Genomic DNA, 55,258 nt, shown 5'->3' with positions numbered 1-55,258 from the left:
TTTTCAGCACATGAAAAATATTAGACATTAAAAGAGTTTATAAACTTACCTAAATTTTACCCGGCTGGGCGGTTAGATACCGATAGTTGAGGAGCATTAGAGAAAATAGCATCTATTATTTTTTATTTAACTTATTTTAATTGACAAGATCCTTATCTTGCATCATTTCATACATAGTTATATGATGGCTATAATGCAATATTATTTAAGGAATAAGTTATGTTAAAGTCAGTTGATCCAACAACCACTCAGTCTTGGAAATCCCTTCAAGCTAGCTACCAAAAACATCAAAATAAAACAATTGCACAGATCTTAAAAGAAGAATCGCAACGAGTTGAGAAACTTAGTATTTCTTTTGAAGATCAGTTTTTAGTTGATTTATCGAAAAATAGAGTAACACAAGAAACGCTAGAATTACTGTATAAACTTGCTGATGAATGTGATTTAACTAGTGCGATTAATGCCATGTATAGTGGTGAAAAAATTAATCGTACAGAAAATCGGGCAGTATTACATGTTGCATTGCGTAATGTATCAAATACCCCAATTTATGTTGATGGTAAGAATGTGATGGATGATGTTAATGCTGTCTTAGCTAAGATGGATTCATTCAGTAACAAAATCATTAGTGGCGAATGGAAAGGTTACACAGGTAAAGCAATTACTGATGTTGTTAATATTGGCATTGGCGGTTCAGATCTGGGGCCTCATATGATCACCGAAGCGCTACGTCCTTATAAAAACCATTTAAATATGCATTTTGTTTCTAATGTTGATGGTACACACATTGTTGAAGCACTTAAAGGTTTAAATCCTGAAACCACTTTGTTTTTAGTGGCGTCTAAAACCTTTACTACACAAGAAACCATGACTAATGCACAAACAGCACGAACATGGTTACTTGATGCAGCAAAAGACGATAAAGCGGTTGCATTGCACTTTGTTGCTCTATCAACTAATGCAAAGGAAGTTGAAAAGTTTGGTATTGATACAGCCAATATGTTTGAATTCTGGGATTGGGTTGGAGGACGTTATTCATCTTGGTCGGCAATTGGTTTATCAATTGTGTTATCAATCGGTTTTGATAACTTCAAACAATTTTTAGAAGGTGGTCATGCGATGGATAAACACTTCCAAAGTTCACCTATTGATAAAAATATACCAACGTTACTTGCGTTAATTGGTATTTGGTACAATAATTTTTGTGGTGCTGAAACCGAGGCGATTTTACCTTATGACCAGTATATGCACCGTTTTGCGGCTTATTTTCAACAAGGCAATATGGAGTCAAATGGTAAAAGTGTAGATCGCAATGGTCATAAAACACCTTATACCACCGGTCCAATTATTTGGGGTGAACCTGGAACCAATGGTCAGCATGCGTTTTATCAATTAATTCACCAAGGTACTAAACTTATCCCTTGTGATTTTATTGCGCCAGCAATTAGCCATAATCCTGTTGGCGATCATCACCCTAAACTGTTATCTAACTTTTTTGCACAAACCGAAGCTTTAGCTTTTGGTAAAACAAAGGAGCAAGTTGAACAAGAGTTTATTGCTGCTGGTAAAAAACTTGATGAAATAAAGTCTGTTGTACCATTTAAAGTATTTGAAGGTAATAAGCCAACTAACTCAATCTTAGTGAAAAAAATCACACCTTATACTCTTGGTGCATTAGTTGCAATGTATGAACATAAAATCTTTACTCAAGGGATTATTTTAAATATCTTTAGTTTTGATCAATGGGGTGTGGAGCTTGGCAAGCAATTAGCTGGACGTATTTTACCTGAATTAGCAGATGATCAACCAGTGAGTTCTCATGATGAATCTACAAACAACTTAATTAACCAATACAAAAAATGGCGTTAAGATGTTTTAGAAAATACCTGTAGGTGAGTATAAAACAAAAACCTTCAGCTTAAGCTGAAGGTTTTTTTATAAGCAATATTTATTACTTTTTAATTCGCATTATTGGCGTTTTACCTGCTTCTACCGAACCCGATAGTTTGGTAAGATCCACAACTGTTTCCATATTAGAAATAACCACAGGTGTTAATACGGATTTAGCTTTACTTTCAAGTAGCGGCAGATCGATTTCAATAATGGTATCGCCTACTTTTACTTGTTGCCCTTCTTCTGCAATTCGAGTAAAACCTTCACCTTTTAGTTCCACAGTATCAATACCAAAATGAACAAAAAGTTCAATGCCTTCGTCTGATTCTAAAGCAAAAGCATGATTGGTTTCGAAGATTTTGCCAATTTTACCACTTAATGGTGCAACAATTTTATTGCCAGAAGGTTTAATTGCTACTCCATCACCAACGATTTTTTCAGCAAAAACCACATCTGGTACATCTTCGATTTTGACAATTTCGCCACTTAAAGGGGCAATAATCTCGATGCTGTTTTTATTATCATCGGATACAAATTGCTTAATTTTATCGAATAGACCCATCATTGTCTCCTAACAAATTTGCTTTTCAGCATTATAATTTTCAATTAAATCAATAATTTCTTGTGAGGTTGCTTTCTCTAGCGCAGCATCAGAAAATTTTTTCGCCTCTTCATAATTCGTGTTACGAATTAATTTCTTAATTTTAGGAATGGATACGGCACTCATACTAAATTCATCCAGTCCCATACCAAGTAATAAGATTGTGGCTCTTTCATCACCAGCAAGCTCACCACACATCCCTGTCCATTTACCTTCTTTATGAGAGGCATCGATCACTTTTTTAATCAATGTTAATACTGAAGGTGAAAGAGGGTTATAAAGGTGAGAGATCAGCTCGTTACCACGATCAACAGCAAGCGTATATTGTGTTAAGTCATTGGTTCCGATACTAAAGAAATCCACTTCTTTGGCTAAGTGATGTGCAATCACAGCCGCTGCTGGCGTTTCAATCATTACACCAATTTCAATATTTTTATCAAACGCTTTGCCTTCGGCATTTAATTGTTCTTTAAGAATATTGATTTCAGATTTTAATATACGGATTTCTTCCACAGAAATAATCATTGGGAACATAATACGCAATTTACCAAATGCTGAAGCGCGTAAAATTGCGCGTAATTGTGCATGAAGAACTTCTTTACGATCTAAACTGATACGAATTGCACGCCAGCCTAGGAATGGATTTTCTTCTTTTGGTAAGTGCATATATGGCACATCTTTATCGCCACCGATATCCATAGTACGGACAATTACCGATAAACCATTGGTTGATTCGGCTACTTCTTTATAGGCTTTAAATTGCTCTTCTTCATCAGGATAAGCTTCGCGATCCATAAATAAGAACTCAGTGCGGTATAGACCAACACCTTCGTAACCATTACGTTCAGCACCCGCAATATCACGCACTGTACCAATATTGCCACAAATTTCTACTTGGTGACCATCAAGGGTTACAGCTGGTAGATCTTTTAATTTAGCCAATTCTTCTTTATCACTAATATATTTAGTTTGTACTTGCTTTAACTTTTCTTGAGTGGTGTGATCTGGATTGATATAAATAGCATTATTGATAGCATCTAAAATAACGAAATCCCCTTGTTTGATTGCTTGAGTAGCATTCGATGTTCCAACAATAGCAGGAATTTCTAAAGAACGAGCCATGATGGAGGTATGTGAAGTACGACCCCCTGCATCAGTAATAAAACCTAATACCATATCTAAGTTTAGCTGAGCTGTTTCAGACGGCGTTAAGTCGGTTGCAACTAAAATACACGGTTGATTAATAGCACTCAAATCAACGATTTCAATACCTAAAATATTTTTAAGTAATCGTTTACCAATATCACGGATATCGGCTGCACGCTCTTTTAGATATTCATCATCTAAATTTTCTAATTCTTTGGCCTGAGTTTCAAAAACAGATTGAACAGCGGCATCAGCGGTTGAATGTTTACTTTGAATACGAGAAATGACTTCTTGTTCAAGATCTTCATCTTCAAGAAGCATAATATGCCCCTCAAAAATGGCTGCTTTATCTTCGCCTAATGTGGATTTTGCTCGCTCCATAATCGTATGAAGTTGTTTGCTTGATTTTTCTCGAGCTTCCTTAAAGCGCTCTATTTCAGCGTCAATCTTGTTATCAAGAATCTGCCTATTACTAATAACAATAGGTTCTTCTTTTAATAATAGCGCTTTAGCAAAAGCGATACCGGGGGAAACAAGTGTACCTGATACCATAACATTTAATCCTTATTCAATTTTAAAACCATTCATAGCAAATTGGGAGTTATTATTCCAACTCTGGAATTAATTTTACTAAATGATCAACAGCTTCTCTTTCGTCTTCGCCTTCAGCTGAAATGGTAATAGCAGTGCCTTGTGATAAACCTAATGTTTGTAATTTAAATAAACTTTTAGCACTCGCACTTTTGCCATTAGATGTGACAATAATTTCTGCATTGAAGTTTTTGGCTTCTTTCACAAATTGCGCCGCAGGGCGGGTATGAAGACCATTAGATGCAGTAATAGTTACATCTTGTTTGTACATATTATTTTTACTCCCAAAAATATTTTTATTTCAGTGACCAATATAAATAAAAACCGCCTGAAAGGCTAGTAAGATTTCATAGATCTTTTATATTAAGTCAATTGTATTAGCTATAATTTATAAAGATAGCCGTATTTTATCAGTATCGATAGATACGAGTCACTTTATCGCTACATTTTTTAAATTTTACCTGCCCATGGATTCCATGTTTCATATTTTCAAAAACAATTTCTTCACTACCATCAAGCTGTGATGCGCGGATTTCTTCTCTACAGAAAGTTTCAAATCGCTGTAATTCTTGTTCACTATTACCTAATTTATAAGCTTTAGGTAAATCTTGGCTGCTTACATAGGTGTGTATTTTATCTTGCACATCAAGGACAATTACGCCTTTATTCGATAAAAATGAGCTACAGGAGGTTAATGTTAATCCAGCAAGAAATAATAGTTGTAGAGACAATTTCATATTAAATCCTACAATGTTCAAAATAATTCCTTTATAAAGCACAGTAACCTGTTTATTATTTATAATTAGGTATAAATTATATATTAATAATCGAATAAAGTGCAGCATGCATTTTTTCTTAATGTGACAAGGTTAGGGAAAGTTTATGTCAGATACTATCAATTACGACGAATTTAATCGTCAACTAATCCAAAATAAAATAGGTATTACCGCAGCTGAGTTGCATGGTTTTCTTTCAGGTATATTAGCGGGTGGTAATTATGATGAGAGCTGGCATCCATTGGTTGAAGATATGCTAAATAATGGACAAAAAATGCCAGCATCATTAGATGAGCAAATTAATCAACTTTATACGCATACTAAACAACAATTCTTTGATAAAGATTTTGGTTTTCAATTATTACTTAGTGACAAAGATTTATATACACAACTTGATGATTTAGTAGGCTGGGTCAATCATTTTTTACTTGGTATTGGGCTTGTGCAACCTAAAATTAATCGTATCAAAGGCGATGTTGGCGAAGCAATTTATGACCTACGGCAAATTGTTAAACTGGGCTATGATGAAAATGAAGATCAACAAGAGCTTGGTTTTGCTTTTGAAGAGATAAAAGAGTATGTTCGTATCACATCTATGCTATGTTTTGATGAGTTTAATGAGCCGGATATTACTCCTACAATCCATTAATAACTATACATTTTCAAGGTCATTATAATGATAAACAACGATATCAAAACCGAACTTTTTGCTCGTCGAGAAAAATTATTCGCTCAAATGATACCAAATAGTGTTGCTCTTTTTTTCGCATCTCCAGAAATGACGCGTAGTAATGATACCCATTATCCATATCGACAAAATAGTGATTTTTGGTATTTTACGCATTTTTCTGAACCAGAATCGCTATTTGCTGTTGTTAAACAAAATGATAATACACCTAGATATGTATTATTTAATCGTAAAAAAGATACGCTTGCAGAGACATGGACAGGTTACCGTTTAGGTCAACAGGCTGCATTAGGGGCAATTTGGGTTGATAAGGCATATCTCTTTGATGAGATCGATACAATATTACCGGATTTATTAAACGGCAAAACGGCGATTTATCATGCCTCTCAACAGTATGCCTATGCCGATAAAATTGTTGATCGTGCCATGCGTATTTTACGACAAGGTAGTCGAATTAATCTTTCTGCCCCCAACAGCATGATTGATTGGCGACCAATAGTCCATGAAATGCGTATGTTTAAATCAGATTTTGAGATCAAAATTTTACGCCAAGCTTGTGAAATTAGTGCACAAGCCCATATCAGAGCAATGCAAAAGTGCAAACCATTGATGTTTGAATACCAACTAGAGGCTGAAATCTTACACGAATTTGCTTGGCATGGTGCACGCTTTCCATCTTATAACACTATTGTTGGCGGTGGTAATAATGGTTGTATTTTACATTATGAAAATAATAGTGAGCTGCTAAAGGATGGAGATTTAGTTTTAATTGATGCTGGGTGTGAATACCAATACTATGCAGGTGATATTACTCGTACTTTTCCTGTTAATGGTCAATTTAGCCAAGCTCAACGTGAGATTTATGACATAGTGTTAGCAGCGCAATATCAAGCGATTGAACTATTTAAGCCCGGTACATCAATCATGGAAGTGAATAATCATGTAGTTAGAACGATGGTAGCAGGTTTAGTTAAATTAGGGATTATGCATGGTGATGTTGAAACGTTAATTGCTAATAAGGCTTATACCGCATTTTATATGCATGGATTAGGGCACTGGTTAGGCATAGATGTGCATGATGTGGGTAGTGGTCGCGATCGCATTTTAGCGCCAGGTATGGTATTAACAGTTGAGCCAGGACTCTATATTAATCAAGACGCAGATGTGCCAGCACAATATAAAGGTATTGGTATTCGGATTGAAGATAATATATTAATTACCGAATTTGGTAATGAAGTTTTGACAGGTGATGTGCCTAAAGATCCACATGAAATTGAAAAATTGATGCAAAATAAACTCACACATTAGCCTTGTTGTTGCCGTAATTTTTTTATAGAGGTTACGGCTTTTTATTTCAGCCTAGCTAATTGATCATTAGTCCAAACTAATTGATTTATCACGGTTAAAAATAATTTTTATTTTCAGGTCTTTGGCTGCAATTGGTTTATACTTCCATGTTTTCATGGCATTAATTACAGAACGATTAAAAATATTATTAGGATTTGCTTCTATAATTCGAATATTTTCAACTCGCCCATCACTGTTTACATCAAAAAGTGCGACCACATAACCCTCTAAACGCATATCTAGTGCTCGGCGTGGATATTCAGGTTGGTTGCGCCGAATTGGCGAAGGATTACCAGAATATTGACGACTATCTGAAATCTGCGGTGCTACAGCAGTGTTAGCAACGTTTTGGCTAACCACTTCTTGCCTAACTTGTTGACGCGAAGCTTTTTGGACAGGAGGGCGCTTTTTCTTTTGTTTTGGCGTTTTTTTGACTATGACTTCCTTTTTGGGGTCAACAGTAGGCTTATCGGGCATTTTTTCGCGAATAGAGTCAGGCTGTTCTTCTTTCACGACTTCAGATTCAATAACCGGTTCAATGGGTGTTTCTTTGATTTGTTTGTTATCAATCAGTTCGTTATTTTCCACACCTTGAATATCGGGGGTATTTTCTACTAATGATTGTTCGGGGGCAGCCAACTGCGATAGGTCGATCATCATGGCTTTAATAGAATTATCACCTTCATCGACAACAATATTTTTAGCAAACAATGCGGAACTAAAGAGCAGTGCAAATAAGAAAATATGCGACAATACAGAAACCGATGTACATGCATAGGTGTTTATAGGCTTTTTTTTAGTTAGGCACAAAGGGGTCTTGGTATTATCAATGTCTATATCAAAGTTAATCTTCATAATAATAATCATTTTTAACTTAAGGCTAGTATTCTAAATGAAAATGCTTATCATTTGTAGTGTTTTTTGAAATATGATAGATGACACCTTGTTGCATCATGATATTTATCAGATAATAGAAAGTAAATATCTGTTATTTATAATGGTTAAGCTGATGAATACTGCGTCAATGAATCAAATACTCGATCTTGTTAAAGAAGATTTAATCAAAGTGAATCAAGCAATACAAGCAGAACTGAGTTCTGATGTGGCTTTGATCAATCAGTTAGGCAATTACATCATTAGTAGTGGTGGAAAGCGAATACGTCCAGTCATTGCGTTGTTAATTGCCAAAGCACTCAACTATCAAGGCGATAAACATATTATTACTGCGGCTTTTATTGAATTTATTCATACAGCGACCTTATTGCATGATGATGTTGTTGATGAATCAGATTTACGCCGAGGCAAATCAACTGCTAATGCACTTTTTGGTAATGCTGCCAGTGTACTGGTTGGTGATTATATTTATACGCGTTCTTTTCAAATGATGGTACGTACCGAATCTTTTAAAGTATTGACGATCATGTCGGCGGCAACCAATGTAATTGCTGAAGGCGAAGTACAACAGTTAATAAATTGTAATGATCCCGATATAACCAAAGAACAATATTTAGAAGTAATTTATCGCAAAACGGCACGTTTATTTGAAGCAACCTCGCATTCTGCCGCAGTTCTAGCTGGAGCTAATGAGCAGCAAGAGCTCGCTTTACAGGAATATGGCAAATTTTTAGGGACCGCCTTTCAAATCATTGACGATTTGCTCGATTATAGTGCTGATAGTAATCAAAAATTAGGTAAAAATTTAGGGGACGATCTTAATGAGGGCAAACCGACTTTACCACTTTTACATGCCATGCACCACACTAACAATGCCCAAGATGCGGCATTAATTCGACAAGCCATAGAGCAAGGTAATGGTCGACAATTGTTAGGTCGCATTTTACAAATTATGGATGAATGTGGTTCGCTTGATTTTACGTTACAAACCGCTCAAAAAGAAGCGCAAAAAGCGTTTGACGCTATCGCAATTTTACCTGATTCGCCTTATAAACAAGCGTTGCAAGATCTTGCCTTATTATCAGTAAAAAGAGAAAACTAATTCATCAATGAGCCAATAAATCAATAAAACCATGTGTTTTTTATACTCAAACACATGGTTTCCTGAAACTTCTTGTCATGAGTTTTATATACAACAACATTAAACTTAAATTAAGGTAATTATTTATGCTAAAAAGGTCTTGGTCTGTTTTGTTAATTTTTATTTCGATGATTTCGGTTCAAGGCAGTGCATCTATAGCCAAATATCTATTTCCTGTGTTAGGGCCAGAGGGGATGACAGCGTGGCGATTATTTTTTTCGGCAATTATGTTAGTGTTAATCTTCAAACCATGGCGTAAAGCAATGACAAAACAAGCCCTGAAATACATATTTTTATACGGTATCTCAATGGGGTGTATGAATTTAGCATTTTATAACGCAATCTCTAGAATTCCGCTTGGTATTGCAGTTGCCATTGAATTGACCGGTCCCATTATGGTGGCCTTGTGCTCTTCCCGGAAGGTGCTTGATTTTATTTGGTTAGGTGTTGCAATTATAGGTCTGGCTATGCTTTTACCACTAGCTCAAGCATCAAGCAATTTGGATCCAATAGGTATTTTATTTGCATTCTTAGCTGGAAGTGGCTGGGCATGTTACATTTTATTTGGACGCAAAGCGAGTGCTATTTATGGTTCAGCAAGTGTAGCGATTGGATCGGTTATTGCTTCGTGTTTTTTATTTCCTATTGGTATCTGGCAAACAGGCAGTACCCTGTTTTCGTTGGAATTACTGCCTCTAATTTTTGTCGTTTCGTTATTAGCGTCGGCTATTCCTTATGGCTTAGATATGATTGCACTACCCAAATTACCGGCGCAGACATTTAGTACATTAATGAGTCTGTCACCTGTTTTTGCCGCACTTTCTGGATTCATTGTTTTGCATGAACAATTAACCCACTATCAGTGGCTAGCCATTGTTTTTATTATTACATCATCGATAGGTACTATATTTACAATGAACAGACCAATAAAGATTAAATCGATTAAACTAAACAATTAAATTAGCCAATCAGAAGCATTATCGCGCTGTTTATAAGCGCGATATGTTTACGGAAAAGCAATAGTGATAGATTGCTATAACTTATTTTAGTTGCAACAGGCGTTTGTGATGATTTAACGTGGAGGGAATCCCATACCTCCGCCCATTAATCCTTTCATTTGGCGCATCATCTTCATCATGCCACCGCCTTTCATTTTCTTCATCATCTTTTGCATATCTTCAAACTGTTTTAATAGTTTGTTGACATCTTGTACTTTTGTTCCAGAACCATTTGCAATACGGCGTTTGCGTGAGCCTTTAATGATTTCAGGATTAGCGCGTTCTTTTAATGTCATCGAACCAATAATGGCCTCCATTTTGATAGTGATTTTATCATCCATCTGCGCTTTGATATGATCAGGAAGTTGACCAACACCCGGTAATTTAGCCAACAGAGTACCCATTCCACCCATATTACGCATCTGTTTGAGTTGGTCTTGAAAGTCATTAAAATCGAACTTATCGCCTTTTTTCAGTTTTTTAGCAATTTTCTCTGCTTTTTCGCGATCGACATTATGCTGCAACTCTTCAATCAAAGAGAGTACATCACCCATACCTAAGATGCGCGAAGCAATACGATCGGGATAAAATGGCTCTAAAGCGTCAGTTTTTTCCCCCATCCCTAAGAATTTAATCGGCTTACCGGTAATATTCCGAATGGATAGTGCTGCACCACCACGCGCATCGCCATCAACTTTGGTTAAAATTACACCGGTAAGCGGCAAAGCATCATTGAAAGCTTTAGCTGTATTGGCAGCATCTTGCCCAGTCATGGCATCAACTACAAATAATGTCTCAATTGGATTAATGGCTTGATGAAGCGCTTTGATTTCATCCATCATGTCGTTATCAACATGCAAACGACCTGCAGTATCGACAATAAGTACATCAAAGAATTGCAATTTTGCATGAGAAATGGCTTTATTGACGATATTGACCGGTTTTTCAGTAATATCAGATGGAAAGAACTCAACATCAATCGCTTTAGCCAGTGTTTCTAACTGTTTAATTGCCGCAGGTCGATAAACATCGGCAGACACCACAAGTACTTTCTTTTTCTGTTTTTCTTTTAGAAATTTAGCCAGTTTAGCAACGCTAGTTGTTTTACCGGCACCTTGTAATCCTGCCATTAACATAACCGCAGGTGGTTGGGTTGCCAAATTGAGTGAACTATTGACTTCCCCCATTGCACGGGTAAGTTCATCTTGAACTATTTTGATAAATTCTTGACCTGGTGTTAGACTCTTGCTGACATCTAATCCAACAGCTTTTTCTTTAACTTGATTAATAAATTCACGAACCACAGGCAGGGCAACATCTGCTTCGAGTAATGCCATACGCACATCGCGCAACGCATCTTTAATATTGTCTTCAGATAGTCGTCCACGACCACTGATATTGCGGAATGTCTGTGATAAACGGTCGGTTAAATTCTCGAACATATTAACTCTCGTAATAAATAAAAAAATTGTGATTATCATATCAGAAAATTTTAATAAGTCCCACGATCATAATTTTGCGCTGACTTGACACTAATTAATGTTCCTGTTGAAATGAGAAAAGATAGACAGTGCACACATTGACCATTTTGGTAATTAAAACAGCATAGATTAAAAAGGAGAACATCGAATATGGCAAAAATAATTAGTACTGATAAAGCGCCAGCCGCTATTGGGCCTTATGTTCAGGCGTTAGATTTAGGTAAAATGTTATTTGCCTCAGGACAAATCCCACTCGATCCTGCCACAGGTGATATGCCAAGTTGTGTGAAAGAACAAACCAAACAAAGTTTAGCCAATGTTAAAGCGATTGTCACTGCGGCAGGTTATCAAGTCAGTAATATCGTAAAAACAACTATTTTTTTAGCTGATATGAATGATTTTGCTGAGGTAAATGCGGTATACGAAGCATTTTTTACTGAAAATAATGCGTCTTTCCCAGCTCGCTCTTGCGTGCAAGTTGCTCGAATTCCTAAAGATGCTAAAGTCGAAATTGAAGTCATTGCTGCTAAATAAATTTGCTTACCTGATTAGCACCAAAAGGTGCTAATTTTTGTCAAAAAGTTTCAGGAAACCCTACGTTTTAGTATAAAAAAGTGGGTTAAAACACATTATACTTTTAGTTATCTCATCTATTACTTTTTACTATCAAAAATACAGCCATTTTTTAACCAAAAATTAAATTAATTATTTATTGTTAAACTGTTATTTAATGATTGATTGCCAATAAAGTTGGTGTAATAATCTACAAATATTTATTGTTGTTTTTTGTGCCAAATGGATTGTGAACATGTTTGAAAAAGTAGAATCGTATGCAGGGGATCCCATTTTATCGTTAGTCGCTGAGTTTATGAATGATAGCCGAGATAATAAAACGAATTTAAGTATTGGTTATTATTATGATGACAACAGCGTGGTTCCCCAATTGCAGTGTATAAAAACTGCTCGTGATGATATTTATCATCTCAACCAAGGTGCACAACTGTATTTGCCAATGAGTGGCTTGCCAACGTATTGTCAATCAATTCAGTCTCTATTATTTGGTGAAGATCATTCCGCTTATAAAGATAAACGTATCGCAACGATACAAACGTTAGGTGGTTCAGGTGCTCTTAAAATAGGGGCTGATTTTTTATTTCGTTATTTTCCAAAATCCGAAGTATGGGTCAGCGATCCAACATGGGAAAATCATATCGCTATTTTTAGCGGTGCCGGGCTTAAGGTAAACAAATATCCCTATTTTGATGAGCAAACTTGTGGCGTAAAATTTGAAGCAATGCTTGAAACATTAAATCAACTACCTGCTAAAAGCATTGTATTACTTCATCCTTGCTGCCATAACCCAACTGGAGCTGATTTAACACATACGCAGTGGGATAAAGTGATCGAGGTGTTAAAGGCCCGTGATCTTATTCCATTTATGGATATTGCTTATCAAGGTTTTGGCGAAAGTATTGACGATGATGCCTATGCGATTCGCAAAATGGCAGATACAGGATTGTGTGGATTTGTCAGTAACTCATTTTCGAAAACATTTTCACTCTATGGTGAACGTGTTGGGGGATTATCCGTTTTATGCGATAACAGTGACGTCGCTGCCTGCGTATTAGGGCAGTTACAAGCCACCGTTCGCCAGAATTATTCAAGCCCAGCAGCTTATGGTGCGCAATTGGTGAGTTATGTATTAAATCATCCAGAGCTTAAAGCGCAATGGTTTAAAGAAGTCGAATCAATGAGAAATCGCATTGTAACTATGCGTACAATGTTGGTTGAATTATTAAAAACTGCTGCACCTAACTGTAATTTTGATTATTTGGTTAAACAGCGAGGCATGTTCAGTTATACCGGTTTTAGTAAAGAGCAAGTTACACAATTGAAAGATAATTTTGCTGTTTATTTGGTGGGCAGTGGAAGGATGTGTGTAGCGGGTTTAAATCACCATAATATCTACCGTGTGGCAGAAGCATTTGCTGCATTAAAATAATCATATTACTAAAAGGAGTATATTGTATGTTCCATAAAATGTTAATGTTGATATTTGGTATTGCGATGACAACACTTGTTGTTGGATGTAACACTGTTAAAGGTGTTGGTCAAGATGTTGAATCTGGTGGAAAGGTCATTTCACATACAGCTGAAAAAGTCAGTGATAAAATGTAACTAAAGTTATAGTTTGTCTACTAATATTTTTTTAGCGTTTTAACTATTTTAGATTAAAAATATTAGGTGTTTTGTCTTTTGTTACGCTATTTTACTTGTTGGGTGCGGTTCATTAAAGTTTTGAACTGCACCTTTAACGATGGAGATTTAGTAGTATCCAAACTTAACCGGTGTTGAATTTTTATTGCATACACTTCCATCAAATATACAAAGTTATCAGCGTGTTTATATTATCCAAAGCTGAGAAGGATAATATTTGCACAATTCATTGTGCCAAAATAAAAAATAAATTAATTGATTAAATTTTGGTGCCAGATTATCCCAAATAAACATTTTTGTGAACCCAAATTAGTGGTACCTCAAGCCGTGTTACAGAATTGCCAAATCGTTTATATCGCTATTGATTCTTTTGCCAAAGATAGGGATAATTCTTTACTAATCGAATCTAATGATTTATCGATTATTAAATAGTCATAAAAAATGACTGAATCATTTATATAGCAAAGTCAGTGTGAGTCAAAAATATATTCGTTAATGGGCGCGATAGTGAAATGATTACAAGCGCCATTATTAGTTAATTTATTTTAAGGAAAGAAGATGACATCAAATTTAGAAAGTTCAGCGAGTAGAAAAATAAAAAAAGCGGTTATCCCCGTTGCTGGTTTGGGTACACGCATGTTACCCGCCACTAAAGCTATTCCAAAGGAGATGCTACCGGTTGTTGACAAGCCACTTATCCAATATGTAGTTAAAGAGTGTATAGCAGCAGGCATCACTGAAATTATTTTTGTGACTCATTCATCGAAAAATTCAATTGAAAACCATTTCGATACTAGTTTTGAATTGGAAGCTATGTTAGAAGCACGTGTTAAACGTCAGTTATTACAAGAAGTACAATGTATTTTACCTAAACATGTCACAATAACCAGCGTTCGCCAAGGTTTGGCTAAAGGACTAGGTCATGCGGTATTATGTGCTTATCCTTTAGTGGGTGATGAGCCCTTTGCTGTCGTTTTACCCGATGTGATTATTGATGAGTACGAAAGCGATCTGACCTGCGATAATTTAGCTGCAATGATCAACAATTATAATGAAACCAAACATAGCCAAATTATGGTTGAGCCAGTGCAGAAAGAATTGGTTTCTTCTTATGGTATTGTCGATTGTCGTGGGGAAACGTTATCCGCTGGTAATGTTGCACAAATGTATAGTATTGTTGAAAAGCCATCAGTTGAAGAAGCGCCATCAAATCAATCTGTGGTTGGGCGTTATGTTCTATCTGAAAAAATTTGGCCTCTACTTGCCAAAACCCCATTAGGTACAGGGGGGGAAATTCAATTAACTGATGCAATTGCCATGTTGCTTGAAGAAGATTGTGTTGATGCTTATTGCATAAAAGGCTGTAGCCATGACTGTGGTAATAAACTCGGTTATATACAAACCTTTGTACAATACGCAATGCGCCACAAAATCTTAGGTAACGATGTTAAAGCCTGGTTAAAGACGCTTTAGTTTTAACAAATTAAACAATAATAAAAAAGACGCAAACTGCGTCCTTTTTTATTCGTATAATTTTTATTCTATTTGTTGGTCATATACCTACCCATCTCTAGTACAAATCTCAAGCAGAAAACTAGGCTAATTTTTTTGTTTTATATTCAATTGACGTAAGGTTATTTGATGCTTGATAAGGTATCTTGGTAGTATAAATAGTTAACTATTCTTATTTTATTGGTTGTGCTTGTTTTCGATTATTAAAAAATTTGAATCAAATTGACATAGAATGTTAACAAGTTTTTGCCATTTAATTGCAAATTTTTATACATAATTTTTAATTTTTATACATGATTTTAAGTTTTTTTACAAAAATTTTAGACAAAAGGGTAGCTAATTTTTTTTTAAACGCTATACTGCCAAGCACACAAATAATTCAGCTCATTTTTTGGGTTAAAAACTATAAAAAAAAGATTTATCAAGAAAAAAAACTTGATATATAGGATGTTATGCAGTACAACTTTAGCTATCAAATGTGGCAATATTTTGCTTCAAATATGTCTAAGTACCTATTAGGTATTATTTTTATCCTCAACTTATTGAATAGATACGCACAATATTGTCGTAAATTCTGGTTAATAAGTGTCAACAAGTGGCTATGCTGTGGTTTAATTCAGCGATTACAATTAACTAAACGTTCACAACCTTGCTTATCCACCTTAACTTCATTATCGCTATCGGCAGCCTTTTTTATTTTAGTGCCATTGGTACTATTGTCGTATCCATTAAATACACAGGCGTTATCTGCCTTTACGGCAAATACAATTCAGGGTTCGGCGCCGTATTTAACGTTTGATGGTGGTAAAACTAAAGCCACCACTACCGAAGAGCTGTTAGGTATCACGTTATCCGATGGCACAACTATTACACCGGCAACCAATACTTCAACTGCGAAAAACCCGATAGTCTTACCCAATGCAGAAGAAACTTTAGCTAATGTTGGCATGTTTGTGCCAGCATCAAAAGACTCAATAGAATTAAAAGAACTAATTAATTCCTCCTATAACTTCTGGGGTGATGATGATGGTGATGGACTGGGAGAAAATGGTGTAACTGCAACTGGTAGCTTAAGTATTAGCTTCACAGATAGATATAACCAAAAAGTTAGTCGCAGCCATGTCTTAGATATTTGTGGAGCACCTTATAAAGTGGTATTAAGTAGTACTGGTGGCATGTTAAAAACACAATATGGCGTGCCTAATAGCAGCACTTTCGGCGAAAGTACAGTAAGTTACTTTATCACTCCAGTCTTAACTCCTAAAGTCTGCTACATTAAGGCGGGCGATCTAAGGTTAGACGTAAATCAGTTCGCAGGTCCAGAAGGTATGTGGAATCCAGACAAAGGCTTTATCGCATCTAGTAACTTCCCGAACACTGGCATTAATGGTATATTCTTTGATTTATACATAGAAGGTAGTGATCGACTCACTTGGCCTGCTATCACTAATGCAGGTATAACCGCCAAAATGAAGCCCAATGCGGCAGGTAGCAGTGTGCGAATCACACTAACCGGTCCAAAGGCGAATGGAAATCGAAACGGAATTAGCAAACCAGACTTACCTCAGAAATTTGAATTAGTCGGTTACGATAGCAGTGGCAAATCAGTGATTAAATATGGATTTGAATTGCAAAAGTGGTTTGTCAATCGCGGAAGCCGATTTAGTTTATTCTCTTCACATGAAAACTGGTGTAACACATTAGGTTATAGGGTTATGCAGGTGAAAGATGTCACCAACGCAAACTGTTCTAGTCTGCACAGCAGTTGCCAAAGCGCTAAACCATCATCGGCTGGAAACCATTACCATCGACGAATTGGTGGCGGCTTGCTTAGCGAGTGGGGTTACATGACAGAATACATGGATTTAGTAGGTTTACCTTCTGATAATGCATATTGGACAAGCGATGTAGTAGATGGTAAAAAGCTCGTTGTTACCGCGGTTGGAGGTCAGGTAAAAACTAGAAATTCTAATGAAACCGCATACGGAATGTGTGTCTACCCTTAAATTTTTAGCGTTTAATTCTTGAACCTCAGACAAGATCATGTACCTTTAAATTAAGTAGTCAAAGACAGGTTGCCCAGTTTGATGGGGCAACCTGTCTGGCGACATTGGCAGGGAATGTGCTTTTGTAGCTGAACATCAACAAGGTCTTTCTCATTCAATATAAAAATCTAAAACAAAAATTACTATAAAATTAAATAAAATCAATTCATTGTCTGATAAATTTTCATCGGAAAAAGACACTAATCTTTTACAATACCCAAAGGATAAAACGTCCAAAACCTAACTGAACCAAAACTAATTTTTATCCTAAATTTTTTGACTATTTTTAATGGTTACAGCTACTAGTATCAAACTTCTGACTGATCATTTTCCAGAGTGATATTAGGATCGTTATACACAGCCATATCCATAAGGCCAATTTCACGATCAGTTGCCACAGCCGCTGTCATAGCGCCAGATACATTGGCTAAAGTTCTTGCCATATCAATAATTGGATCAACAGCTAAAACCATCCCAATTAATGGGAAGTATTCGGCCATCCCCATACCAGATAAAACAACGGTTGCAGCAACGGTTGCTGTGCCGGGAATGCCAGCGATGCCGATTGAACCAATAACCACTACAATGATTAGCATAATATAAAACTGGATATTAGTCTCAATACCAACCATATGCGCTACCATCACTGCAAGTAAAGCAGGGAAAAAACCAGCACATCCATTCATTCCCATAGTGCTGCCAAGTGAGCCGACTAAATTTGCTGTGCCGGTATTTACCCCCATTCGAACGGTTAACGTTGAGATAGTCATTGGTAGTGAGCCAACTGATGAGCGACTAGTAAAGGCTAATAACCATGTTCCTAGTGCTTTTTTGATAAACATGGTTGGTGAAATACCATGAATTGAAACAATGGCAATATGCACAATTAGCATAATCAATGTGGCAATATAGATGGCGGCAACAAAGCTAGAAACCTGAATAATGGCCGGTATTCCATTAGAAATAATGGTGCGAGCCAGTAACGCAATGACTGCGTAAGGCATATATTTAATAACTGTCATCGCAATGGACATCACGATTTTGTAAAGTGCTTCGATAAATGTTTTAAAGAGCTCAATAGGCTGTGGATTCTTCTTTTCCATTCTATTAGCAGCAAGCCCCATTAAGGCTGAGAAGATGACTAATCCAACAATGTTTTCATTTACCATTGATGCAATAATATTACTTGGGATTAGATTTATAAAGGTATCAATAATATTGGTGTATTGTTTTGCTTGGACTTGATGTACAGGGCTTGAGCTTATTTCACCTAAAGCAAATAGATTTGCTAGCAAAATACCAACGACACAGGCAATAGCTGTTGTAAACAGTAACCAAAAAATCCCTCTAAATGCAATTTGAGGTAGATTTTTTTTGCCCGAAAAGTCGATAATCACTTTAACAATCGATACAAAAATAAGTGGTATCACTAACATTCGGATAAAAGCGATAAATGCTCGACCAAATAGCCCATACCATGTTGCGGTTTCTTGCATCCAGAGGGTCGCTGCATCAGGAAATCCAGCCACAGCTTGAATGCCTAGACCAAGCGCAGCACCAAGGATTAAGCCAACTAACATACGAACTGAAAAATTGACTTTTTTATCTTGTAACGGTTTCATCACCGCAAAAAAACAGATGAGTAGTAGCCCAATACCAATGAGTGTTTGATAATGAGTAATTGCTAGGAACTTTTCAAAAAAAGTCCCCTGAAAAATGGCATCTGACATAATTAGCCTCTCTTTTGATAATTCAATTATCTGGTTAACAATCTATATTTAATCACATGATTTGATGTTTAACTATAAATACATTAATGTTGTTTATTTTGCGATTGAGCCGGCAATATTTAAAATATCCCAAGGTCTGGAAAAAGGTGGCGCATACAGAAAATCCATCATGGCTAATTCATCAATTTTCACATTCGCCCATATAGCGGTTGCTAACGTGTTCACTCTTAATACCGCTCCCTGTCCACCGGCTATTTGTCCACCTAAAATCACGCGCGTATCGGCATGATAAATAAGTTTTGCTGTTACACTTGTTTGCCCAGCAACATAATTACTGTGATTTTTATCTTTAACCATGACAGTTTTATAGGGGATTGCGGCTTTTTTGGCTTCGTTTTCGGTTAAACCAGTGCGCCCTGCTTCGATATCAAAAACTTTTAAAGCTGAAGTGCCAATCGTGCCGGGATATTCGCAATGTCCACCACCTAAATTTTCGCCTACAATTTTACCAAGCTTGTTTGCTCCTGTGGCGAGCGGGATATATACCATTGAATGGCTCACTTTATGGTAAAGCGCGGTGCAATCGCCAGCGGCATAAATATCGGTAATATTGGTTTGCCCTAAGCTGTTAGTGATTATGGCGCCATTTTTAAGTGTGTTGATGCCAAGATCTTTATAGATATCACTATTTGGTTTTACTCCCGTTGCAATAATAACCATATCAGCGAGATATCGTCCTTTATCGGTAATTACATGCGTGACATTGTATGAGCCTTCAAAGCCAAGTACTCGTTCTTGCAAGTGTAGGCCGCAATGTTGTTTAATATTTTCTTCAATTAGGTCGGTAATTTGTTCATCAAACGCATCGACAAGGATTCTGTCATCCAATTGAATCAATTTAACCTTTTTTTGTAAGGCGACCAGTGATTCAGCGATTTCAAGCCCAATATAGCCAGCACCGACAACAATAACATTTTGGGTATTTGGGTCTGATAATACGTGTTTAATTGCTAATCCATCGTGCAGATCACGTAATGTAAAAATGTTTTTTAGCTGACCATTTTTAAAAGCCGGCATGACAGGACTTGCGCCAACCGCTAGTAATAACTTATCGTAGTTGTCATCAAAGCAATCACCAGTATTGTGATCTTTAATGGTTAATTTTTTTTGATTAACATCAATCGCCATGACTTCATGTAACGTTTTAATTTCAATACCATCTTTTTGAAATTGTTCTGGTGTTCGAGATATCATTTCATTGGCATCAGTAAAGTGGTTACCAATGAAATAGGGTAAACCACAAGCGCCAAACGAGACAATATTCGATTTTTCATAAATACGGATGGTTGCCTCTGGGTTCATTCTTTTGGCTTTTGCCGCAGCACTTGCGCCTGCGGCTTGAGCGCCAATGATGATGATTTTCACTTAATTTTCTCCTCAGTGCTCAGATACTCAATTATTAATAATATCCTATCATACGCCATAAATTATAGGGGAGATAGATAGCTATTTAGCATTAATATTTGTTAATTTAAAATTTGAATCATTTGAACGTTAACAATTATCAACTTTGTATAATCTTTTTAAGTCAAATGGCTTTTGTCAAAAAGTTTCAGGAAACTATGTGTTTGAGTATAAATTTTTAAATGTAAGCGGTTGAGTATGATTGATTAACGCTATGATTAAACTAATCTGTAAGTCGCTCTCATTTAATGCGGGAATATAATAAAACGTTTTTCCGCCTGCATTAAAAAACAGTTCTCGATTTTCTTCGTCAATTTCATAAAGGGTTTCAATACAATCTACCGAGAAACCCGGGCAGATAACGTGCACGTTTTTAACGCCACTTTGCGCTAGTGTTTGTAGTGTGTCACTGGTACTTGGTGTAACCCATTTACCTTTACCAAATTTGGATTGGTACGCCATTTGGATTGGTCGATTTATACCATTTGCTCGACATTTTTCGATTAATAACTGCGTGGTCATTTCACAACGTTTAATATAATCCTCTTTTCGTTTGTGAATATAACTCTCTGGGATACCATGATAAGAAAGCACGAGCACTTCAGGCTCTCCTTGATCTTCAAAAGCCTGCTTAATTTGTAGATAAAGTGCATTGATATAGCTTGGATGATCAGCATAATCACGAATATAGCAGATGTTATCGATGATTTGATCAGAGGCGATAATTTGTTTAAGTTTGTCAAGTACTGCCAGAGTTGTGGTTGTGGAATACTGTGGAAAGAGTGGCAATACGGTAATTTTTGAGCATGATTGAAGCTTGTTCAACGCAGATTGCATATCCGGTTTGCCATAGGTCATGGCTAATTCACATTGGATATTAGGTAAATGGCGTTGTAACTTATCACATAATAATTGGCTATAATGTAATAAAGGTGATGCGCCATTTATCCAAATTTTTTGGTAATGGTGAATAATATAAGGCACTCGTTTAGGTATCACAAGATACTTTAAAATGGGAGACCAAAACAGCTTAGGTAAATCAACTACATGCCGATCGAGCAAAAACTCGGTTAAATACTGCTTTATTGCATCTGGTGTTGCCGCACTTGGCGTGCCTAAATTAACCAATAATAGACCTTGTTTTTTTTCCACAAGCAATCCTTATTTTGCGCAAAGATAATGATTGATAATGTTAAGCAGCCGATTTAGTGCCCCTTGATTTTGTTTTAATACTTGATATGCCTGTTCGCCAATTTGCTGACTATTACTTTTATTTGCCAAAAGCGCATTAACCGCGGAATAAAGAGCGTCTTCTGAGCTAGCACAAGTGATCATCCCGTTAGCTGAAATGAGCTGTTCACAAATAACTTTAAAATTGAAAAAGTGTTCGCCACTAATGATTGGGATGTGGTGGAGTGCTGGCTCTAATGGGTTATGCCCACCATGCTTCACTAAACTACCACCAACAAAGGCAATATCGGCCATGCCATAAAGTTCTATTAACTCTCCCATTGTATCGCCCAAAATGACTTGCGTCTGTTGAGTCGGAACTTGGTTGCTACTGCGGTTGATATAATTTAACCCACGGTCATTAATTAATTTTTCGACGGTTTTAAAGCGTTCAGGGTGACGGGGGACAAGAATCAATAACAAATTAGGATATGTTTGTAATAATCGTTCAAAGGCAGACAAGATGATTTCATCTTCGCCACTATGTGTACTTGCAGCAATAAAAACAGGGTGGTTTAATTGCCACTGTTGTTTTAGTGTTGTGATTTTTTGCTGCTGTTGAGTAGTTAAATCAATATCAAATTTAATACTGCCAGTTATTGCTAGATGATCACTTGGCAAACCCAGTGATATAAAACGCTCTCCATCTTGCTTATTTTGTGCGGCAACGGTGCTAATTTTTGATAGTAAATGGCTAATCGCGCGTCCTAGTTTGCGATATCGGTTAGCTGATCGTTCTGATAATCTGGCGTTGGCAAGAATCAGCGGAATATTTCGTTTGTAACACTGCCCAATAAAATTAGGCCAAAGCTCAGTTTCCATAATAATCACTAATTTGGGCTGAGTTGTTTTTAAAAAACGATTTATTGCGCAAGGCAAATCATAAGGTAAATAGACATGATGCACGCTATCACCGAATGACGATTGCACTCGCTCCGAGCCTGTTGGCGTCATAGTGGTCACAGTGATAGGTAAATTAGGATATTGTTGTTGCAATGCTTTGATGAGTGGGATAGCGGCAATCGTTTCTCCCACTGATACGGCATGTAGTAAAATACCGTTAGGTTCAACTTTATTTTGGCAAAAACCATAGCGTTCAAGCCAACGCTTACGATAAGCAGGCGCTTTACAGCTACGCCAAAGTAGCCTTAGCCAAACGAAGGGTTGAATCAAATATAATAAAACAGTATATAAAATTTGCATGCTAATTATTCGGTTAGATTAAAAAAGTGCTCGCGGTAATAAACCAGTTCGGCAATCGAATCACGAATATCATCAAGCGCTTGGTGCGAACTCTGTTTACTAATTCCTTTTAGTATTTCCGGTTTCCAACGTTTAGCTAATTCTTTAATTGTGCTGACATCTAAATAACGATAATGGAAATAACGTTCTAAATTAGGCATATAGTTAAATAAAAAACGACGATCTTGCCCAATAGTATTACCACAAATCGGTGAGCAGTTTTCAGGTACCCATTGTTTTAAAAATTCGATGGTCTGTTGTTCGGCTTGTTGTTCGCTAATGGTACTTGTACGAACACGCTCAATGAGTCCTGATTTGCCATGAGTATTTTGATTCCACTCATCCATTAAAGCTAATTGCTCATCAGATTGATGAACGGCAATGACCGGTCCTTCAGCAAGGATATTTAAATTAGAATCGGTAACAATGGTTGCAATTTCAATAATGCGATCAGTGGTTGGATTAAGTCCTGTCATTTCAAGATCGATCCAAATAAGATTACTATTGTTAATTTGTGGTTGTTTGCTCATAATTTGCGATAGAAATTTTCTTTTTGATACTCAGTAGTGTAGCATAACTGACAATCTGTTTTAGTAAAAAATGAGTGCTATGGCAAAAAATCAACTCTCCCAAAATCAAAAAAGGCGCGTAGCGGCAAAACACCAGCAACGATTAGCTATAAAACAAGATGACAGTCTATCAAATTTTTCATCCCCTCGTGATGGTGTGGTGATAAGTCGTTTTGGTAAATCGGCTGATGTCGAAGATAGTGCTGGTCTTATTTATCGTTGTAGTATTCGGCGCACATTACCGTCGTTAGTCACTGGCGATAAAGTTTTATGGCGCGAAAGTTTAGAGCCGAATACCAATGGCATCATTGAAGCGGTTCATCCTCGGCACTCTGAGCTTGTTCGGCCTGATTTTTATGATGGTGTTAAACCTGTTGCCGCAAATGTTGATCAAATCGTGATTATTTCGGCTGTTTTGCCAGAACTATCACTAAATATTATCGATCGCTATTTAGTAGCTTGTGAAAGTACTGATATACAACCCATTATTGTTTTAAACAAGATTGATTTACTCAATGATCAGCAACGCGCTGATGTTGAAAAACAATTGGCGATTTATACCAAAATTGGTTATCAAGTGTTGTATGTTTCATGCCAGCATCAACAAGGTATTGCGGTATTACAAGATATCTTGCAAGGTAAGATTTCTATTTTAGTTGGGCAGTCAGGCGTGGGTAAATCAAGTATTATTAATTTACTGTTACCTCATCAATCACAATCAGCAATGATTGGGGATATTTCGGGAATATCAGGACTTGGTCAACACACCACAACCTCATCAAAGCTTTACCATTTACCAAATGGTGGCGATATTATTGATTCACCAGGTATCCGTGAATTTGGTTTATGGCACTTAGAGCCGGAGCAAGTGATTAGTGGTTTTAAAGAATTTAATAATTATTTAGGTGGTTGCCACTTTCGTGATTGTAATCATCTTGACACACCAGGATGTTTATTACAAAAAGCCGTGCAAGAGGGTGAAATTGCTCAATCAAGGTTAGATAACTATCATCGAATTTTGCAGTCAATGCAAGAAGTTAAAGCAAAAACCAATAAAAGCTATAAATAGGCAGCTGTATTATTTGGAGATAACAGTTGCAACAAGGTTTAGATTATGTAATTTTCTATTTTCGTAGTGATAAACATATCTATATTTTTATACTCTGGCGATATTTCTGTCGAAATATGCCTTTCAATCCTGTCATCATGGTAAATATAATTGATTGCAATATTGGTATAGATATTGAAAATAGTTTATCGATCGCTATCGAGTGAATAAACCATGCCTTACTATCTGCATTAAGGATGGTATGGTATTGGGTTTTTCGTCCTGCCTTAATTTTTCAAATTTTTCCAATAAGTATTCGCATGTTGATTTTATGTAGCTTTATGATGTTTTGTTGCTTTTTTAGTTAAGCAAAAAATAAAAAAACCATCACCTGATTAATTGTATTTAATATAGCCACATCGTACGCTTTCTTTTATAATATTGTTCTATTTCCCCCCTATTTTTGGCTTAAAAAGAGTAATTTTCATGAAAATTTTAGCTGGCTGTTCTGCTTTATCTGCATTTCGTATTAGTAAAATCTTATCTACTTGTTGTGAAAAATCCATCCCTGTTATTGGTATTGAAGCCCAATATCTCCATTTTGTTGATTTGGCTGATAAATTGACGGACAAACAACAATTAACGCTAGATAGATTATTGCAATATGGTCCTAAAACTGCACAAATAAATATCAAAGATAAATCCATTAAACAACTCTTTTTAGTCACGCCTAGAGCTGGAACCATTTCGCCTTGGTCGTCAAAAGCGACGGACATTGCGCATAATTGCGGCTTGTCGCAGATTCGCCGTATTGAACGAGGAATCGCTTATTATGTGCAAGTGAGTTCGCCATTAACCGATTCACAAAAAAATGATTTTTTATCATTGATTCACGATCGCATGATGGAAGCTGTTTTTAGTCGTGTTGAGCAAGCCGAGCAGCTATTCCACGTTGAGTCTCCAACGCCTGTGACAACCGTTGATTTATTAGCCCAAGGGCGCAAAGCGTTAGAAGATGCTAACCTTAAATTAGGTTTAGCGTTAGCATCTGATGAGATTGATTATTTAGTTGAAAATTTTAAAAAATTAAAACGTAATCCGACTGATATTGAACTTTATATGTTTGCGCAAGCCAACTCTGAGCATTGTCGCCATAAGATTTTTAATGCTGATTGGATTATTGATGGGGTAAAGCAGCCTAAATCACTGTTTAAGATGATCAAAAATACTTTTGAGCACACTCCTGATTATGTTTCGTCTGCTTATAAGGATAATGCCGCTGTGATGGATGGCTCGAAAGTTGGGCGCTTTTTTGCAGATAATGAGAATAAAACCTACGGTTATCATCAAGAATATGCAGATATTTTAATGAAAGTGGAAACGCATAATCATCCAACCGCCATATCGCCTTGGCCGGGAGCGGCAACGGGGAGTGGTGGTGAGATTCGTGACGAGGGTGCAACTGGGCGCGGGGCTAAACCGAAAGCCGGTTTAGTGGGTTTTTCGGTTTCTAACTTGCGGATCCCTAATTTTGAACAACCTTGGGAGCAAGATTTTGGTAAGCCTGATCGTATTGTCAGTGCGTTTGATATTATGATGGAGGGTCCTTTAGGGGGAGCAGCGTTTAATAATGAATTTGGTCGTCCGGCTTTATTAGGTTATTTTCGCACTTATGAAGAGCGAGTAAATAGCCATAATGGCGAAGAAGTGAGAGGTTATCATAAACCGATTATGTTAGCGGGTGGTATGGGTAATATTCGCCGTGAACATATTCAAAAAGGTGAGTTTCCGGCTGGCGCTAAGCTGATTGTGTTAGGTGGTCCTGCGATGAATATTGGCTTAGGTGGTGGGGCGGCGTCGTCTATGACATCAGGTCAATCCGATGCAGATCTGGATTTTGCTTCTGTTCAGCGCGATAACCCTGAAATGGAGCGCCGTTGTCAAGAAGTTATCGATCGCTGCTGGCAACTAGGTGAAGATAACCCTATCTTATTTATTCATGATGTGGGTGCTGGCGGTTTGTCTAATGCGATGCCTGAGCTGGTTAGTGACGGGGGCTGTGGTGGTAAATTTGAACTACGTAAAATACTCAGTGATGAGCCGGGAATGTCACCGCTAGAAATCTGGTGTAATGAATCGCAAGAACGTTATGTGCTTGCTATCCATCCGGATAAATTGGCTCTGTTTGATGAGCTTTGCCAACGCGAACGGGCGCCTTATGCTGTGATTGGTCAAGCAACTGCCAATAAAGCTGTTACTTTGCATGATGATCATTTTAATAATAATCCAATTGATCTACCATTGGATGTACTTCTTGGTAAAACGCCTAAAATGCAACGCGATGTAAAAACACATCAGGCGCATGGTGATAATTTTTCAACTGCTGACATTAATTTATATGATGCAGTCAAACGGGTTTTACATTTGCCAACGGTTGCCGAAAAGACCTTTTTAATTACCATTGGCGATCGCTCTGTGACGGGGATGGTATCGCGCGATCAAATGGTCGGTCCTTGGCAAGTACCTGTTGCCGATTGTGCTGTTACCACCGCAAGTTTTGATAGTTATTATGGCGAAGCTATGTCCATTGGGGAGCGCGCGCCAGTTGCACTAATTAACTTTGCTGCCTCGGCAAGGCTTGCTGTTGGTGAGGCGATTACCAATATTGCCGCAACGAATATTGGCGATATCAAACGCATTAAGCTTTCAGCTAACTGGATGGCTGCCGCTGGCCATCCGGGTGAAGATGCTGGGCTTTATCAGGCCGTTAAAGCAATAGGTGAAGATCTATGCCCAGCATTGGGACTTGCAATTCCAGTTGGTAAAGATTCGATGTCGATGAAAACCACATGGCAACAAGATGGCGAACAAAAAACAGTGACGTCGCCGTTATCGTTGGTTATTTCGGCATTTGCACGCGTTGAAGATGTGCGTAAAACCGTGACACCACAATTGCGTGCCGATCAAGATAATACGTTATTGTTGGTTGATTTATCAAACGGTCATCAAGCGTTAGGTGCAACTGCGCTGGCGCAAGTGTATCGTCATTTAGGTCAACAAACAGCGGATGTGCATAACCCTAAAGAGCTGCTTAATTTTTATCAAGCAATTCAAGCCTTAGTCAGTCAAAATGCTCTGCTTGCTTATCATGATCGTTCCGATGGAGGGCTGTTTGTGACATTGGCTGAGATGGCTTTTGCAGGGCATTGTGGTGTTGATGTTGATATTTCTCAATTAGGTCATGATGTGATTGCTTCGCTATTTAATGAGGAGCTTGGTGCTGTTATTCAGGTGGCTAATAGTTGTTTAGACGATGTAATGGCTTGCTTTAAGCAGTTTGGCTTATCTCATACGGTTCATGCTTTGGGTAGTGCTAAAGCAGGACAACAATTTATTGTGCGCAACAAATCTGCTGTGGTTTATAGTGAGTCGCGCTCAATGTTAAGAACATGGTGGGCCGAAACAACTTGGCAGATGCAGCGGTTACGTGACAATCCTGAGTGTGCAGATCAAGAACATCAAGCGAAACAAAATGAAGATGATCCAGGACTAAGTGTGCACTTAACTTTCGACCCACAAAAGGATATTACTGTGCCTTATATTGCTAAAGGTGCAAAACCTAAAGTTGCCATTTTACGTGAACAAGGGGTTAATTCGCATGTCGAAATGGCCGCCGCATTCGATCGAGCTGGTTTTGAAGCCATTGATGTACATATGACGGATTTACTTTCAGGTCGTATTACGCTTGAGCCATTTAGTACACTGGTTGCTTGTGGTGGCTTTTCTTATGGTGATGTGTTGGGTGCTGGCGAAGGTTGGGCTAAATCAGTGCTGTTTAATGAGCGAGTTCGATATGAGTTTGAGCAGTTTTTCCATCGCGGCGATACGTTATCGTTAGGGGTTTGTAATGGTTGCCAAATGATGTCAAACCTTAATGATCTGATTCCAGGGGCTGATTTGTGGCCTCGTTTTGTGCGTAATTTGTCAGAACGTTTTGAAGCGCGCTTTAGCTTAGTGCAAATTCAATCAAGCCCATCTTTGCTTTTTACTGATATGGCGGGCTGTTATATGCCAATTGCGGTTTCGCATGGGGAAGGACGGGTTGAGGTTAGTGATGATACGCATCTAACCAATTTAGAAGCATCAGGATTAATTGCGGTACGTTATATTGACCATTTTGGTAAAGTAACACAGCAATACCCTGCTAATCCAAATGGTTCTCCAAATGGGATCACTGCAGTCACCTCTAAAGATGGTCGCGCAACGATTATGATGCCTCATCCTGAGCGTGTATTTAGAACTGTAACAAATTCTTGGTACCCAGATAATTGGGGCGAAGATAGCCCATGGATGCGAATGTTCCGTAATGCTCGTAAGCAGCTAGGTTAAAAAATATATCGCCGATAATAATGTCGGCGATATATTTATCTATTGATCGATTAAGCTGTAACCGATTGCTTTTGCCTTTCAATCAGTGGTTGTGCTAAAACATGATCCATTTTTCGCAATAGTGTGTCTGTTTCTTCCCAGTTAATGCATGCATCAGTAACCGACACGCCATATTTGAAGTCCTCTGGTGGTTGTTCAGAAGATTGGTTGCCTTCAAATAAATTACTTTCAATCATCACGCCAATAATTGAATTATTACCATGTTTGATTTGTTCAATAATTGATTCAGCAACAACAGGTTGATTACGATAATCTTTATTGGAATTGGCATGGCTACAATCAATCATTAAGTTGGGTTGCAATCCCGCCTTTTTCATTTGTGCCTCACATAATGCGACATTTTCAGCGTCAAAGTTAGGTGATTTACCGCCACGCAAAATAACATGACCATGTGGGTTACCCATAGTTTGTAAAACGGTTACTTGCCCTTTTTGATTAATGCCCACAAAACGGTGAGGCATAGAGGCTGATTTCATGGCGTTAATGGCGACATCTAAACTACCATCTGTTCCATTTTTAAAACCAACAGGCATTGAAAGCCCTGAGGCCATTTCTCGATGTGTTTGTGACTCTGTGGTTCTTGCGCCAATTGCTGACCAACTAATCAAATCCCCAATATATTGTGGTGTATTGGGATCTAACGCTTCGGTTGCAATAGGTAAGCCAATTTCAGCAATATCGAGCAGTAATTTACGTGCTTTTTTTAGTCCATGCTCAATATCAAATGAGCTATCCATATGAGGATCGTTAATCAAACCTTTCCAACCAACAGTAGTTCTTGGTTTTTCAAAATAAACACGCATGACGATAAATAAGTGATCTTTAACTTCGTCTGAGAGTTTTTTTAATTTATGCGCATATTCCAGTGCTGCAATAGGATCATGAATAGAGCAAGGACCACAGACGATAAGCAATCGGTGATCGCGTCTATCTAAAATATCCACAACAGTTTGGCGTGATGAAGCAATTTGATTTTTTAAGTCTTCAGAAAGAGGGGAAAGCTGTTTTATTTCTTCGGGTGTGATTAACATGTGTTCGTCTCGGATTCGGACATTATTTAGGGTATCTTTTAACATTATTATTTTCCTTGTTAAAATCATTTATACTTTATATGTAAAACATTAATTACATAAACGGTTATTATGTAAACACAAAATTACATAATAGTAAATTAAATTTTCAATATTTACTAAGTAATTAGTCTTTTAAATTTTGTGATTTGATAGAAAATAAATTTAAAAAATAGGTATCTGAGTAAGCAAATATAAAAGATGTGTAATAAAATATTTACATTAAGCTGAGTAAGTTTATGATGTGATTTTTTGATGTGAACGCATTTCATCTTGTTGATGAGATGCGTTAATCTTGTTATATATCAATTGCAGTGGTTTTTTATTACTGTCAATGACACGGCCAGTTTTTACCAATCATTAAGTAAGTTGTATAGATTGAAATACCACGTCTTTATCAATGCCGTCCAGCACTTGAACATGCCCAATTTTAGTGGGTACAACTAGCCGTAGTTGTCCGGATAGTACCTTTTTATCTCGTAACATATGTGGTAGGTAAGATTCAATCGGCATTGTTGTTGGTCTGTTAACTGGTAGCTTAGCACGAATTAATAAGTTTTTAATCCGTTCAATATCTGCTTGGGTTAATTTACCAAGTAATTTTGCTGTTTGTGCAGCCATTAGCATACCGACACTGACGGCTTCGCCATGTAGCCAGTTTCCATAACCCAGTTCTGCCTCTATTGCGTGCCCATAAGTATGACCAAGATTTAATATCGCGCGTATGCCTTGTTCTGTTTCGTCTGCAGCAACAACTTGTGCTTTAAGCTTACAACAATGATAAATACAGTAGCTTAATGCATTAACATCTAGGTTTAGTAAATCGTCGATGTGTGCTTCTAACCAACTAAAAAATTCAGCATCTAAAATAATACCGTATTTTATTACTTCAGCAAGTCCTGCTGAAAGCTCTCGTGGCGGTAATGTTTTTAAACAATTAAGATCAATGACAACTGATTGCGGTTGATAAAATGCGCCAATCATATTTTTACCCAGTGGATGATTGATCGCTGTTTTGCCACCTACAGATGAGTCAACTTGGGACAGTAGTGTAGTGGGTACTTGAATAAACTTAATGCCACGTTGATAAGCTGAAGCGGCAAAGCCAGCCACATCGCCAATTACGCCGCCACCTAATGCAATCAATATTGAGCTTCGGGTATGATTATGGGCAAGTAAGGCTGTGAGTATCATGTTCCATGTTTCCATCGTTTTATACTGCTCACCATCAGGAACCACGACAGAATCGGTTTTTACACCATGCTTTTCAAGCATATCAATTAATGTTTGTAAATAAAGGGGCGCGATAGTTTCATTCGTAGCAATGAGCACGCGTTGACCAGCTTGGAGTTTAAAATGTTGAAATTCGCCTAGTAGATTTTCACCAATGGTGATGGGATAACGACGTTTAGCCAGCTCCACATTTAATATTTTATGCATATTAACTTCCAGATAAGTCAAAACCATTTATTGTTGCATGTTAACGATAAAAAAGTAGCAGCGCAACTTAGAATCATTTAAACTTAATGTTAATTTTATTTGTGATGTTGAATTTTATATGTCTTTATCTATTGTTTTAGCGCAAAAAAATTGGCGTGTTGGCGATATAGAAGGAAATGCTCAGCAGATAGTTGAGCTCATGCATAGCCACTCATCTTATGATCTTATTATTTTTTCAGAACTTGCGTTATGTGGATATCCTCCAGAAGATTTAGTTTATCGATCTGATTTTAAAGATCGCTGCCAGAAGGCGTTGGCTTTAATTCAACAATCAAGTGAACACTGTGCAGTTATTGTTGGACACCCACACTGGTATGCTGGCTGTATTTATAATTCATTATCTTTCTTTTCTGCCGGTAAGTTATTAGCGCGTTATCACAAACAGCAGTTACCCAATTATGATGTATTTGATGAAAAGCGTTATTTTACTGCTGACAATCAAACTTGCGTCGTCGATTTTAAAGGCAAAAAGATTGGTTTATTAATTTGTGAAGATCTTTGGCAAATTGAGCCGGTTGATAATATTCATATGGCTCAGGCTGATTTTGTTGTCACCATTAACGCTTCCCCTTATGATTGTGAAAAACAGAAACATCGCCATAATTTAGTTAAACAACATGCAAAACGAACTGGTCTACCTGTTATTTATGTCAATCAAGTGGGGGGGCAAGATGAGTTGGTATTTGACGGCGGATCTTTTATTTGTAATGAACTTGGCAAGATTGTTTGCCAGCTAAGATCATTTGAAGAAGAGATTGCTTGTTTTGAATTGGGTGTCAATCATCCTGCGATAATTGATAAGAATGAAAATAATCAATTAGCTTCAGTTTATGATGCATTGGTACTTGCAACTCGCGATTATGTGACTAAAAATGGCTTCCAAGGTGCTGTTTTAGGACTTTCTGGTGGGATTGATTCTGCTTTAACCCTTGCTATTGCGGTAGATGCTTTAGGTAAAGATAAAGTACAGGCGGTGATGATGCCATTTCGTTATACAGCCGATATTAGTATTGCAGATGCTAAAGAGGAAGCTGAAATATTAGGGGTTGAATTTGATATTATTTCAATTGAACCTATGTTTGATGCATTTATGGCCTCGCTCAATCCAATGTTTGTTGGCACACAACAAGATACCACAGAAGAAAACCTACAGGCGCGTTGTCGTGGAGTGATTTTAATGGCGCTATCAAATAAACGGCGCAGACTGGTACTGACAACAGGCAATAAAAGCGAAATGTCGGTAGGTTATGCAACGCTTTATGGCGATATGGCCGGTGGTTTTGATGTACTCAAAGATGTACCTAAAACCATGGTGTTTGCGTTGTCAAAATACCGTAATACGCGTTCTTATGTTATTCCTGAGAGAGTGATAACACGACCACCTTCAGCGGAGTTAGCACCTGATCAGAAAGATGAAGATAGTTTACCGCCGTATGATGTTTTAGATGGAATTTTGGAAGGTTATGTTCAACACGATCTTTCCGTTGAACAACTTATTGCACAAAATTATGATGAAGCAACGGTAAGAAGGGTTATTAAATTGGTTGATATCAATGAGTATAAACGGCGTCAATCAGCAATTGGTCCGAAAATCACAACTCGTAATTTTGGCAAAGGTCGTCGTTATCCAATCACTAGTGCTTTTGGGTTTGAAAATTGGTAATATCGAGTTAAGGGAAATTAGATATGAAAAAAATTGAAGCTATTATTAAACCATTCAAATTAGATGATATTCGAGAGGCACTTGCTGATCAAGGTATTACCGGTATGACAGTGACAGAAGTCAAAGGTTTTGGTCGGCAAAAGGGGCATACCGAACTATATCGTGGCGCGGAATATATGGTCGATTTTTTGCCAAAAGTAAAAATTGAACTTGTTGTATCAGATGATATTTTAGAAATGTGCATTGAGACCATTATGAAAACAGCACAAACAGGCAAAATTGGTGATGGCAAAATTTTTGTTTATAACGTTGAACAAGTCATTCGTATTCGAACAGGCGAAATGGATGAGTCTGCAATTTAGTTTATAATATCGGGGCGTTCTTGTTTTAGTAATTCTGAGGTCACCGTACCTTGAATCGAACAAATAAGAAGGTTCATATTTGCATCTTTCTCAAGTAATAGTAGTTTTTCGGTAGTGTCCGGTGCTGGAATGGTTTTTACACCAACAACAGTGCCGTTATTTTTTTCCCAGATTTGGATCTCATCATTAATATTACGAATCATTGGATTTCCAATATAGAGAATATTATCTTCCATACTTTGCCAATCTATAAAATTCAATGTTTCTTTAATTTGGTTGATATCATTATCGATGATAAATCCCCAGAAATAATATTTTCCCATTTTGCCAAGATTCATTGCATGATCATAATAGCCTGTGATTGTCAGGTCTTTATAGCTCATAGGTTTTTTGAAATAAACATAATTTTTGGCTATATCATAACGATTTTCGACAGAAATGTAAGCTTGATTTCGGTTAAAAATTTTGATGTTAGTATGTTTTCTTAGTTTATTTTTATTGATATAAACTTTTCTAAAAAAATCAGGAGTACAAAGTGTTAACGAATCAATTAATGGCAATTTATCGGCAGATACAGCAAAAGTGTAAAACATAAAAAATAAAGCAATAATTTTTTTTATCATATTGATTGGATTTAACAAAAATTAAGTATTATTCAGTTAATTGGCTTTGATTGTATAATTATTACGCCAGAATAACAATGTTAAAGCAATTTTTCTTTTTCAAGAATTATTAATATTTTTCTTTGATCATGTTTTGTAAAGTCAACACAACTTTATAAAAGTATAATTTATCAAGTCATAACATATTTAATATTTATATATGGAATGCAGATCGCATAATGATGAATTTATTTGGAAATAGTTTGAATATAAAATCGCTATAATTTAGATTAATTGGTAAGTTACTTCAGTTACTTAATAAAGTTTAGATGGAAATTAATTATGTGCTCAACATTTGCAAATCGAATTTTAACAGAGCTTTCTGATGTTAAAGATATTTCAATCAAAACATTTTTTGGCGGATTTAGTGTTAATAGTAGGGATACAATGTTTGGCTGGATTACCAAGAAAGACTTTTATTTAAGAGGACATGCTGATTATCGTTCATTATTTATTGATTTAGGTATGCAGCCGTTAAGTATAACAACCGGCATGTCAACCAAGTTACTTGATTATTATAAAGTTAATGATGAACTTTTTAAGGATCGTGAAAAATTATTAATTATGGTGAAAATGGTGATTAAATACACTAAAAAGGAGCTACATGAAAAAAATACAATTAAAGCAAAACGAATAAAAGAACTGCCTAACATGACTTTGTCGTTAGAAAGATTACTGTGTAGTGTCGGCATCAAAGATGTTGAAACATTTCAAAAAGTAGGGTATTTGAGTGCATATTATAAAATAAAAAAGAAAAAAGAGGCAATTTCAATGAATATATTGTTTGTCTTATATAGTTCATTACATCGCTTTCATGTTGCTACCTTATCGATGGAAACTAAAAAAGAAATTGAGTTTGAATATCAATGCTTTGTAAAGCAAATGGATAAATATTTACATAAAGAATAATTTTGATATGCAATCATTAATCAAATTATAGTAATAATATTGTTATAACAGCTATCTAATAATGATTTCCTACAAAGTATAATTATATTTTTAGATAGCTTTTGATAATTAGTATTATTAATTTTTTTGTTACTATTTAATTAGTTAGAAGATTTTCTGCGTGGTGGACGCCTAAAAGGTCTTGGGGATGGCAAATTAGTCAATAATGCCGAACGATCATACTGGCTAACGGGAATAGCATGATTAATTGCTTTTTCAATAGCAGGTAAATTTTGCGAATAACGCTCACAGGCTAGGGAAATCGAGTAACCTTCAGCCCCAGCTCGTCCTGTCCTCCCAATTCGATGACGATAATCATCACAGTCGTCGGGTAGATCATAATTGAAGACGTGAGTCACATTAGGAATGTGTAATCCTCTTGCAGCGACATCGGTGGCGACTAAAATATCAAGATGTCCTTGAGTAAATTGTTCTAAAATTGATAAACGCTTTTTCTGGGCAATATCACCGGTTAATAGTCCAACACGATGACCATCAGCAATAAGATGTCGCCAAATTTTTTCGCATGTTACTTTGGTATTGGCAAATACAATACAGCGATCTGGCCATTCTTCCTCAATCAGGGTTTGCAAAAGTGCTAATTTATCTTCATCGGATGGAAAAAACAGCTCTTCTTTGATGCGATGACCAATTTTTTGTTCCGGTTCAACTTCGACATATTGGGGATTGTTCATGTGTTCAAAGGCTAATTCACGCACATTATGTGTTAATGTTGCAGAAAACAACATGGTTAATCTTTTTTGTGGTGGAGTGATATGTTTAAAAATCCAACGTATATCGCGGATAAATCCTAAATCAAACATGCGGTCAGCTTCATCTAACACGACAACTTGAATTGCATCTAAATTAATGTAATTTTGCTTCGCATAATCAATCAAGCGACCTGTTGTTGCAATTAAAATATCCACTCCTGTGGATAGAACTTTTAATTGTTTATCATAGCCATCACCACCAAAAGCTAATCCTAATTGTAACCCGGTTGCTTTAGATAATGGTTCAGCATCATGATATATTTGCACAACTAATTCGCGTGTTGGTGCAATAATAATAGCTCTTGGTTGATTGGTTTTGTGGTCGGGTAAAGGTTCATGATTCAACAAATGATTAAATGTTGATGCCAAAAACGCCATGGTTTTGCCTGTTCCTGTTTGTCCTTGTCCTGCAATATCAATTCCTTGAGTGGTTAATGGTAATGTTTTTTCTTGAATAGGGGTACAATAAACAAATTCCTTTTTCTCAAGCGCTTTTAACACTAAAGGATGAAGAGGAAATTGGCTAAAAGTTGTTTTGGTAAGATATGATTGAATCATTATGGTTGCGAATATAATTATCAGAGTTTTAATATTATACCACACTAAATACAGTGGTATCACTAATAATTATATCCTATTATACTAATTACTAGTAGATGAATTCAAAGTCATCTATTATGGGGATAAGTTAAAAATATTGGAGATAAAAATGAGTAATAACATCGTTCAGTTATCAGAAGCTACATTCGATAAAACAGTTAATGAATCAGCAAAACCAGTACTTGTTGATTTTTGGGCTTCGTGGTGTGGTCCTTGTAAAATGATTGCTCCAATTTTGGAAGAAATAGCTCAAGAATATGGTGATAAGATCGTTATTGCCAAATTGAATGTTGAAGAAAATCCAAATGTAGCACCTAGATTTGGTATTCGAGGGATTCCTACTTTATTGATTTTTAAAAATGGGCAAGTTGTTGCGACTCAGGTAGGCGCTTTATCTAAAGCTCAGCTTAAAGATTTCATCGATCCTCAATTATAATAGATACCTACTAGCTGATAAAATAATCTAAAAGTAATGAATTATGCATTACTTTTAGATGATGCTAACTATAGTAATAATTCAAAAATACTGCTTTTCGTTTAGTAACATAACAGTAAAATAAATTATATCATTTCTAATGATGATTTAATTTCTCTTTACTTGCTTACCTGCAAAAAATTTTACAAAAAAAGATGATTATTTTTATAACACTCTTTTATTTTTTGTAAAAAAGATTATCTTATTAGACATTCAAGATAACTTCCCTCAATTGATTAAAAATAATGAAATTATATGGTCTTTCTGGCACCAAAATTAGCTGTGCGTTTATCTCTGCATGTATCAGTAACCCTTACAACACAACTCGTTTTCTCAAGGATTTAATAGCCGGAATAACTGTTGGTATTATTGCTATACCATTAGCAATGGCTCTTGCAATCGCTAGTGGTGTGCCACCACAGTATGGTCTATATACAGCAATTATAGCGGGCTTTGTGATTGCATTAACGGGGGGATCGCGTTTTAGTGTTTCTGGTCCTACTGCTGCATTTGTAGTGATTTTATATCCTGTATCATTACAATATGGATTATCTGGATTACTCGTTGCAACATTACTATCCGGTATATTTCTTGTATTAATGGGATTGATTCGATTAGGTCGATTAATCGAATATATTCCATTACCTGTTGTATTAGGGTTCACATCAGGTATTGCCATAACTATTGCGACCATGCAAATTAAAGATTTTTTTGGCTTGACGCTTGAGCATATGCCAGAAAGTTATATCGAAAAAGTTATTGAATTAACTAAAATGCTACCGACTATCAATATTGCCGATACCATAGTTGGCGTGGTAACACTGATGGTGTTAATTATATGGCCAAAGCTTAGCGTTAAAATATCAGGGCACTTACCCGCACTGATTGCTGGCATTGCTGTCATGTTTATTTTTAATCAATTTGGCTATCAAATTGAAACGATTGGTTCTCGATTTACCTATACGCTGGCCGATAATACAATAGGTCATGGTATACCCGCTGTACTGCCAAAATTTGTTCTACCTTGGCAGCATGCTGAGTTTAATTGGGATTGGTCAATACTCACAGCGCTATTACCAATTTCGCTAACCATGGCAATGTTATGCGCAATTGAATCACTACTGTGTGCTGTTGTATTAGATGAAATGACGCACACCAAACATCACTCAAATAGCGAGCTAATTGGTCAAGGTTTAGGAAATATTATTGCGCCCTTTTTTGGTGGTATTTCAGCAACTGCGGCTATTGCGCGGTCGGCTGCAAATGTCAAAGCTGGGGCAACATCGCCGATTGCTGCCGTTTTGCATTCATTCGTTGTGTTACTTGCATTAATTTGCTTTGCACCAGCATTATCATTTATCCCACTTTCGGCAATGGCTGCATTGTTACTTATCGTGGCATGGAATATGAGTGCGATTCAACGGGTCATTTATATTATCAAATGTGCGCCAAAAGATGATATTTTAATTATGCTTATTTGCATGTCGCTAACAGTACTATTTGATATGGTGATTGCAATTACACTTGGGATTGTGCTTGCATCAATCCTATTTATGCGCCGTATTGCTCGAATGACTCGCTTAGTTGAGCTAAATCGCAGTGATGATAAAACTTTAGTGTTACGTATTAATGGACCACTGTTTTTTGCTGCTGCAGAACGTACATTCTTAGAGATCTATCAAAAAATTAATGGGTATGAACACATAGTGCTACAATGGGACGCAGTACCTATTCTTGATGCTGGTGGACTTAATGCTTTAATACACTTTATCGATGAATTACCTGAACATGTTGATCTATCAATTTGCGAATTACAATTTCAACCATTAAAAACATTAGCTCGTGCCAAAATTGTTCCAATTTCTAACAAGCTTATGTTCTATTCAACATTAGATGAAGCACTGAAAGATAAAGATTAATTCTAAAATTAGTTTTATTATATTGAATAATTTATATGCACAGTAATTATGTATAAAACATAATTACTGTGTAATAAATTGTACCTTCACTACCTTTTTTTTCATTTACTAATCGCTGTTGAGGGGTTAAAGTCTTAACAGTGGTTTGAATTTGAAATCCAAAATTAACTCATAAAATAGGTAAATAACATGATATCTAACGAAAACAAGTTCCACGCTCTTAAAGAAAAATCAAGCGGGTTTATTTTAGTCGGTGTTATTTTAATTGTATTAGGGTGCTTAGCATTAGGTTATCAGTTCATAGCAACCGTTTTTTCTATCTATTTTATTGGCTCATTACTTTTAATTGCAGGTATTGCTCAAGCACTGCACTCTTTTAGAATAAAAAGTTTTGGTCAATCAGCATTATGGGCGGTGATGGGGATTTTATACATTTTTATTGGGTTAATGTCATTTTTCCAACCCGTTGCTGTTTCATCTGCCTTAACATTAGTGATGTCGTTTTTGTTAATTATGGGCGGCTTTACCCAAATATTTGCTGCTATAAATAATCGTAATTTACCTAGTTGGGGATGGGTTTTAACTTCTGGAATTATTACATTAATTTTAGGATTTATGATTATTGCAGGTTGGCCGTATGACAGTCTTTGGATATTAGGTATGTTTTTAGGCATTGACCTGATATTCCAAGGATGGGCCTATGTCGCTATCGGTTTTGCATTAAAAAAGTAGATTTTAAATAGGTTATCTCATTGCTCACAATCTGTTGGTTTCCAATAGGTTATTACCTCTTATTGTGGGCAAAATAAAGAATTGGTTGGTATATTATATTAATCAGCAATGTGAGTTTTGTGAGTGATAATCATGATACCATTATTTTTACTCGTTCCGACAAAGTCCTATTCCTCTTGGTTCAATCTGTAACTAAAAGTTAATCATAACTAAATTATCCATTTCAAAAGAACTAATAATAAATTTTCACCTATCATTTTTCTATAAGTGTAAGAAATTTAAAGATTAGTTGGTAAAATAAGAAAACGGTTAATATGCCATTTTTCATCTTTAAATTTTTATAATAAAAACAATTGTTTATAAGATAATTCATTTTTAAAAAAAGTTAAAAAAAGTTAAAAAAGTTGGTAGAATTTTGTACTTGAATATTTTAATTATAAAACAATATGTTATAATTAGAGTGTTCCCTATACACATAGGGATAAACCGTTAGAGCAATTCATAAAAGAATAACGTTTCAAGTGTTCCCTATACACATAGGGATAAACCGCGGACAATTGACCAAAATTCACTTTCTCACATGTGTTCCCTATACACATAGGGATAAACCGGTAAAACAATACAAGCCAAACAGATTGAAATGCGTGTTCCCTATACACATAGGGATAAACCGTTTTACTTCGTAATCACATGGTAATAAATTCAGTGTTCCCTATACACATAGGGATAAACCGGGCAGAAAAATGGGTAAAGGTTCAGGAAAGGCGTGTTCCCTATACACATAGGGATAAAACACATAAAACGATTTTGAGTAAAGCCTTTGATAGGGAGAATCAGATTATTTTAAGTGTAGTGTAAACAATTTAGCTCTTTTTATAACTAAATTTTAACTGTTTGATATAATTTGTTTTTATTGAATCAACGATGGCGTTGATATAATGTGTCTAAAATATATCGTAATTTTTTGACCTCTAATTGGCCGGGTGCCGATGCATTTTTAGCTGCTCCAAAGGTCATTGCTGAACCAAATGTGGAGCCTGCTATGCGGCTAATGATACCAAGATCTGCCATCGACATAGTGATAATGGGTTTTGTGGCGTATTTTTCGTTCATTTCAGTGGTTGCGGCAAGTAACGTTAATACATCATCGGTTGTTTGTGGCATGACGGCAATTTTAGGAATGTCGGCACCCAGATCTTGCATCTTTCTTAATCGATAGATGATATCGCTTTTAGAAGGGGTTTTTTCAAAATCATGGTTTGATGCGACCACAAAGACTCGATTTTTGTGTGCAACAGCTATCATATCTTTTACGTAATCGTCACCGGTGAACAACTCGATATCAATCAGATCGACAAGTCCACTACAAGCCATTACTTTATTTAATTGAATATAAGATGTTAATGGCCAAGGTTTGACGCCACCTTCCTTTGCAGTTCTAAAGGTGAATAAAAGTGGTTTATTCGGTAATAAATCGCCTATTTTCTTTGCCACTTCTTTTACTGCATTGATATTATCAACGTTCGTAAAGTGATCGACACGCCACTCTAAAACATCAAAATCAATAGATTGTAAAAGTTTAACTTCATCAATTAATTCTGCTTCAGTTTTACCAACAATTGGTACAATAATTTTGGGCGCACCCAAACCGATCTCAAGTTTTTTGATGGTAACTGTTTTCATTTCATATTCCGTTAGCTAACAATTGGGTTAATAGACGATAATTTTATACTGCTTTATCTTTTTATCAAATAAAACAATAAAATTCATTGTTATAGTCTTATAACGCTTATCAATAATTTTCCAAAATGAACTTAATGTTTCAATGCTCAGCTGTTTGGCGGTTGCTAATTAATCATTAAAACCCATCTGTTCTTTTACATATTCAATGGGTGCATCTTCACCTGTCCAAATTTTTATTTGCGCAGCGCCTTGCCATAACATCATGCCTATGCCATTTAATGTTTTACAGCCTTGTTTTTCTGCTATTTCTAGTAGTTTTGTTTTACGTGGACTGTAAATACAGTCTGTAACAACAAGATCAGGATTTAACATTGTTGGATCAGTAATTAAGCTTTGTCCTTCTAATGGTTTCATTCCGACACCTGTTGCATTACAAAGAACAGCACTGGCTGCAATTTCTTGGCGTAGCTGATCTTTATCAGCCAGATCAATAACACGCACATGACATTGGGTATTTTGATTCAATTTTTTTGCAACCGCTTCGATCTTGGCATAGCACTCATCTTTTTGGTTAAAGATGGTGATCTGTTTTACACCATCAAGTGCAGCTTGTACCACAATGGCTGTCGCAGCGCCACCGGCACCAAGGATGGTTATTTTTTTTCCTATCACATTAATGTTGGCTTCTTTAAGCATACGCATGTAACCCATTCCGTCAGTGTTATAACCGGTTAAAACCCCATTATCATTTGAAATAGTATTACATGCTCCACTCATTTCAACAGCAGGTGTTAACTTATCAAGGTATTGGCAGACAAGTTGTTTATTAGGCATAGATACTGCACTACCACGTAAACCTAATGCCCGAAGTCCTTTAATTGCATCAGGCAGTTTTTTTTGGTCAACTTCAAATGCTAAATAAACATAAGGCACATCTAGTTTTGAATAGATGGTATTTTGCATTTGAGGGGATAAACTATGCCGAATAGGGTAAGCCATTAAACCAATCAATAAAAAATGTCCGTCGATATTATTTCTCATTAACCACTCTCCACAGTCGCCTTGTTTTTTTAGTCAGGCAATTTATTTTTAAAATTCTTTAGTAATACGTTTTTGGGCTTGTGTATTAGATAAGAGTGAGTATACACTATCGATTGCACTTTCAACATCTATCGCCTAAAATAATAAGCTTTTCTTCTTAACTAAGAATTTATTTATGAATATTGTGCTTGATTTGTTCTCGTCAATAAATGCAGTTGTAGTTGCGGTAATTTGCATGCTAATTTTGTCTCTTTGCCGTGTTCATGTCGTTATTAGCTTAATTATAGGTGCATTTGTTGGTGGGTTATTTAGCCATTTATCGTTGAAACAAACCATTGATGCATTTAATACTGGGATCAGTAATGGGGCGAATATTGCACTTTCTTATGCGATGTTAGGCGCATTTGCAGTGGCGATATCAAAATCTGGTTTACCTGAACTATTGGCAGATAAAGCGATCAAGCAGCTTACATCAAGCGATGCGAAAAGACGTATTAAATGGGTTTTAATTGTCATTATTGTGCTTGTTAGTATTTCTTCACAAAATGTGATTCCTATTCATATTGCCTTTATACCGCTTTTAATTCCGCCACTTTTATATGTGATGTCGCGATTACAGCTTGATAGAAGGATGATTGCTTGTATTATGACATTTGGGTTAATTACGCCTTATATGTTTTTACCTGTGGGATTTGGGAATATCTTTTTAAATCAAATCTTATTAAAAAATATTACTGCATCAGGCATGGATGTGAGTCATGTGAATGTGATGCATGCAATGGCGATTCCCGCGTTAGGTATGTTTATTGGTTTATTATGGGCTATCTTTGTCAGTTATCGTAAACCTCGAGAATATAAAATCATTCAGGATGAGACCAATTTAGATGCGTTAAACAATGTGAATAAGCGGTCTTTGATTGTTTCATTATTGGCAATTTTTCTCTCTTTTACTGTGCAACTTTACACTGGATCAATGATTTTAGGTGCTTTAATTGGCTTTATTTGCTTTATTGTATCGGGTTCAATTAAATGGGGTGAAGCGGATGGTATTTTTACTGACGGCATCAAAATGATGGCAATGATCGGTTTTGTGATGATTTCAGCACAAGGTTTTGCCGAAGTATTAAAACAGACTCATGAAATCGAACCTCTTGTTATTCATAGTGCGGCTTTATTTGCTGGCAATAAAGTGATTGCTGCTTTTGTTATGATGTTAATTGGACTGATTATTACCTTAGGTATTGGCTCTTCATTTTCGACAGTCCCTATCATTGCTGCAGTTTATGTGCCACTTTGTGTGCAGCTTGGTTTTTCGCCAATTGCAACAGTGTGTTTAATTGGCGCATCTGGTGCAATTGGTGATGCAGGATCGCCGCCTTCAGATACCATTTTAGCAACCTCTGCAGGGCTAAATCATGATGGGCAACATGACCATATTCGCGATAGCGTTATCCCAACATTTACCCATTTCAATATTCCGTTATTTATTGCCGGTTGGGTTGGATCGTTAATTTTATAATCAACTATTGTTGAATTTAGGTTACTATCATTATGAATAATCGATCACATCAAAATATTCGAGCTATTTGTGCACAAGCTATTTTTAATGTGCTAGAAGAAGGTCAATCATTAAGTGCTACATTGATAACTTTAAATCATAAAATAGCCGATAAAGATAAGGCATTGGTACAAGAGATCTGTTTTGGTGTGATGCGAGTATTGCCAGAACTTAATTTTTATATTCATACTTTAATGAGTAAAGTGTTAACCGGTAAGAATAGAATTTTGCACTATCTATTGTTAGTGGGGATTTACCAGATTCTTTATACTCGAATCCCAGAACATGCCGCAGTTGGCGAAACAGTCAATGCTGTCAATACACTGAAAAAGACACAACTTAAGGGTGTAATCAATGGCGTACTACGCGAATTTTTACGCCAGCAAACCTCATTACAACAAAAATTTACGCAAGATAACAAACAACAAAACCAGCAATCATTACACCCAAGTTGGCTGTTAGCTCGCCTTAAACAAGCCTATCCACAGCAGTGGCAGGCTATTGTCAATGCTAATAATCAAAAGCCACCAATGTGGTTACGGGTTAATCTTAATCGATATACAGTCACTGAGTACCAACAATTACTTGCTGAGCAACAAATTGAGTCTGACACCTTTGCTGAGCTACCTAGTGCACTGCGATTATTGTCACCTGTCAATGTGACTAAATTACCATATTTTGATAATGGTGCTGTTACGGTACAAGATCTGTCTGCTCAATATGCAGCTTATTTGTTAGCACCACAAAATGGCGAGTATATTTTGGATATGTGCGCAGCACCTGGTGGTAAAACCACACATATTTTAGAAGTTGCCCCAAAAGCACAAGTTTTAGCCGTTGATATTGATCCTAGCCGAGTTAAGCGCATTCACGAAAACTTAACACGCTTAAACCTACATGCCGAAGTTAAAGTGGGCGATGGATTAACCCCAGAACAATGGTGTGAAGGGCAACAATTTGATCGCATTTTACTTGATGCACCTTGCTCGGCAACAGGGGTTATTCGCCGTCATCCAGATATAAAATGGTTACGCCGAGATAGTGATATTGCACAATTAACAGCGTTACAATATGCGATTTTAAATAGAATTTGGCCTTATTTAAAAACTGGTGGCACGTTAGTGTATGCGACTTGTTCCATTCTACCAGACGAAAATAAATTACAAATAGAGCGTTTTTTACAAGAAAACACCAGCGCCAAATTACAAGGTGAACTTAAACAATTTTTACCTACTGAAAATGGTGGTGATGGTTTCTTTTATGCGATTTTAAAAAAGCATAGTTGATACAACATAAAATATGATCATTTATTAATTATTATAAATATCATATTGATTTTTATTAGTTATATTTGTTTATAATTTCAACTAACTGCTGACCGTGTTGTTGTGCTTTTGTTTTTATTTTAGCTTGAACTTCTTCAACCTCTGGTGAAACACCATATAAAAGTCTTGGTGGCAGATATTCCATTTGCGCATATAAGGCTGATACTTTGACGGGCTCTAATAAATTATCCATTAAATCGTTGCGATATTTTTTATAATTCTGTTCTTGTTGTCCTATGGTTAAACTTGATAATAGTTTTTTACCTTTTAATTTATCGCCTTTGGAACCATAAGCAAATTGGTAAGTAAATACTTCATCAAACCATATTTTTAATATTGCTGGCATGTTATACCAGTACATTGGATATTGTAAGATGATAAGGTCATGTCTGAGTAATGCGGCTTGCTCCTCTTGCACATTGATTTGATAGTTTGGATAAAGCTTGTGAATATTGCGAATTTCAATATCCTCAACTTTATCTTGTAATGTTTCGATAATTGTTTTATTGGCGATAGACTGTTTAATGTTGGGGTGACCTAAAATAATTAATGCCATAATGATACCTTTTTCCTTTTTTGCTATTAAAATGATAGTTACTCTAATTAGTTTATTCGTAAATAAGCTTATAGCAATATCTATCAAACTTGATAGTTAGGTGAATTAATGCAAATAGATGAACAAAGACCATTAAAACGTTATAACAATAAAATTTATGATTGTCCTATTATTCTATCAATGGATTTAGTTGGCGGAAAATGGAAAGGGGTGATAATTTATTATTTGCTTTCTGGTGAAAAAAGATTCAGCGAATTGAAAACCATTATTCCTCATATTACCGATATGACATTAAGTATACAACTTAAAAAATTAGAGGCGGATGGGTTAATTACTCGACGCGTTTTTGGTGATAAACCCCCTTTAAAAGTTGTCTATAAATTAACTCCATTGGGTGAAAAATTGGGACCAATATTAGAGCAACTTTGTTTATGGGCGTTGAATATTTAATATCAATATAAGTATCGCGGTGGAATGATTAAAGGCAATTTACAGACTTATCCATTTTGTCAAAAAGTTTCAGGTAACATGGTATTTTAGTATAAAAGCAGGTAGAAGAATAACGAAATCCTAACTTGGACAATCTGTAGTAGTTATGGTAAATTTTGGGCTTGTTTTATGTTCTGAAGACTTTCTAATATGGCTTACACGCTTACCTACAATGATTTACCTGAAAATATCCAACATTGGCAAGGATTACCACTTTCATTAAATGGTTGTGAAGTGGTTCCTTTAGATTATAATGCAGGTAAAACAGGCTGGATTATTTATAGCAAAAAATTAAATAAAACAGTATTGTCAAAATTCCAAAATCAACTTGCTATGCCAATGGTGATTGTTTCGTCATGGAAAATCAAGTCTTATCAGATTGTTCGCATTGCCGGTGTTATGCCCAAAAAAGCTAAAAGTATTTCATTAACTTTAGGTATCGATGTATCACCGATTGATAATTTACCAACACTCCATTCCCCAGGTTTATTAGTGATGGATATGGACTCAACAGCTATTGGTATTGAATGTATTGATGAACTAGCGAAATTGCATGGTGTCGGGCAGCAAGTGGCTGAAGTGACTAAACAAGCGATGCGGGGTGAACTGGATTTCGCAACAAGTTTGCGCAAACGTGTGGCAACGTTAAAAGGAGCACATCAAGATCTTTTACTGGAAGTAAAAAATAGCTTACCCCTTACGCCAGGTTTGACCTATTTAGTAAAAGAATTGCACAAAAAAAATTGGCATGTTGCTATTGCCTCAGGCGGTTTTACCTATTTTGCTGATCACTTAAAGCAAAAGTTAAAATTAGTTGATGTTTATGCCAATCAGTTAGACATTAAACATGGCAAGTTAACCGGTAAAGTGAATGGTCAAATTGTTGATGCAAAATATAAAGCAAGGACATTACAACAATTAGCAACAACACTCAATATCCCCATTGAACAAACGGTGGCGATTGGTGATGGAGCCAATGATTTAATGATGATTCGTATAGCGGGTTTAGGCGTTGCTTATCATGGTAAGCCCAAAGTGGTTGAAAAGGCACGAATCAGTATTAATTATGCTGATTTAACGGGTTTATGGTGCATTTTATCAACCAGTTTATTAAGTGAAGGTTAGGAGATTAAATTGGCAAAAGCAGTAAAACGTGCTTATGTTTGTAATGATTGTGGCGCAGATTACCCGCGTTGGCAAGGGCAATGTAGCTCATGTCATGCTTGGAACACGATTACCGAAGTTAGACTGGCTAGCACCTCATCACGTAATGACCGATTAACCGGTTATGCGGGTAGTGGGATTGGGCAGGCTAAAATTCAAAAATTATCCGAAATTAGTTTAGAGGCTCTGCCAAGATTTTCCACTGGTTTTTCAGAATTTGATCGTGTGCTTGGTGGGGGGGTAGTACCCGGTAGCGCGATTTTAATAGGGGGGAATCCTGGTGCAGGTAAAAGCACGTTGTTACTGCAAACCATGAGTAAGCTCTCATCACAAATGAATACACTGTATGTAACTGGTGAAGAATCACTTCAACAAGTTGCGATGCGTGCACATCGCTTGGGGCTACCTGCTGATAATATCAATATGCTGTCCGAAACAAGCATTGAGCAAATTTGCCTGCTTGCCGAGCAGTCACAACCTAAACTTATGGTAATTGACTCTATTCAAGTGATGCATCTTACTGATATCCAATCCTCTCCCGGTAGTGTTGCACAAGTTCGAGAAACAGCGGCCTATTTAACACGTTTTGCCAAGACTAAAGGCATTGCCATTATCATGGTAGGGCATGTGACTAAAGATGGTTCGTTAGCAGGTCCCAAAGTGCTTGAACATTGTATTGACTGTTCTATTTTATTAGATGGTGATGCTGATTCTCGTTTTAGAACGCTACGCAGTCATAAAAATCGCTTTGGGGCAGTAAATGAGCTAGGTGTTTTTGCTATGACCGAACAAGGTTTAAAAGAGGTCAGTAATCCATCAGCAATATTTTTAAGCCGTGGCGATGAGATGCTACCCGGTAGTTCGGTAATGGTATTGTGGGAAGGTACTCGCCCATTACTGGTTGAAATCCAAGCGCTGGTTGATCATTCCATGTATGGCAATCCAAGACGTGTAACTGTTGGGTTAGATCAAAATCGACTTGCGTTATTGCTTGCCGTGTTACACCGGCATGGAGGATTGCAAATGGCCGATCAAGATATTTTTGTTAATGTGGTTGGGGGCGTTAAAGTCACCGAAACCAGTGCGGATTTAGCATTGATAGCCGCACTGGTTTCGAGTTTTCGCAATCGTCCGCTACCACAAGATATTGTTATTTTTGGTGAGATTGGTCTTGGTGGCGAAATTCGGCCGGTACCAAGCGGACAAGAGCGTATCTCTGAAGCGGCTAAACATGGGTTTAAAAAGGCCATTGTACCTATTGCCAATATGCCAAAGAAGAAACCCGAAAATATGCAGATTTTTGCCGTTAAAAAAGTGTCTGAAGCGTTAGATATTTTAGGTGATTTTTAAAAGCTATCTCAATTATCAACCGCTAAAATTACTCCGCCGAGGGTTCTCGGCGGATAAGATTGGATTTATTTTCGATTAAATTTGCGACTAACCTTATTTTTAATAACAAATTTCATAACAAGGTTGATAAGCACTTCCCCCCGGCAATTTCATTCGGTCTTGTTTAACAAAACTACGCAATAAGTTATCAAGTTGCTGCATAATTTCAATATCACCTTGTAATTTATATCGACCATGTTCGCTAATTTGCTTCATACCAAACTCTTTCACGTTACCTGCAACAATACCAGAAAACGCACGACGCAAATCAGCGGCTAATAGTTCCACAGGTTGATCACGATGAAGATTTAATGACGCCATATTAGCGTGGGTTGGTTCAAAAGGATGTTGTAATGATTCATCGATTTTCAATAGCCAGTTAAAACCATAAGCATCGCCCGTTTTTAAGCGTGAAGATTTAACATGTTTAACGCCATCTTTCATAATGCGCGCAACTTGTTCCGGCGAGTCGATCACGATTTGATAAAGCTTCGTTGCTTCATCGCCTAATGTGCTACGAATAAAATTATCTATTGAAGCAAAATAGTCCTCACACTCTTTTGGTCCTGTCAGAATAAGAGGAAATGTTTGGTGTTCATTGGCTGGGTTTAATAAAATACCTAGAATATAAAGTAACTCTTCGGCGGTTCCCGGTCCACCTGGAAAAATGATAATGCCATGTGCCATGCGCACAAAAGCTTCAAGGCGTTTTTCGATATCAGGCATAATAATCAGTTCATTGACTAGCGCATTAGGTGGTTCTGCTGCAATAATTGATGGCTCTGTCATACCAATAAAGCGGCTTTCTTTATAACGCTGCTGCGCATGACCGACCGCAGCGCCTTTCATTGGTGCTTCCATAACACCAGGGCCACAACCGGTACAAATGTTAAGCTCACGTAAACCCAGTTGCATACCCACTTGCCGAGCATAGTAATATTCGCGTTCGTTAATAGAATGGCCACCCCAACAGACAACCAAATTGGGCTCTTCACCCACATGGAGCGCATTGGCATTACGTAAAATTGAAAAAACAAGGTTGGTAATATAAAACGAATGGTCTCTTTCAAATTTGATATTGGAGATAAGCTCTTTAACGGCGCTGATTTGACTGTTCAAAAAAAGGATATCACGTAATACAGCAAATAGATTGGCTTGGATCGAACGAATAATTCGCCCATCAACAAAAGCGCTTTCCGGCGCATTAATCAATTCTAATTTTACGCCCCGTTCTTTACTAATGACATTAATTTCAAAAGACTGGAATCTATCTAACAGATCTTTAGTATTATCGGTTTTAGTACCAGCATTTAGTGTGGCTAACGAACAATTTCTAAATAATTGATAGAGCTCGCTATTGGCTGATTTTTTTAAAATATCGACTTCAGCTTGAGCAAGTAAATCCATGGATCCGAATGGGCTAATATGGGTGATCATTACAACCTCCATTTGACGTTTTTATCGACATAAAGACTATTATATACTCAAAATGATTAAATGAGTAAGTTTGATAAATTCAATTATATCAAATAGCTGTTTTTGGGATGATTGAGTTTTATATGATTAGAATTCGGTCGAACAATGCAATTTGCTTACAATTCAGGATTACAATTATCTCAGGATTAAAATTATCCTATAAAACGCATAAGGTGTTTTACACGAAACTATTTTATTAGGTTTAACTGAATGATAGATTTTTAACAAATGTGTTTTTTGAATAGCTAAATATTTGCTGTTTATGCCTCATTACCCATTAAAGTGTGTATCGACTTTCGTTTTTTTGATTTGGTTGTGGGCAGGTTGGTTTAGTTTATTTCCTGTTTATACCATGGTTATCATTTTAATATTCTTAATAAAAAGACACGTTATAAAAATCAATTTGCTCATAGTCAAAAAATCAAGCCTATGCTAGACTGAACTAAACTCTGAAGCTCTTTTGCCTAAGTGATATTTCAATTCATATGGTGGATTAGCCGCGGTATAGCACAGAAATGGCTATGCTTCCCGATTTGGATAAGGTGTTTAATATATATATGCAATTAGTTGATAATTATCAGCGTCGATTTCAATATCTGCGTTTGTCGATTACCGAGCTGTGTAATTTTCAGTGTCAGTACTGTTTACCCAATGGTTATCGACCTAACAAGGCTCATAAATTTTTGTCGCTCAATGAAATTAATAATGTTGTTGCAACATTTACTGAACTTGGTGTGCGTAAAATTCGGTTAACGGGTGGTGAGCCTACTTTGCGTCGTGATTTTATGGATATTTTGTCGATCATCTCTGCTTACCCAAGAGTGAAAGAACTTGCCATTACAACCAATGGTTCTCGTTTATTAAAAAATATTCGTAATTGGCATCAAGCTGGTTTGAATGCTATTAATATTAGCATTGATAGCCTTTCCCCTCATTTATTTAAATTAATTACCGGTCAAGATAAGCTTAAAGAATTAATGCAATGTGTGGACAGTTCATTAGAAGTCGGTATAAAAAAGGTCAAAATTAATACCGTTTTGATGAAAAACATGAATGATAATTTAGATGATTATTTGTTATGGATTAAATGTCGCCCTGTAGAGTTACGTTTTATTGAGCTTATGGAAACGGGCGAAAGCCTTGAGGTGTTTAATCGCTATCACCAGTCCGGTAGTTTGATTGAAACACAGCTAATTGCACAGGGTTGGCAATTGCAATCGAAAAATCCGCTATCAGGTCCAGCTAAAGTTTATGTTCATGACGACTATCAAGGTAAAATTGGACTGATTATGCCGTATTCAAAAGATTTCTGTAAAAGTTGTAATCGATTGCGTGTATCATCAATTGGTCAATTGCATTATTGTTTGTTTGGTAATGCGGCCGTTGATTTGCGTGATTTACTCCAAAGCCCAGCGCAAAAGCAACAACTAATCGCAACAATCCTCTCCTCATTAATGATCAAACCAGAAAAACATCTGTTACATGCACATAATGTCGGAATTATGCCTAATTTATCCTATATTGGTGGATAATTGGGTGTTTTGTTTTGGTACATTCATTATTTGCCAATGCTGTATTGCCCAATCTAAAAGTTGCTGTTGTGTGGCATCTTGCCAATCTTGTGGTACACATTGTCCCAAAAATTGCAGAGCTTGAACGGTTAATATTTTAAGATTGTTTAGGTCAATCGGGTTGGCATGGTTTTGTTTTGATAGCTTATTGCCGTTGTTATCGAGTACTAACGGTAAATGGCAGTAGCTTGGCACAGAAAAGCCGAACAGTTGATACAGTGAGATTTGTTTTGCGGTGACAGGTAATAAATCTGCACCTCGCACAATTTCAGTAATGCCTTGCTGATGATCATCTAATACCACCACTAAATTATAAGCAAATAAACCATCTTTACGATGAATAATAAAATCTTCTTGTGCGTTAGCTTGTTCGACGGTTTGTAAGCCACGAATTTGATCAGTAAATTCAAACACAGAATGGTTTTGTTTTAAACGAATCGCAACTTGTTTATTATTGATAGATAAATGCCTTTCACGACAAAAATTATCATAGATACCATTGGTCAGACTTTGAATTCGCTGCCTAGTACAATCACAATAATAGGCTTGTTGATTATCGATGAGCGTTTGTAAAATAGCTTGGTAACGTTCACCGCATGCTGATTGGTATAACACATCATCATCCCAATATAAATTTAATGCTTCAAGAGTTTTTAATATCAGTGATGATGCCCCTTTAACTTCTCGTGGTGGGTCGATATCTTCAATACGAACCAGCCATTTACCGAGGCAAGATTTAGCTTGGAGATAGCTCCCCAGCGCCGTTACCAACGAACCAAAATGTAATGGTCCTGATGGTGAAGGGGCAAAACGACCGACATAATGCATAGGTCTAATTGAGAATGATAGATGAAACGGGTGTTACATGCCCATCTGTTTTTCACGAAGTTCCGCAAGCGTTTTACAATCAATACATAAATCTGCTGTTGGTCTTGCTTCTAAGCGACGAATGCCAATTTCAACGCCACAAGATTCACAATAACCAAAATCATCTGTTTCAATTTTCTTTAATGTTTTTTCAATTTTTTTAATCAGTCTTCTTTCTCGATCTCGAGCACGTAATTCAAGACTGAATTCTTCTTCTTGTGTTGCTCGGTCAGCTGGATCTGGAAAGTTCGCTGCTTCATCTTGCATGTGAGTAACCGTTTTACCCATTTCACCTTGTAGTTGAGCAAGCCAAGCCTCTAAAATAAGTTTGAAATGTTTTAATTGCTTAGGGTTCATGTACTCCTCGCCTTGTGCTTCTTTATAAGGCTCAAGCCCAGCAATTGAAAGCAGGCTAAGAGAAGATGTATTTACTTTTTGTTCCTTTTTCATAGCAATCCCCTTAAGAACAGATTATTTGCAAGCGCTAAACTATAGCAATAATTCAGCCATTGGCAAATTTTTTTTATCATTTTTTTTACTTTAAATAAAAAAATAATGTAATTCACTGTTATTGATAAAAATAGTTAATTATTCCATGGTCTCAAATCATTTTTAGGACATTTGGCAACTAAATCTTTTAACTTATCGTTATCAGGTAACATAAGGCTAGGGGCAATATCAAATAAAGGGTAGAGCACAAACTCTCTATTTTTCATATGATAATGAGGGATAGTGAGTCTTTCACTATGTATGATTAAATTATCATACAACAAAATATCGAGATCTAAGGTTCGAGCACCCCATCGATTGTCTTTACGTACACGACCTTGCGCTTTTTCTATGGATTGTAGTTCGTCAAGTAGTTCAATCGGAGATAAATTTGTCGTTAGTTCTATGACGGCATTAAGATAATCATTTTGGTCTTGTGGACCAAGAGGTTTGCTTCGGTAAAAAGGAGAAATAGCCGTAACTGTTGTGTTAGATAGCTGCTTTAATGCCGCAATTGCACGATTGGCTTGTGACAATGGATCTTCAAGATTACTGCCTAAGGCGATATAACAAGTTGACATAATAAGATGTTAAATTTTTGATTTGATTATTTTTTGTAGGAAGTATTTTAACATATAAAATAATGGCTAAAAATGATTATATCAATGGCGAATACGTTATTATTTTAGGTTATTAGAATATAACTACTTAATCTTTAACCTGTGGCTAATTATACGTTATTTTAGCTATTCCAAAGTAAACCAGTTTCACTAATCACTTATCGACTTTGCTGAGTTTGAGAGTTTTGCATGAATTTAGGTCAACAGTTAAGTTTTTTAATCAGAAATACGCCAATAATCAGTAACCCTCAAGTTATTGATTGTGCTATTAATGGGATAACTGATTATTTTGCTTGCACTTTACAAGCTTGTCATGAAGATGATGTTCATAAATTGCTAGCATGGATAGTAGATGAAGGCGGTAATGCCAGAGCTTGGCTAATTGGTCAAAAAAAGTTAGCTAGCGCAAGGCAAGCCGCGCTACTTAATGGTTTTCAAGCCCATTGTTTAGATTATGATGATGTACATTCAGATGTTCGCGGTCACCCCTCTGCCGTTATTTTATCTGCACTCATTGCCAGTATTCGATTAGATAATGCTGAGCAAAAAATTGATGGTCGGCGTTTTTTAACCGCTTATGTTATTGGTATCGAAGTGATGGCCTTATTGGGACAAAGCATTAATCCACAGCATTATGAAAAAGGTTGGCATGCAACTATTACTTTGGGTGGGATTGCGGCAACAGCGGCTATTTGTTATCTCTATGATGAACCTTTTTTATCACAAGCATTAACGTTAGCTGCGACTCAAGCATCGGGAATGCGTTTATTAATGGGCACGCCGATTAAGTTTTTGCATGCTGGGATAGCAGCCCAGCATGCCATACAAGCGGTTGAGTGGTTAAGAGCGGGTATACATGCCGATCAGGATTTTTTAGATGACAAATTAGGTTTTTTGGCTATTTATGGACAAGGTAATACACGTTTTGATTTAAGTCATTGGGGTAAAACTTGGAAGATTGTGCATCCCGGATTATGGTTTAAAAATTATTCTTATTGTTCAGCTGCTGCTTATATTGCTGATGCGGGGCAATTGCTTTATCGGAATGCTAACTTTAGTGTTGATAAGATTGAGAGTATCACTATCTTTTTTTCTCCACCACAAAGTGATGCAGCGTTAATTTATCAAATGCCTTTGCTTGCTGAACAAGGGCGTTTTTCGGCTGAGTATGTTTTAGCATTAACTCTTTTAGGGTTGCCACTTAGTTTTGAACAGTTTTCAGCAAAACCTATTGCAAATGGCATAAAAAATTTGATGCAGAAGA

Annotated in this window: 47 protein-coding genes, 1 pseudogene, 1 CRISPR repeat array and 1 riboswitch (1 of these 50 running past the window's edge); of the genes and pseudogenes, 26 read left to right on the top strand and 22 right to left on the bottom strand. The window is 36.5% G+C overall.

The features are described from left to right. Both BQ5209_RS10985 and pgi read left to right on the top strand, forming a co-directional pair. Window positions 1-87: pseudogene (locus BQ5209_RS10985) on the top strand (pseudouridine synthase); the annotation flags it as partial. Between the two features lie 132 nt (window positions 88-219). Next, a complete protein-coding gene (gene pgi, locus BQ5209_RS02970; RefSeq protein WP_085247089.1) occupies window positions 220-1,869 on the top strand; it encodes a glucose-6-phosphate isomerase in 1,650 nt (549 codons plus the stop codon). 82 nt (window positions 1,870-1,951) lie between these two features. Here the strand turns inward: pgi and crr are convergent, their stop codons facing one another. The 4 genes from crr to BQ5209_RS02950 form a co-directional block, all read right to left on the bottom strand. Continuing rightward, entirely contained in the window at window positions 1,952-2,455 is a 504-nt protein-coding gene (gene crr, locus BQ5209_RS02965; protein WP_085247088.1) for a PTS glucose transporter subunit IIA, read from the bottom strand. Window positions 2,456-2,464: 9 nt separating this feature from the next. Next, window positions 2,465-4,192 (bottom strand): phosphoenolpyruvate-protein phosphotransferase PtsI, encoded by a 1,728-nt coding sequence (gene ptsI, locus BQ5209_RS02960; RefSeq protein WP_085247087.1) that lies wholly within the window; start codon window positions 4,190-4,192, stop codon window positions 2,465-2,467. A gap of 52 nt (window positions 4,193-4,244) precedes the next feature. After that, the gene (ptsH, locus tag BQ5209_RS02955; protein ID WP_085247086.1) at window positions 4,245-4,502 is read right to left on the bottom strand and encodes a phosphocarrier protein Hpr; all 258 of its coding nucleotides are present in this window, start codon (window positions 4,500-4,502) and stop codon (window positions 4,245-4,247) included. A gap of 139 nt (window positions 4,503-4,641) precedes the next feature. After that, a complete protein-coding gene (locus tag BQ5209_RS02950) occupies window positions 4,642-4,968 on the bottom strand; it encodes a hypothetical protein (RefSeq protein ID WP_085247085.1) in 327 nt (108 codons plus the stop codon). Between the two features lie 145 nt (window positions 4,969-5,113). Here BQ5209_RS02950 and BQ5209_RS02945 point away from each other — a divergent pair, with 145 nt between their 5' ends. Next, a complete protein-coding gene (locus tag BQ5209_RS02945; protein WP_085247084.1) occupies window positions 5,114-5,656 on the top strand; it encodes a UPF0149 family protein in 543 nt (180 codons plus the stop codon). A 30-nt stretch (window positions 5,657-5,686) separates the two neighbouring features. Then, window positions 5,687-7,003: a Xaa-Pro aminopeptidase gene (gene pepP / locus BQ5209_RS02940; RefSeq protein ID WP_370737819.1), complete on the top strand. Its 1,317-nt coding sequence runs from the start codon at window positions 5,687-5,689 to the stop codon at window positions 7,001-7,003. Between the two features lie 66 nt (window positions 7,004-7,069). Here pepP and BQ5209_RS02935 read toward each other — a convergent pair whose 3' ends face one another. After that, window positions 7,070-7,897 carry a TonB family protein gene (locus tag BQ5209_RS02935; RefSeq protein WP_167370301.1) on the bottom strand — a complete coding sequence of 276 codons (828 nt, stop codon included), beginning with the start codon at window positions 7,895-7,897 and terminating at the stop codon, window positions 7,070-7,072. A 154-nt stretch (window positions 7,898-8,051) separates the two neighbouring features. On the opposite strand from BQ5209_RS02935, the gene ispB reads away from it, so the two are divergent. Both ispB and BQ5209_RS02925 read left to right on the top strand, forming a co-directional pair. Continuing rightward, window positions 8,052-9,038: an octaprenyl diphosphate synthase gene (ispB, locus tag BQ5209_RS02930; protein ID WP_085247081.1), complete on the top strand. Its 987-nt coding sequence runs from the start codon at window positions 8,052-8,054 to the stop codon at window positions 9,036-9,038. Window positions 9,039-9,163: 125 nt separating this feature from the next. Next, a complete protein-coding gene (locus tag BQ5209_RS02925; protein WP_085247080.1) occupies window positions 9,164-10,036 on the top strand; it encodes an EamA family transporter in 873 nt (290 codons plus the stop codon). A 113-nt stretch (window positions 10,037-10,149) separates the two neighbouring features. On the opposite strand, the gene ffh is transcribed toward BQ5209_RS02925, so the two are convergent. After that, window positions 10,150-11,517 (bottom strand): signal recognition particle protein, encoded by a 1,368-nt coding sequence (ffh, locus tag BQ5209_RS02920; protein WP_085247079.1) that lies wholly within the window; start codon window positions 11,515-11,517, stop codon window positions 10,150-10,152. Between the two features lie 189 nt (window positions 11,518-11,706). Here ffh and BQ5209_RS02915 point away from each other — a divergent pair, with 189 nt between their 5' ends. From BQ5209_RS02915 to BQ5209_RS02895, 5 genes are all read left to right on the top strand, one after another. Further along, complete coding sequence (locus tag BQ5209_RS02915) at window positions 11,707-12,090, top strand: RidA family protein (RefSeq protein ID WP_085247078.1); 384 nt, start codon at window positions 11,707-11,709, stop codon at window positions 12,088-12,090. A 274-nt stretch (window positions 12,091-12,364) separates the two neighbouring features. Continuing rightward, complete coding sequence (locus tag BQ5209_RS02910) at window positions 12,365-13,558, top strand: amino acid aminotransferase (RefSeq protein WP_085247077.1); 1,194 nt, start codon at window positions 12,365-12,367, stop codon at window positions 13,556-13,558. Between the two features lie 26 nt (window positions 13,559-13,584). Continuing rightward, the gene (locus BQ5209_RS02905) at window positions 13,585-13,734 is read left to right on the top strand and encodes an entericidin A/B family lipoprotein (RefSeq protein ID WP_085247076.1); all 150 of its coding nucleotides are present in this window, start codon (window positions 13,585-13,587) and stop codon (window positions 13,732-13,734) included. A 597-nt stretch (window positions 13,735-14,331) separates the two neighbouring features. Then, window positions 14,332-15,246: a UTP--glucose-1-phosphate uridylyltransferase GalU gene (gene galU / locus BQ5209_RS02900; RefSeq protein ID WP_085247075.1), complete on the top strand. Its 915-nt coding sequence runs from the start codon at window positions 14,332-14,334 to the stop codon at window positions 15,244-15,246. Between the two features lie 491 nt (window positions 15,247-15,737). Further along, window positions 15,738-17,291: a hypothetical protein gene (locus BQ5209_RS02895; protein WP_143421835.1), complete on the top strand. Its 1,554-nt coding sequence runs from the start codon at window positions 15,738-15,740 to the stop codon at window positions 17,289-17,291. A 347-nt stretch (window positions 17,292-17,638) separates the two neighbouring features. Here the strand turns inward: BQ5209_RS02895 and BQ5209_RS02890 are convergent, their stop codons facing one another. From BQ5209_RS02890 to orn, 5 genes are all read right to left on the bottom strand, one after another. Continuing rightward, window positions 17,639-19,060, bottom strand: coding sequence for a cation:dicarboxylate symporter family transporter (locus tag BQ5209_RS02890; RefSeq protein WP_085247073.1), 1,422 nt, complete (start codon window positions 19,058-19,060; stop codon window positions 17,639-17,641). A gap of 93 nt (window positions 19,061-19,153) precedes the next feature. Further along, entirely contained in the window at window positions 19,154-20,485 is a 1,332-nt protein-coding gene (locus tag BQ5209_RS02885) for a CoA-disulfide reductase (protein WP_085247072.1), read from the bottom strand. A gap of 195 nt (window positions 20,486-20,680) precedes the next feature. Beyond that, window positions 20,681-21,676, bottom strand: coding sequence for a ferrochelatase (hemH, locus tag BQ5209_RS02880; protein WP_167370300.1), 996 nt, complete (start codon window positions 21,674-21,676; stop codon window positions 20,681-20,683). A 9-nt stretch (window positions 21,677-21,685) separates the two neighbouring features. Further along, on the bottom strand, window positions 21,686-22,957 hold the full coding sequence (gene waaA / locus BQ5209_RS02875; RefSeq protein WP_085247070.1) for a lipid IV(A) 3-deoxy-D-manno-octulosonic acid transferase: 1,272 nt from the start codon (window positions 22,955-22,957) through the stop codon (window positions 21,686-21,688). Between the two features lie 5 nt (window positions 22,958-22,962). After that, window positions 22,963-23,526: an oligoribonuclease gene (orn, locus tag BQ5209_RS02870; RefSeq protein WP_085247069.1), complete on the bottom strand. Its 564-nt coding sequence runs from the start codon at window positions 23,524-23,526 to the stop codon at window positions 22,963-22,965. Between the two features lie 79 nt (window positions 23,527-23,605). On the opposite strand from orn, the gene rsgA reads away from it, so the two are divergent. Beyond that, window positions 23,606-24,634 carry a small ribosomal subunit biogenesis GTPase RsgA gene (gene rsgA / locus BQ5209_RS02865; protein ID WP_085247068.1) on the top strand — a complete coding sequence of 343 codons (1,029 nt, stop codon included), beginning with the start codon at window positions 23,606-23,608 and terminating at the stop codon, window positions 24,632-24,634. A 465-nt stretch (window positions 24,635-25,099) separates the two neighbouring features. Beyond that, window positions 25,100-29,002: a phosphoribosylformylglycinamidine synthase gene (purL, locus tag BQ5209_RS02860; protein ID WP_085247067.1), complete on the top strand. Its 3,903-nt coding sequence runs from the start codon at window positions 25,100-25,102 to the stop codon at window positions 29,000-29,002. Between the two features lie 50 nt (window positions 29,003-29,052). On the opposite strand, the gene BQ5209_RS02855 is transcribed toward purL, so the two are convergent. Next, window positions 29,053-30,138, bottom strand: coding sequence for a 3-deoxy-7-phosphoheptulonate synthase (locus BQ5209_RS02855; protein ID WP_085247066.1), 1,086 nt, complete (start codon window positions 30,136-30,138; stop codon window positions 29,053-29,055). A 354-nt stretch (window positions 30,139-30,492) separates the two neighbouring features. Further along, window positions 30,493-31,572, bottom strand: a complete 1,080-nt coding sequence (gene aroB, locus BQ5209_RS02850) for a 3-dehydroquinate synthase (RefSeq protein WP_085247065.1) — start codon at window positions 31,570-31,572, stop codon at window positions 30,493-30,495. Between the two features lie 118 nt (window positions 31,573-31,690). Between aroB and BQ5209_RS02845 the strand changes: the two genes are divergently transcribed. Beyond that, window positions 31,691-33,295 (top strand): NAD+ synthase, encoded by a 1,605-nt coding sequence (locus BQ5209_RS02845; protein WP_085247064.1) that lies wholly within the window; start codon window positions 31,691-31,693, stop codon window positions 33,293-33,295. A gap of 23 nt (window positions 33,296-33,318) precedes the next feature. Beyond that, a complete protein-coding gene (glnB, locus tag BQ5209_RS02840; RefSeq protein ID WP_085247063.1) occupies window positions 33,319-33,657 on the top strand; it encodes a nitrogen regulatory protein P-II in 339 nt (112 codons plus the stop codon). Here glnB and BQ5209_RS02835 read toward each other — a convergent pair. Continuing rightward, window positions 33,654-34,280 carry a hypothetical protein gene (locus BQ5209_RS02835; protein WP_085247062.1) on the bottom strand — a complete coding sequence of 209 codons (627 nt, stop codon included), beginning with the start codon at window positions 34,278-34,280 and terminating at the stop codon, window positions 33,654-33,656. The two genes, glnB and BQ5209_RS02835, sit on opposite strands and share 4 nt — an antisense overlap. Window positions 34,281-34,601: 321 nt before the next feature. Between BQ5209_RS02835 and BQ5209_RS02830 the strand changes: the two genes are divergently transcribed. Beyond that, a complete protein-coding gene (locus tag BQ5209_RS02830; protein ID WP_085247061.1) occupies window positions 34,602-35,228 on the top strand; it encodes a TfoX/Sxy family protein in 627 nt (208 codons plus the stop codon). A 140-nt stretch (window positions 35,229-35,368) separates the two neighbouring features. Here BQ5209_RS02830 and rhlB read toward each other — a convergent pair whose 3' ends face one another. Further along, entirely contained in the window at window positions 35,369-36,598 is a 1,230-nt protein-coding gene (rhlB, locus tag BQ5209_RS02825; RefSeq protein ID WP_085247060.1) for an ATP-dependent RNA helicase RhlB, read from the bottom strand. 151 nt (window positions 36,599-36,749) lie between these two features. Between rhlB and trxA the strand changes: the two genes are divergently transcribed. The 3 genes from trxA to BQ5209_RS02810 all read left to right on the top strand — a co-directional run bounded on the left by trxA (window position 36,750) and on the right by BQ5209_RS02810 (window position 39,766). Continuing rightward, window positions 36,750-37,076: a thioredoxin TrxA gene (gene trxA / locus BQ5209_RS02820; protein ID WP_085247059.1), complete on the top strand. Its 327-nt coding sequence runs from the start codon at window positions 36,750-36,752 to the stop codon at window positions 37,074-37,076. Window positions 37,077-37,360: 284 nt separating this feature from the next. Continuing rightward, complete coding sequence (gene dauA / locus BQ5209_RS02815) at window positions 37,361-39,034, top strand: C4-dicarboxylic acid transporter DauA (RefSeq protein WP_085247058.1); 1,674 nt, start codon at window positions 37,361-37,363, stop codon at window positions 39,032-39,034. A gap of 189 nt (window positions 39,035-39,223) precedes the next feature. Further along, window positions 39,224-39,766, top strand: a complete 543-nt coding sequence (locus BQ5209_RS02810; RefSeq protein ID WP_085247057.1) for an HdeD family acid-resistance protein — start codon at window positions 39,224-39,226, stop codon at window positions 39,764-39,766. Between the two features lie 460 nt (window positions 39,767-40,226). Further along, window positions 40,227-40,561: a CRISPR direct-repeat array (repeat unit 29 nt; unit sequence GTGTTCCCTATACACATAGGGATAAACCG). Window positions 40,562-40,684: 123 nt separating this feature from the next. Here BQ5209_RS02810 and aroD read toward each other — a convergent pair. After that, a complete protein-coding gene (aroD, locus tag BQ5209_RS02805) occupies window positions 40,685-41,449 on the bottom strand; it encodes a type I 3-dehydroquinate dehydratase (protein WP_085247056.1) in 765 nt (254 codons plus the stop codon). Window positions 41,450-41,617: 168 nt separating this feature from the next. Then, on the bottom strand, window positions 41,618-42,490 hold the full coding sequence (locus BQ5209_RS02800) for a shikimate dehydrogenase (RefSeq protein ID WP_085247055.1): 873 nt from the start codon (window positions 42,488-42,490) through the stop codon (window positions 41,618-41,620). A gap of 175 nt (window positions 42,491-42,665) precedes the next feature. Between BQ5209_RS02800 and BQ5209_RS02795 the strand changes: the two genes are divergently transcribed. Both BQ5209_RS02795 and rsmB read left to right on the top strand, forming a co-directional pair. Beyond that, window positions 42,666-44,009 carry a Na+/H+ antiporter family protein gene (locus BQ5209_RS02795; RefSeq protein WP_085247054.1) on the top strand — a complete coding sequence of 448 codons (1,344 nt, stop codon included), beginning with the start codon at window positions 42,666-42,668 and terminating at the stop codon, window positions 44,007-44,009. 32 nt (window positions 44,010-44,041) lie between these two features. Next, on the top strand, window positions 44,042-45,334 hold the full coding sequence (gene rsmB, locus BQ5209_RS02790) for a 16S rRNA (cytosine(967)-C(5))-methyltransferase RsmB (protein WP_085247053.1): 1,293 nt from the start codon (window positions 44,042-44,044) through the stop codon (window positions 45,332-45,334). A gap of 55 nt (window positions 45,335-45,389) precedes the next feature. On the opposite strand, the gene BQ5209_RS02785 is transcribed toward rsmB, so the two are convergent. After that, a complete protein-coding gene (locus BQ5209_RS02785) occupies window positions 45,390-45,929 on the bottom strand; it encodes an NAD(P)H-dependent oxidoreductase (protein ID WP_085247052.1) in 540 nt (179 codons plus the stop codon). A gap of 108 nt (window positions 45,930-46,037) precedes the next feature. Between BQ5209_RS02785 and BQ5209_RS02780 the strand changes: the two genes are divergently transcribed. The 3 genes from BQ5209_RS02780 (at window position 46,038) to radA (ending at window position 48,932) form a co-directional block, all read left to right on the top strand. Next, window positions 46,038-46,379 (top strand): winged helix-turn-helix transcriptional regulator, encoded by a 342-nt coding sequence (locus tag BQ5209_RS02780; RefSeq protein ID WP_085247051.1) that lies wholly within the window; start codon window positions 46,038-46,040, stop codon window positions 46,377-46,379. A 189-nt stretch (window positions 46,380-46,568) separates the two neighbouring features. After that, entirely contained in the window at window positions 46,569-47,543 is a 975-nt protein-coding gene (serB, locus tag BQ5209_RS02775) for a phosphoserine phosphatase (RefSeq protein WP_085247050.1), read from the top strand. A gap of 9 nt (window positions 47,544-47,552) precedes the next feature. Beyond that, a complete protein-coding gene (gene radA / locus BQ5209_RS02770; RefSeq protein WP_065560869.1) occupies window positions 47,553-48,932 on the top strand; it encodes a DNA repair protein RadA in 1,380 nt (459 codons plus the stop codon). Between the two features lie 99 nt (window positions 48,933-49,031). Here radA and ppnN read toward each other — a convergent pair whose 3' ends face one another. Further along, on the bottom strand, window positions 49,032-50,408 hold the full coding sequence (gene ppnN / locus BQ5209_RS02765) for a nucleotide 5'-monophosphate nucleosidase PpnN (protein WP_085247049.1): 1,377 nt from the start codon (window positions 50,406-50,408) through the stop codon (window positions 49,032-49,034). Window positions 50,409-50,882: 474 nt separating this feature from the next. After that, a riboswitch (molybdenum cofactor riboswitch) is annotated at window positions 50,883-51,008 on the top strand. On the opposite strand from ppnN, the gene moaA reads away from it, so the two are divergent. Continuing rightward, on the top strand, window positions 51,005-51,979 hold the full coding sequence (moaA, locus tag BQ5209_RS02760) for a GTP 3',8-cyclase MoaA (protein ID WP_085247048.1): 975 nt from the start codon (window positions 51,005-51,007) through the stop codon (window positions 51,977-51,979). (Overlaps the previous riboswitch by 4 nt.) On the opposite strand, the gene gluQRS is transcribed toward moaA, so the two are convergent. The 3 genes from gluQRS to folK form a co-directional block, all read right to left on the bottom strand. Continuing rightward, on the bottom strand, window positions 51,959-52,846 hold the full coding sequence (gene gluQRS / locus BQ5209_RS02755; RefSeq protein ID WP_085247047.1) for a tRNA glutamyl-Q(34) synthetase GluQRS: 888 nt from the start codon (window positions 52,844-52,846) through the stop codon (window positions 51,959-51,961). The two genes, moaA and gluQRS, sit on opposite strands and share 21 nt — an antisense overlap. Window positions 52,847-52,879: 33 nt before the next feature. After that, the gene (gene dksA / locus BQ5209_RS02750; RefSeq protein ID WP_085247046.1) at window positions 52,880-53,335 is read right to left on the bottom strand and encodes an RNA polymerase-binding protein DksA; all 456 of its coding nucleotides are present in this window, start codon (window positions 53,333-53,335) and stop codon (window positions 52,880-52,882) included. 134 nt (window positions 53,336-53,469) lie between these two features. Then, the gene (folK, locus tag BQ5209_RS02745) at window positions 53,470-53,955 is read right to left on the bottom strand and encodes a 2-amino-4-hydroxy-6-hydroxymethyldihydropteridine diphosphokinase (RefSeq protein WP_085247045.1); all 486 of its coding nucleotides are present in this window, start codon (window positions 53,953-53,955) and stop codon (window positions 53,470-53,472) included. A 228-nt stretch (window positions 53,956-54,183) separates the two neighbouring features. Here folK and BQ5209_RS02740 point away from each other — a divergent pair, with 228 nt between their 5' ends. Next, on the top strand, window positions 54,184-55,258 hold the 5' portion of the coding sequence (locus BQ5209_RS02740; RefSeq protein WP_085247044.1) for an MmgE/PrpD family protein. Its footprint extends 284 nt past the window's final position; 1,075 of the gene's 1,359 nt are visible here — the first part of the coding sequence; the start codon lies at window positions 54,184-54,186; the stop codon falls past the right edge of the window.

This window comes from Gilliamella mensalis (assembly GCF_900103085.1).
GTDB classification, from domain to species: Bacteria; Pseudomonadota; Gammaproteobacteria; order Enterobacterales; family Orbaceae; genus Gilliamella; species Gilliamella mensalis.
Note: the sequence above shows the minus strand (reverse complement) of the source record. Positions and strands in the feature narration are given on the sequence as shown.

What these genes read in the sequence shown, in the direction of transcription:
- pgi (WP_085247089.1), top strand. Translation starts at nt 220, where the DNA reads ATGTTAAAGTCAGTTGATCCAACAACCACTCAGTCTTGGAAATCCCTT.
- crr (WP_085247088.1), bottom strand. Translation starts at nt 2,455, where the DNA reads ATGGGTCTATTCGATAAAATTAAGCAATTTGTATCCGATGATAATAAA.
- ptsI (WP_085247087.1), bottom strand. Translation starts at nt 4,192, where the DNA reads ATGGTATCAGGTACACTTGTTTCCCCCGGTATCGCTTTTGCTAAAGCG.
- ptsH (WP_085247086.1), bottom strand. Translation starts at nt 4,502, where the DNA reads ATGTACAAACAAGATGTAACTATTACTGCATCTAATGGTCTTCATACC.
- BQ5209_RS02950 (WP_085247085.1), bottom strand. Translation starts at nt 4,968, where the DNA reads ATGAAATTGTCTCTACAACTATTATTTCTTGCTGGATTAACATTAACC.
- BQ5209_RS02945 (WP_085247084.1), top strand. Translation starts at nt 5,114, where the DNA reads ATGTCAGATACTATCAATTACGACGAATTTAATCGTCAACTAATCCAA.
- BQ5209_RS02935 (WP_167370301.1), bottom strand. Translation starts at nt 7,897, where the DNA reads ATGAAGATTAACTTTGATATAGACATTGATAATACCAAGACCCCTTTG.
- ispB (WP_085247081.1), top strand. Translation starts at nt 8,052, where the DNA reads ATGAATACTGCGTCAATGAATCAAATACTCGATCTTGTTAAAGAAGAT.
- BQ5209_RS02925 (WP_085247080.1), top strand. Translation starts at nt 9,164, where the DNA reads ATGCTAAAAAGGTCTTGGTCTGTTTTGTTAATTTTTATTTCGATGATT.
- ffh (WP_085247079.1), bottom strand. Translation starts at nt 11,517, where the DNA reads ATGTTCGAGAATTTAACCGACCGTTTATCACAGACATTCCGCAATATC.
- BQ5209_RS02915 (WP_085247078.1), top strand. Translation starts at nt 11,707, where the DNA reads ATGGCAAAAATAATTAGTACTGATAAAGCGCCAGCCGCTATTGGGCCT.
- BQ5209_RS02910 (WP_085247077.1), top strand. Translation starts at nt 12,365, where the DNA reads ATGTTTGAAAAAGTAGAATCGTATGCAGGGGATCCCATTTTATCGTTA.
- BQ5209_RS02905 (WP_085247076.1), top strand. Translation starts at nt 13,585, where the DNA reads ATGTTCCATAAAATGTTAATGTTGATATTTGGTATTGCGATGACAACA.
- galU (WP_085247075.1), top strand. Translation starts at nt 14,332, where the DNA reads ATGACATCAAATTTAGAAAGTTCAGCGAGTAGAAAAATAAAAAAAGCG.
- BQ5209_RS02895 (WP_143421835.1), top strand. Translation starts at nt 15,738, where the DNA reads ATGCAGTACAACTTTAGCTATCAAATGTGGCAATATTTTGCTTCAAAT.
- BQ5209_RS02890 (WP_085247073.1), bottom strand. Translation starts at nt 19,060, where the DNA reads ATGTCAGATGCCATTTTTCAGGGGACTTTTTTTGAAAAGTTCCTAGCA.
- waaA (WP_085247070.1), bottom strand. Translation starts at nt 22,957, where the DNA reads ATGCAAATTTTATATACTGTTTTATTATATTTGATTCAACCCTTCGTT.
- orn (WP_085247069.1), bottom strand. Translation starts at nt 23,526, where the DNA reads ATGAGCAAACAACCACAAATTAACAATAGTAATCTTATTTGGATCGAT.
- rsgA (WP_085247068.1), top strand. Translation starts at nt 23,606, where the DNA reads ATGGCAAAAAATCAACTCTCCCAAAATCAAAAAAGGCGCGTAGCGGCA.
- purL (WP_085247067.1), top strand. Translation starts at nt 25,100, where the DNA reads ATGAAAATTTTAGCTGGCTGTTCTGCTTTATCTGCATTTCGTATTAGT.
- BQ5209_RS02855 (WP_085247066.1), bottom strand. Translation starts at nt 30,138, where the DNA reads ATGTTAAAAGATACCCTAAATAATGTCCGAATCCGAGACGAACACATG.
- aroB (WP_085247065.1), bottom strand. Translation starts at nt 31,572, where the DNA reads ATGCATAAAATATTAAATGTGGAGCTGGCTAAACGTCGTTATCCCATC.
- BQ5209_RS02845 (WP_085247064.1), top strand. Translation starts at nt 31,691, where the DNA reads ATGTCTTTATCTATTGTTTTAGCGCAAAAAAATTGGCGTGTTGGCGAT.
- glnB (WP_085247063.1), top strand. Translation starts at nt 33,319, where the DNA reads ATGAAAAAAATTGAAGCTATTATTAAACCATTCAAATTAGATGATATT.
- BQ5209_RS02835 (WP_085247062.1), bottom strand. Translation starts at nt 34,280, where the DNA reads ATGATAAAAAAAATTATTGCTTTATTTTTTATGTTTTACACTTTTGCT.
- BQ5209_RS02830 (WP_085247061.1), top strand. Translation starts at nt 34,602, where the DNA reads ATGTGCTCAACATTTGCAAATCGAATTTTAACAGAGCTTTCTGATGTT.
- rhlB (WP_085247060.1), bottom strand. Translation starts at nt 36,598, where the DNA reads ATGATTCAATCATATCTTACCAAAACAACTTTTAGCCAATTTCCTCTT.
- trxA (WP_085247059.1), top strand. Translation starts at nt 36,750, where the DNA reads ATGAGTAATAACATCGTTCAGTTATCAGAAGCTACATTCGATAAAACA.
- dauA (WP_085247058.1), top strand. Translation starts at nt 37,361, where the DNA reads ATGAAATTATATGGTCTTTCTGGCACCAAAATTAGCTGTGCGTTTATC.
- BQ5209_RS02810 (WP_085247057.1), top strand. Translation starts at nt 39,224, where the DNA reads ATGATATCTAACGAAAACAAGTTCCACGCTCTTAAAGAAAAATCAAGC.
- aroD (WP_085247056.1), bottom strand. Translation starts at nt 41,449, where the DNA reads ATGAAAACAGTTACCATCAAAAAACTTGAGATCGGTTTGGGTGCGCCC.
- BQ5209_RS02800 (WP_085247055.1), bottom strand. Translation starts at nt 42,490, where the DNA reads ATGAGAAATAATATCGACGGACATTTTTTATTGATTGGTTTAATGGCT.
- BQ5209_RS02795 (WP_085247054.1), top strand. Translation starts at nt 42,666, where the DNA reads ATGAATATTGTGCTTGATTTGTTCTCGTCAATAAATGCAGTTGTAGTT.
- rsmB (WP_085247053.1), top strand. Translation starts at nt 44,042, where the DNA reads ATGAATAATCGATCACATCAAAATATTCGAGCTATTTGTGCACAAGCT.
- BQ5209_RS02785 (WP_085247052.1), bottom strand. Translation starts at nt 45,929, where the DNA reads ATGGCATTAATTATTTTAGGTCACCCCAACATTAAACAGTCTATCGCC.
- BQ5209_RS02780 (WP_085247051.1), top strand. Translation starts at nt 46,038, where the DNA reads ATGCAAATAGATGAACAAAGACCATTAAAACGTTATAACAATAAAATT.
- serB (WP_085247050.1), top strand. Translation starts at nt 46,569, where the DNA reads ATGGCTTACACGCTTACCTACAATGATTTACCTGAAAATATCCAACAT.
- ppnN (WP_085247049.1), bottom strand. Translation starts at nt 50,408, where the DNA reads ATGATCACCCATATTAGCCCATTCGGATCCATGGATTTACTTGCTCAA.
- moaA (WP_085247048.1), top strand. Translation starts at nt 51,005, where the DNA reads ATGCAATTAGTTGATAATTATCAGCGTCGATTTCAATATCTGCGTTTG.
- gluQRS (WP_085247047.1), bottom strand. Translation starts at nt 52,846, where the DNA reads ATGCATTATGTCGGTCGTTTTGCCCCTTCACCATCAGGACCATTACAT.
- dksA (WP_085247046.1), bottom strand. Translation starts at nt 53,335, where the DNA reads ATGAAAAAGGAACAAAAAGTAAATACATCTTCTCTTAGCCTGCTTTCA.
- folK (WP_085247045.1), bottom strand. Translation starts at nt 53,955, where the DNA reads ATGTCAACTTGTTATATCGCCTTAGGCAGTAATCTTGAAGATCCATTG.